This is a genomic window from Dorea sp. 210702-DFI.3.17 (genome assembly GCF_020560825.1).
GTDB classification, from domain to species: Bacteria; Bacillota; Clostridia; order Lachnospirales; family Lachnospiraceae; genus Dorea; species Dorea formicigenerans.
In genome coordinates, this window is sequence record NZ_JAJCNB010000018.1 from 1 (window position 1) to 56,057 (window position 56,057).

The 56,057-nt window shown below is 51.5% G+C and carries 56 protein-coding genes and 2 pseudogenes; 54 read left to right on the forward strand and 4 right to left on the reverse strand.

Annotated elements, in window-relative coordinates; all coding sequences use genetic code 11:
- The 47 genes and pseudogenes from LI149_RS09665 to LI149_RS09895 all read left to right on the forward strand — a co-directional run.
- On the forward strand, window positions 1-208 hold a 208-nt coding region (locus tag LI149_RS09665; protein WP_227143287.1), incomplete at its 5' end, for a hypothetical protein.
- A 256-nt stretch (window positions 209-464) separates the two neighbouring features.
- Window positions 465-893 (forward strand): 50S ribosomal protein L13, encoded by a 429-nt coding sequence (gene rplM / locus LI149_RS09670; RefSeq protein WP_022278613.1) that lies wholly within the window; start codon window positions 465-467, stop codon window positions 891-893.
- Between the two features lie 26 nt (window positions 894-919).
- Complete coding sequence (gene rpsI, locus LI149_RS09675; RefSeq protein ID WP_005335953.1) at window positions 920-1,312, forward strand: 30S ribosomal protein S9; 393 nt, start codon at window positions 920-922, stop codon at window positions 1,310-1,312.
- Window positions 1,313-1,754: 442 nt separating this feature from the next.
- Entirely contained in the window at window positions 1,755-1,919 is a 165-nt protein-coding gene (locus LI149_RS09680; protein WP_015535538.1) for a hypothetical protein, read from the forward strand.
- A gap of 145 nt (window positions 1,920-2,064) precedes the next feature.
- Window positions 2,065-2,913 carry a ParA family protein gene (locus LI149_RS09685; RefSeq protein ID WP_105204999.1) on the forward strand — a complete coding sequence of 283 codons (849 nt, stop codon included), beginning with the start codon at window positions 2,065-2,067 and terminating at the stop codon, window positions 2,911-2,913.
- On the forward strand, window positions 2,867-3,838 hold the full coding sequence (locus LI149_RS09690) for a ParB/RepB/Spo0J family partition protein (protein ID WP_015535536.1): 972 nt from the start codon (window positions 2,867-2,869) through the stop codon (window positions 3,836-3,838). The genes LI149_RS09685 and LI149_RS09690 overlap by 47 nt, the downstream gene beginning before the upstream one ends.
- 283 nt (window positions 3,839-4,121) lie before the next feature.
- On the forward strand, window positions 4,122-8,351 hold the full coding sequence (locus tag LI149_RS09695) for a SpaA isopeptide-forming pilin-related protein (protein WP_227143288.1): 4,230 nt from the start codon (window positions 4,122-4,124) through the stop codon (window positions 8,349-8,351).
- A 189-nt stretch (window positions 8,352-8,540) separates the two neighbouring features.
- Complete coding sequence (locus LI149_RS09700; RefSeq protein ID WP_015535533.1) at window positions 8,541-8,783, forward strand: hypothetical protein; 243 nt, start codon at window positions 8,541-8,543, stop codon at window positions 8,781-8,783.
- Window positions 8,776-9,015 carry a hypothetical protein gene (locus LI149_RS09705; protein WP_015535532.1) on the forward strand — a complete coding sequence of 80 codons (240 nt, stop codon included), beginning with the start codon at window positions 8,776-8,778 and terminating at the stop codon, window positions 9,013-9,015. Before LI149_RS09700 ends, LI149_RS09705 begins: the two co-directional genes overlap by 8 nt.
- On the forward strand, window positions 9,015-9,638 hold the full coding sequence (locus LI149_RS09710; protein WP_015535531.1) for a hypothetical protein: 624 nt from the start codon (window positions 9,015-9,017) through the stop codon (window positions 9,636-9,638). Before LI149_RS09705 ends, LI149_RS09710 begins: the two co-directional genes overlap by 1 nt.
- Window positions 9,635-10,273, forward strand: coding sequence for a hypothetical protein (locus tag LI149_RS09715; protein ID WP_015535530.1), 639 nt, complete (start codon window positions 9,635-9,637; stop codon window positions 10,271-10,273). The genes LI149_RS09710 and LI149_RS09715 overlap by 4 nt, the downstream gene beginning before the upstream one ends.
- The gene (locus LI149_RS09720) at window positions 10,273-11,229 is read left to right on the forward strand and encodes a hypothetical protein (protein ID WP_015535529.1); all 957 of its coding nucleotides are present in this window, start codon (window positions 10,273-10,275) and stop codon (window positions 11,227-11,229) included. The genes LI149_RS09715 and LI149_RS09720 overlap by 1 nt, the downstream gene beginning before the upstream one ends.
- The gene (locus LI149_RS09725; RefSeq protein WP_015535528.1) at window positions 11,226-11,771 is read left to right on the forward strand and encodes a hypothetical protein; all 546 of its coding nucleotides are present in this window, start codon (window positions 11,226-11,228) and stop codon (window positions 11,769-11,771) included. Before LI149_RS09720 ends, LI149_RS09725 begins: the two co-directional genes overlap by 4 nt.
- A gap of 10 nt (window positions 11,772-11,781) precedes the next feature.
- Complete coding sequence (locus LI149_RS09730) at window positions 11,782-12,090, forward strand: hypothetical protein (RefSeq protein ID WP_015535527.1); 309 nt, start codon at window positions 11,782-11,784, stop codon at window positions 12,088-12,090.
- 865 nt (window positions 12,091-12,955) lie between these two features.
- Window positions 12,956-13,309 carry a TnpV protein gene (locus LI149_RS09735; RefSeq protein ID WP_105205001.1) on the forward strand — a complete coding sequence of 118 codons (354 nt, stop codon included), beginning with the start codon at window positions 12,956-12,958 and terminating at the stop codon, window positions 13,307-13,309.
- Window positions 13,237-16,146 carry a hypothetical protein gene (locus LI149_RS09740; protein ID WP_227143289.1) on the forward strand — a complete coding sequence of 970 codons (2,910 nt, stop codon included), beginning with the start codon at window positions 13,237-13,239 and terminating at the stop codon, window positions 16,144-16,146. The genes LI149_RS09735 and LI149_RS09740 overlap by 73 nt, the downstream gene beginning before the upstream one ends.
- A 12-nt stretch (window positions 16,147-16,158) precedes the next feature.
- Window positions 16,159-16,662: pseudogene (locus LI149_RS15725) on the forward strand (LPD11 domain-containing protein); the annotation flags it as partial.
- Window positions 16,663-17,064: 402 nt separating this feature from the next.
- Window positions 17,065-21,870, forward strand: a pseudogene (locus LI149_RS09750) (SNF2-related protein); the annotation flags it as partial.
- A gap of 11 nt (window positions 21,871-21,881) precedes the next feature.
- Complete coding sequence (locus LI149_RS09755; protein ID WP_015535525.1) at window positions 21,882-22,217, forward strand: DUF3848 domain-containing protein; 336 nt, start codon at window positions 21,882-21,884, stop codon at window positions 22,215-22,217.
- Window positions 22,218-22,300: 83 nt separating this feature from the next.
- The gene (locus tag LI149_RS09760; protein ID WP_227143290.1) at window positions 22,301-22,633 is read left to right on the forward strand and encodes a DUF6664 family protein; all 333 of its coding nucleotides are present in this window, start codon (window positions 22,301-22,303) and stop codon (window positions 22,631-22,633) included.
- A gap of 335 nt (window positions 22,634-22,968) precedes the next feature.
- Window positions 22,969-23,940 (forward strand): DUF3991 and TOPRIM domain-containing protein, encoded by a 972-nt coding sequence (locus LI149_RS09765; protein ID WP_015535523.1) that lies wholly within the window; start codon window positions 22,969-22,971, stop codon window positions 23,938-23,940.
- 84 nt (window positions 23,941-24,024) lie between these two features.
- The gene (locus tag LI149_RS09770; protein WP_015535522.1) at window positions 24,025-25,419 is read left to right on the forward strand and encodes a helix-turn-helix domain-containing protein; all 1,395 of its coding nucleotides are present in this window, start codon (window positions 24,025-24,027) and stop codon (window positions 25,417-25,419) included.
- 79 nt (window positions 25,420-25,498) lie between these two features.
- Window positions 25,499-25,690: a DpnD/PcfM family protein gene (locus LI149_RS09775; protein ID WP_015535521.1), complete on the forward strand. Its 192-nt coding sequence runs from the start codon at window positions 25,499-25,501 to the stop codon at window positions 25,688-25,690.
- 141 nt (window positions 25,691-25,831) lie between these two features.
- Window positions 25,832-25,945, forward strand: coding sequence for a DUF3789 domain-containing protein (locus LI149_RS09780; protein ID WP_015535520.1), 114 nt, complete (start codon window positions 25,832-25,834; stop codon window positions 25,943-25,945).
- Window positions 25,942-26,373, forward strand: coding sequence for a plasmid mobilization relaxosome protein MobC (locus LI149_RS09785; RefSeq protein WP_015535519.1), 432 nt, complete (start codon window positions 25,942-25,944; stop codon window positions 26,371-26,373). The genes LI149_RS09780 and LI149_RS09785 overlap by 4 nt, the downstream gene beginning before the upstream one ends.
- A 25-nt stretch (window positions 26,374-26,398) precedes the next feature.
- Window positions 26,399-27,811: a relaxase/mobilization nuclease domain-containing protein gene (locus LI149_RS09790; RefSeq protein ID WP_227143291.1), complete on the forward strand. Its 1,413-nt coding sequence runs from the start codon at window positions 26,399-26,401 to the stop codon at window positions 27,809-27,811.
- A gap of 6 nt (window positions 27,812-27,817) precedes the next feature.
- Window positions 27,818-28,630, forward strand: a complete 813-nt coding sequence (locus LI149_RS09795) for a PcfB family protein (RefSeq protein WP_227143292.1) — start codon at window positions 27,818-27,820, stop codon at window positions 28,628-28,630.
- 6 nt (window positions 28,631-28,636) lie between these two features.
- Window positions 28,637-29,560 carry a hypothetical protein gene (locus LI149_RS09800; RefSeq protein WP_015535517.1) on the forward strand — a complete coding sequence of 308 codons (924 nt, stop codon included), beginning with the start codon at window positions 28,637-28,639 and terminating at the stop codon, window positions 29,558-29,560.
- A 15-nt stretch (window positions 29,561-29,575) separates the two neighbouring features.
- The gene (locus LI149_RS09805; protein ID WP_015535516.1) at window positions 29,576-29,773 is read left to right on the forward strand and encodes a hypothetical protein; all 198 of its coding nucleotides are present in this window, start codon (window positions 29,576-29,578) and stop codon (window positions 29,771-29,773) included.
- Window positions 29,760-31,583, forward strand: coding sequence for a VirD4-like conjugal transfer protein, CD1115 family (locus LI149_RS09810; protein ID WP_227143293.1), 1,824 nt, complete (start codon window positions 29,760-29,762; stop codon window positions 31,581-31,583). Before LI149_RS09805 ends, LI149_RS09810 begins: the two co-directional genes overlap by 14 nt.
- The gene (locus LI149_RS09815) at window positions 31,567-31,920 is read left to right on the forward strand and encodes a hypothetical protein (RefSeq protein WP_015535514.1); all 354 of its coding nucleotides are present in this window, start codon (window positions 31,567-31,569) and stop codon (window positions 31,918-31,920) included. Before LI149_RS09810 ends, LI149_RS09815 begins: the two co-directional genes overlap by 17 nt.
- Before the next feature lie 73 nt (window positions 31,921-31,993).
- Window positions 31,994-32,830, forward strand: coding sequence for a hypothetical protein (locus tag LI149_RS09820; RefSeq protein ID WP_015535513.1), 837 nt, complete (start codon window positions 31,994-31,996; stop codon window positions 32,828-32,830).
- A gap of 16 nt (window positions 32,831-32,846) precedes the next feature.
- Window positions 32,847-33,050, forward strand: a complete 204-nt coding sequence (locus LI149_RS09825) for a hypothetical protein (protein WP_055271107.1) — start codon at window positions 32,847-32,849, stop codon at window positions 33,048-33,050.
- 15 nt (window positions 33,051-33,065) lie between these two features.
- A complete protein-coding gene (locus LI149_RS09830) occupies window positions 33,066-33,482 on the forward strand; it encodes a PrgI family protein (protein ID WP_227143294.1) in 417 nt (138 codons plus the stop codon).
- A complete protein-coding gene (locus tag LI149_RS09835) occupies window positions 33,475-35,832 on the forward strand; it encodes a VirB4-like conjugal transfer ATPase, CD1110 family (RefSeq protein ID WP_081459203.1) in 2,358 nt (785 codons plus the stop codon). The genes LI149_RS09830 and LI149_RS09835 overlap by 8 nt, the downstream gene beginning before the upstream one ends.
- The gene (locus LI149_RS09840; protein WP_081459202.1) at window positions 35,829-36,233 is read left to right on the forward strand and encodes a DUF6075 family protein; all 405 of its coding nucleotides are present in this window, start codon (window positions 35,829-35,831) and stop codon (window positions 36,231-36,233) included. The genes LI149_RS09835 and LI149_RS09840 overlap by 4 nt, the downstream gene beginning before the upstream one ends.
- Window positions 36,234-36,259: 26 nt before the next feature.
- Window positions 36,260-37,012: a DUF6674 family protein gene (locus tag LI149_RS09845; protein WP_105205004.1), complete on the forward strand. Its 753-nt coding sequence runs from the start codon at window positions 36,260-36,262 to the stop codon at window positions 37,010-37,012.
- Window positions 37,013-37,029: 17 nt separating this feature from the next.
- Window positions 37,030-37,818 (forward strand): class B sortase, encoded by a 789-nt coding sequence (gene srtB / locus LI149_RS09850; RefSeq protein ID WP_015535510.1) that lies wholly within the window; start codon window positions 37,030-37,032, stop codon window positions 37,816-37,818.
- A 33-nt stretch (window positions 37,819-37,851) separates the two neighbouring features.
- Window positions 37,852-39,663, forward strand: coding sequence for a CHAP domain-containing protein (locus tag LI149_RS09855; protein WP_205506669.1), 1,812 nt, complete (start codon window positions 37,852-37,854; stop codon window positions 39,661-39,663).
- Between the two features lie 166 nt (window positions 39,664-39,829).
- A complete protein-coding gene (locus tag LI149_RS09860; protein ID WP_044932505.1) occupies window positions 39,830-40,456 on the forward strand; it encodes a TetR/AcrR family transcriptional regulator in 627 nt (208 codons plus the stop codon).
- A gap of 67 nt (window positions 40,457-40,523) precedes the next feature.
- Window positions 40,524-42,281, forward strand: coding sequence for an ABC transporter ATP-binding protein (locus LI149_RS09865; protein WP_015535506.1), 1,758 nt, complete (start codon window positions 40,524-40,526; stop codon window positions 42,279-42,281).
- A 1-nt stretch (window position 42,282) separates the two neighbouring features.
- Window positions 42,283-44,007 carry an ABC transporter ATP-binding protein gene (locus LI149_RS09870; RefSeq protein WP_227143295.1) on the forward strand — a complete coding sequence of 575 codons (1,725 nt, stop codon included), beginning with the start codon at window positions 42,283-42,285 and terminating at the stop codon, window positions 44,005-44,007.
- A gap of 11 nt (window positions 44,008-44,018) precedes the next feature.
- On the forward strand, window positions 44,019-45,518 hold the full coding sequence (locus LI149_RS09875; protein ID WP_044932501.1) for an ABC transporter ATP-binding protein: 1,500 nt from the start codon (window positions 44,019-44,021) through the stop codon (window positions 45,516-45,518).
- Window positions 45,511-46,215 (forward strand): energy-coupling factor transporter transmembrane protein EcfT, encoded by a 705-nt coding sequence (locus tag LI149_RS09880; protein ID WP_044932499.1) that lies wholly within the window; start codon window positions 45,511-45,513, stop codon window positions 46,213-46,215. Before LI149_RS09875 ends, LI149_RS09880 begins: the two co-directional genes overlap by 8 nt.
- 14 nt (window positions 46,216-46,229) lie before the next feature.
- Window positions 46,230-46,817, forward strand: a complete 588-nt coding sequence (locus tag LI149_RS09885) for an MptD family putative ECF transporter S component (RefSeq protein ID WP_015535504.1) — start codon at window positions 46,230-46,232, stop codon at window positions 46,815-46,817.
- 38 nt (window positions 46,818-46,855) lie between these two features.
- Window positions 46,856-47,227, forward strand: coding sequence for a metal-dependent transcriptional regulator (locus LI149_RS09890; protein WP_015535503.1), 372 nt, complete (start codon window positions 46,856-46,858; stop codon window positions 47,225-47,227).
- Window positions 47,228-47,358: 131 nt separating this feature from the next.
- On the forward strand, window positions 47,359-47,532 hold the full coding sequence (locus LI149_RS09895) for a cysteine-rich KTR domain-containing protein (protein WP_015535502.1): 174 nt from the start codon (window positions 47,359-47,361) through the stop codon (window positions 47,530-47,532).
- 50 nt (window positions 47,533-47,582) lie between these two features.
- On the opposite strand, the gene LI149_RS09900 is transcribed toward LI149_RS09895, so the two are convergent.
- Entirely contained in the window at window positions 47,583-47,915 is a 333-nt protein-coding gene (locus tag LI149_RS09900) for a helix-turn-helix domain-containing protein (protein ID WP_049940538.1), read from the reverse strand.
- A 514-nt stretch (window positions 47,916-48,429) separates the two neighbouring features.
- Between LI149_RS09900 and LI149_RS09905 the strand changes: the two genes are divergently transcribed.
- The 6 genes from LI149_RS09905 to LI149_RS09930 all read left to right on the forward strand — a co-directional run bounded on the left by LI149_RS09905 (window position 48,430) and on the right by LI149_RS09930 (window position 53,987).
- Window positions 48,430-48,882, forward strand: coding sequence for an RNA polymerase sigma factor (locus LI149_RS09905; RefSeq protein ID WP_044932497.1), 453 nt, complete (start codon window positions 48,430-48,432; stop codon window positions 48,880-48,882).
- Between the two features lie 620 nt (window positions 48,883-49,502).
- Window positions 49,503-50,033, forward strand: a complete 531-nt coding sequence (locus LI149_RS09910; protein ID WP_227143296.1) for a type II toxin-antitoxin system PemK/MazF family toxin — start codon at window positions 49,503-49,505, stop codon at window positions 50,031-50,033.
- Window positions 50,034-50,042: 9 nt separating this feature from the next.
- Entirely contained in the window at window positions 50,043-50,279 is a 237-nt protein-coding gene (locus tag LI149_RS09915; protein ID WP_044933357.1) for a helix-turn-helix domain-containing protein, read from the forward strand.
- A 61-nt stretch (window positions 50,280-50,340) separates the two neighbouring features.
- Window positions 50,341-51,573, forward strand: coding sequence for a site-specific integrase (locus tag LI149_RS09920; RefSeq protein WP_015535500.1), 1,233 nt, complete (start codon window positions 50,341-50,343; stop codon window positions 51,571-51,573).
- Between the two features lie 143 nt (window positions 51,574-51,716).
- The gene (locus LI149_RS09925; protein WP_015535499.1) at window positions 51,717-52,928 is read left to right on the forward strand and encodes a site-specific integrase; all 1,212 of its coding nucleotides are present in this window, start codon (window positions 51,717-51,719) and stop codon (window positions 52,926-52,928) included.
- A 375-nt stretch (window positions 52,929-53,303) separates the two neighbouring features.
- A complete protein-coding gene (locus tag LI149_RS09930) occupies window positions 53,304-53,987 on the forward strand; it encodes a hypothetical protein (protein WP_227143297.1) in 684 nt (227 codons plus the stop codon).
- Between the two features lie 65 nt (window positions 53,988-54,052).
- On the opposite strand, the gene LI149_RS09935 is transcribed toward LI149_RS09930, so the two are convergent.
- The gene (locus tag LI149_RS09935) at window positions 54,053-54,454 is read right to left on the reverse strand and encodes a type II toxin-antitoxin system HicB family antitoxin (protein WP_055287299.1); all 402 of its coding nucleotides are present in this window, start codon (window positions 54,452-54,454) and stop codon (window positions 54,053-54,055) included.
- A 34-nt stretch (window positions 54,455-54,488) separates the two neighbouring features.
- Window positions 54,489-54,671: a type II toxin-antitoxin system HicA family toxin gene (locus LI149_RS09940; protein WP_055055841.1), complete on the reverse strand. Its 183-nt coding sequence runs from the start codon at window positions 54,669-54,671 to the stop codon at window positions 54,489-54,491.
- A gap of 421 nt (window positions 54,672-55,092) precedes the next feature.
- On the opposite strand from LI149_RS09940, the gene LI149_RS09945 reads away from it, so the two are divergent.
- A complete protein-coding gene (locus tag LI149_RS09945) occupies window positions 55,093-55,341 on the forward strand; it encodes a DUF6061 family protein (protein WP_110442440.1) in 249 nt (82 codons plus the stop codon).
- A 49-nt stretch (window positions 55,342-55,390) separates the two neighbouring features.
- Here the strand turns inward: LI149_RS09945 and LI149_RS09950 are convergent.
- A partial coding sequence (locus tag LI149_RS09950; protein WP_255647472.1) for a HAMP domain-containing sensor histidine kinase occupies window positions 55,391-56,057 on the reverse strand: 667 nt, incomplete at its 5' end.

Consider the following 56,057-nt stretch of genomic DNA (forward strand, 5'->3'; position numbering starts at 1 on the left):
ATATCAATCTTTTTCTCATCAGATTAGATTATCCGAGTTTTCGGACAGTCTCCCCCAAGAAAAAATAGCAATGACATTGCCGCAAAAAAATAATTCTTGCATCATAATTGGGGCTTTTGACCCCAACATCATTTTATCAATCATAAGTTATGATATTGAGTCAAAACCTCTCAACTATGATACCATGAATGCGAAAAGAAAGATATAGAAGTAATAGAAAGAAATATCAGAAAATAAAGAAAAAGATAGAATCAGAGACTGAAAACATGAGAAAAGAGGTGCAAAAAAAGTTCGGAAAAAGTTCGGAAAAAGTATTGAAAATGGTTGACACACACGGGTCAGTATAATATAATATGACAGTATGGCAAAAGAAGAAACAGCATGAGGCCAAAGCCCCGGAATCATGTTGATTTCGATAGAGAAGCAAAAAAAATAAACGTTAAAGAATTACAGGAGGGAATTCCATGAAGACTTATATGGCTAATCCAGATAAGATTGAAAGAAAATGGTATGTAGTTGACGCTACAGGATATACATTAGGACGCCTTGCATCAGAAGTTGCTAAGGTTTTAAGAGGTAAGAACAAACCTCAGTTCACACCACACGTTGACACAGGTGATTATGTAATCGTTGTTAACGCTGAGAAGATTAACGTAACAGGTAAGAAGATGAACCAGAAGATTTATTACAATCACTCTGAGTATGTAGGAGGAATGAAAGAGACTACATTAGCAGAGATGATGGCTAAGAAACCAGAGAAGGTTATCGAACTCGCAGTTAAAGGAATGCTTCCAAAAGGACCTTTAGGAAGATCTATGATTAAGAAGCTTCATGTATATGCTGGACCGGATCATGAGCAGCAGGCTCAGAAGCCAGTTGAGCTTACATTTTAAGGAAAGGTTGAAAGGAGGACATTACAGTGGCTAAAGCAAAATTCTACGGAACAGGAAGAAGAAAAAAATCAGTTGCAAGAGTTTACCTTGTACCAGGAACAGGTAATATTACAATCAATAAAAGAGATATCGATGAGTATCTCGGACTTGAGACATTAAAAGTTGTTGTTCGTCAGCCATTAGTTGCTACAGAGACAGCAGACAAATTTGATGTAATCGTTAACGTAAAAGGTGGCGGATACACAGGACAGGCTGGAGCAATCCGTCATGGTATCGCCAGAGCACTTCTTGAGGCAGATTCTGAGTACAGACCAGTTCTTAAGAAAGCTGGATACCTTACACGTGACCCACGTATGAAAGAGCGTAAGAAATACGGTCTCAAAGCTGCCCGTCGTGCGCCTCAGTTCTCCAAGAGATAACAGGCCCGACAAACCAATTCAAAAATGCTCAAAAAGCCCGGAACCATGCGGTTTTCCGGGCTTTTTCCTTTCCAAAAAGTCTGTTGTCCTTTGTCCGATTTTGGAAGGATTTGACCTTGCCTGACCCGGTTTTTCTTGATTAATAATGGGGCAACAGGCCCTTTTTGACCCCGTTATGATTAAAAAATGGGGCAACTGCGAGCCGAAATCGGGGTGTTTTAGAGGGCATTTTCCCCGTCATTTTTTCGATTCCATGACGGCCTTTGTGAACGGTTTTTCTTTTGAAGGGGATGTCCTGATTTGTCAGGATTTGACCAAACCGAATCCAGTTTATCTTGTCCTTCTGAGTTGCCGCTGCTGTGTTTCAAGTGGATGAACTCTCGCACATTTGCGGCGCAGTGTTCCTTCCATATATACTGAAAGCGTAAAGGAGGAACGCCCTATGAAAAAACGGAAATTCAAGATATACCTCACCCCCGCCGAAAACAGCATTGTGATCCAGAGCCTTAATCACCTGCGCAATACTATGCTCCGTGAAAACCGGGACACCGGCTGCCTGGATGAACTTCTGCTCAAAGCCATGTGCGCCCCGGTGAAGAAGATGTAAAATTACATATCGCTGCCAGATGAGCCGCTTATTCTTTTCAGAAAGAGTAAGCGGCTTTTTTCATGTCCATCTTTCGGATTTTCTCATACATAGCCGTCCGTCTTGCCAACGGGCGGCTAAATCTAAGAAGAAGGAGGACATGAAAATGCCGGAACAAAGAAGCCGCCCCAGGGATGGCCGCGTGATCGCGCTGGCCAACCAGAAAGGCGGCACAGGCAAAACCACCACGACGGTGAACCTGGGCATTGGTTTAGCCCGTCTGGGGAAAAAGGTACTGCTCATTGACGCAGACCCACAGGGCGACCTCACCACCTGCCTAGGCTGGCAAGACCAAGACAGCCTGCCCACCACCCTGGCCACCGTTATGGAAAAAGTGATCCGGGATGAGCCATTCACCACGGATGAGGGCATTTTGCACCACAGCGAGGGCGTAGACCTTATGCCCGCCAACATTGAGCTGTCCGCGCTGGAAATGAGCCTGGTCAACGCCATGAGCCGGGAGTTTACTTTGCGGACCTATGTCAATGAAGCCAAGAAGCACTATGACGTGGTTCTCATTGACTGTATGCCGTCCCTGGGTATGATTACGATCAACGCCCTGGCTGCGGCGGACAGCGTGATTATCCCGGTGCAGGCCCACTATCTCCCCGCCAAGGGCATGACCCAGCTTATGAAAACCATCAATAAGGTGAAACGGCAGATCAACCCGGCTCTGAAGGTGGACGGGGTGCTGCTCACTCTGGTGGATGGGCGCACAAACCTTGCCAGACAGACAGCAGATACACTGCGGCAGAGTTACGGGAGCGTGTTGAAAATTTATCGTTCCGAGATTCCCGTAGCCATCAAAGCCGCAGAAATCAGCGCCGCAGGCAAGAGTATTTACGCCTACGACAAGGGGAGCAAGGTGGCCCAGGCTTATGCGGATTTTTCAAAGGAGGTGCTGGCGGATGGCGAAAAGCAACGGGCTAAACTTCAATCTTCCCTCAGTCGATGACCTGTTTTCCACGGAGGAAGAGCGGGCTGAGGCACGGCTTGAAAAAGTTGTCAATCTTTCGCCCACGGAAATCAGCGACTTCCCGAACCACCCGTTTAAGGTGCGGATGGACGCAGCTATGCAGGAAATGACGGAAAGCGTGAAGCAGTACGGCGTATTGGTCCCTGCCCTGGTGCGCCCCAAACCGGAGGGCGGCTATGAAATGGTGGCCGGACACCGCAGGAAAAAGGCGGCGGATTTAGCGGGGCTTGCGAAAATCCCCTGTATTGTGCGGCAGCTCACCGATGATGAAGCCACGATTATCATGGTGGACTCCAACTTGCAGCGGGAGCAGATTCTGCCCTCGGAGAAGGCGTTTGCCTACAAAATGAAGCTGGACGCATTAAAACGACAGGGTCAGCGGACGGATTTAACTTCTTCTCCACTGGATAATAAGTTAAAAGGCGTTACAGCAGCCCAGCAGATCAGCAGGGATAGCGGAGATAGTCAACCTCAGATTTATAGGTATATCCGCCTTACCCACCTTATCCCGGAAATTCTGGAGCTGGTAGATAACTCAGTCCTTAAAGACCAGGAAATGCTCCAGATTGCCATGCGCCCTGCGGTGGAGCTGTCCTACCTGCGAAAAGAAGAACAGGCCGACTTGTTCGCTATCATGGACGAGATGGACTGCACCCCGTCCCACGCCCAAGCCATCAAAATGCGACAGATGTCCGAAGCCAAGACTGGAGGGGAACGGCTGGCCAAAGACGCCCTTGTTTCCATTATGAAGGAGGAAAAGCCCAATCAAAAAGAACAGTTCAAAATCCCAAAAGAAAAAATCAGCCGGTTTTTTGCGCCGGGGACGCCCACGCAGAAGATCGAGGACACCATTGTCAAGGCGCTGGAACTTTACCGCAAACGCCAGCGCAGTTTAGAGAGATAGCCCACTCACAAGGGGGAAGTGCGCCCATTTGCAGGGAAACGGCAGCTTGTGCCGGTTCCCCCTCTCCACACCTCACCCCTTCCAAACAACCTAAACAGCCTAAAAAAAGAAGATATTTGGGGAGCCTGGATGTATATAGAAAGCTCCGGCCTCTTTTCCACAGGCAGACATCGGGCTGCGAGGAAAACCGGGCGGGCCTCTCTTTTTTAGACAGTAACCAACACAAGCCGCAGCACATCGGAAACGGTGTGCTTTTTTGCGGCCATTTCAAGGAGGTAACACGATGAAAGCATTGAGAAAGCCCCTGTCCCTGTTCATGGCCATGCTCATGTGCCTGGGCATATTCGCAGGGACGGGAACCACAGCGTTTGCCGCAGGGGAAACCATGACGACGTATATGGTGGAGTTCCCCCGTGCCAGCGACCCCAACAAGGCAGGCTGGGGACATTCCGCTATGAATTTCTTGGGCGGATGGTCTACCGGCGAAAATAACGGTTTTACCATCCACACGCAGGATTCCTTTAACGGGAAAGTCATCTACTGTATCGAACCCGGCGTCAGCGTTCATTCCGGCGACCAGTTTACTGGCCGGGGCGAGGATTTCTGGGATGATTACCCGTCCGATCTGAACCCCACTATCCCACCGGACACCATCAAGGAATATATCGGGCGGATTATGACCTATGGATGGCAGGGCAACGCCAGCACCTCATGGATGACCGATGACCCGGAGGACGCCAGCAAGATGGCCGGGGCAATCGCCACCCAGCTTCTTGTCTGGGAAACCGTCGTAGGCGAGCGCGACAGCCAGTTTAACCATGTGGACGCCAACGCCCAGGGCAAGAACAATATCGCGGAATATACCAGCCCGGAGAATCCCCTTTACAGCGAGATCTTCAGCCAGTATTCCGCTATTGAGAGCGCGGTAAAACGCCATACCATGCTGCCCAGCTTTTTCAGCAGCACCGCAGACGCCGGGGCCTACGAGCTGAAATGGGACGGCCAGCAGTATTCCCTCACTCTCACGGATACCAACGGCGTGCTGGGAGATTACACCTTTACCAGCAATATTACCGGCCTGAACTTCTCTGTGGACGGAAACCAGCTCACCATCACTTCCAGCCAGGCCATCAAAGGCTCTGTAACGGTAAAAGCAGAAAAAATCTCCGCCCAGCGCAGCGGCGTAGTGGTATGGACGGATGGGATTATCGGCGGCGGCAAGCAGGACTTTGCCACCTACGGGGAAACCGTGTCCGATTATATGGTGGGCTATCTGAACCTGGAAGTAAAAACCGGCAATATGAAGCTGGTCAAGACTTCCGAGGATGGACAGGTAGCCGGGATCAGCTTCACCATTACCGGCGAAGGATACAGCGCCACCAAGACCACCAATGAGGCGGGCGAGATCGACATCTCCGACCTCAATCCCGGCGTTTATACCGTAACCGAGCAGTCGATTGACAAATACGAACCCCAGGAAAGCCAGCGCGTGACCATCGTCAGCGGCCAGACCGCCACCGTGACTTTTAGCAACGTGCTCAAACGCGGCAGCCTGGAAGTGACGAAAACCAGCGAGGACGGGCTGGTGGAGGGCATGACCTTCCATCTGTACGGCACATCCCTCTCCGGGCAGCCGGTGGATGAGTATGCGGTGACAGACGGAAACGGTGTGGCGCGCTTTGAAAACGTGCTCATCGGCACGGGCTATGTACTGGAGGAGGTGGATACCCCCATCCGTTATGTGGTGCCGGATTCCCAGACAGCCACCATCGAGTGGAATGAAGTGACCCACAAGAGCGTGAACAATGTCCTCAAAAAGTTCCGTGTCACTGTCACCAAGAGCGATGTGGAAACGGGCGCGCCCCAGGGCGACGGTTCTCTTGCCGGAGCAACCTATGGGTTGTATAAGGGAGATACACTCATCGACAGCTATACCACCGATGAGAACGGCCAGTTCACCACCGGATATTACGTCTGCGATTCGGACTGGACAATCCGTGAAATCAACCCCAGCGAGGGCTACCTGCTGGATTCCTCTATCCACAAGGTAGGCGCGGAACCGGAATTGTATGAGATTGAGCTGAACGACACCGCCAACGATGTGACGGAGCAGGTCATCAAGGGCGACATTGCCATAATCAAGCATACCGACGACGGGGAAACCCAGATCGAAACCCCGGAATCCGGCGCGGAATTCCAGGTGTTTTTGAAATCAGCCGGCAGCTATGAAAATGCCAAGGAATCTGAGCGCGATGTCCTCGTCTGCGATGAGAACGGCTTTGCACAGTCGAAGAAGCTGCCCTACGGCACCTATATCGTCCGTCAGACCAAGGGCTGGGAAGGCCGCGAGCTGATGGACGATTTTGAAGTGTATATCGCTCAGGACGGCCAGACCTACCGTTATCTCATCAACAACGCCAACTTTGAGAGCTTCATCAAGGTGGTCAAGGTGGACGCGGAAACCGGCGTCACCATCCCCTATGCGGGGGCCGGGTTCCAGATTTACCGTCCCGATGGCAGCAAGGTGGAAATGACCTTCACTTACCCGACGCCGACCACCATTGATACGTTCTACACCAATTCCGAGGGCTATCTGGTAACGCCTGAAAAGCTGGAATACGGCGCGGGATATTCCCTGGTTGAAGTACAGGCCCCCTACGGCTATGTGCTGGACAGCACCCCGGTTTACTTTGATGTGACCGAGGACAATTCCAGCGTGGAAGGCGGCGTGACGGTGATTGAAGTCACCAAGCCCAACATGGCCCAGAAAGGAATCATCAAAGTCAGCAAGACCGGCGAGGTATTTTCCTCTGTGACAGAAAACGAGGGCGTTTACCAGCCGGTGTATGAGGTGCAGGGCCTGCCCGGTGCGGTGTTTGAAATCACCGCCCTGGAGGACGTCTACACCCTGGACGGCACCCTGCGCTACTCTGCGGGCGAGGTAGTGGACACCATCACCACCGGCGAGGACGGGACAGCCCAGAGCCAGCCCCTCTACCTGGGCAAGTTCCAGGTGAAGGAAATCCAGTTCCCTCACGGCATGGTGGATACCGGCGAGAACGTCACCAACGTGGAGCTGGTGTACGCAGGCCAGGAGGTGGAAGTCACCGAAACCTCTGCCAGCTTCTACAACCAGCGCCAGAAAGCCCTTGTGACGCTTGACAAGGTGCTGGAGCAGGATGAAACCTTTGGCATTGGCATGAATGGCGAGATCTCCGCCGTGACCTTTGGCCTCTATGCCCAGGAGGACATCACCGCAGCAGACGGTTCCGTGATCCCGGCAGACGGGCTTCTGGAGATCGTTTCTGTGAATGAGAACGGCCAGGCCGTTTGCAGCACCGACCTGCCTTTCGGCAGCTTCTACCTGAAGGAGCTTTCCACTGACAGCCATTACCTGCTGAATGGCGAAACCTTCCCGTTCACCTTTGAGTACGGCGGGCCTTCTGTTGCCGTGGTAGAGATTTCCGCTAATGATGGCGAGGCTGTCACAAACGAGCTGATCCGCGGCGAAATCAAGGGCCTCAAAACCGATGAGAACGGCACGGGCCTGGGCGGGGCTGTAATCGGTCTGTTTAAGTCCGATGAAACCGAGTTTACCGCCGAAAACGCCCTTGCCACCACTACCTCAGCGGACGACGGCAGCTTTTCTTTCACCAATGTGCCTTACGGTGATTGGGTGCTGAAAGAACTGGAAAGCCCGGAAGGGTTCATCCTCTCCGATGAAGTGATTCCCGTTACTGTGGAGGAAGATGGACAGGTTGTAGAGATTTCCCTTGCCAATGAGCGTGTGTATGGTGATCTGCGGCTCACCAAGGTGGATAAGGATTATCCCGATAACAAATTGACGGGCGCTGAATTTGAAGTGTACCGCGATACCAACAGCAACAAAGAGCTGGACGAGGGTGACGAGCTGCTGGGCAAGCTGGAGGAAACCAGCACCGGCATTTACGAGATGTCCCACATCCTCTACGGCGGCGTGTTCGTAAGGGAAACCAAAGCGCCGGAGGGCTTCCTGCTGGATGAAAACGCCTATTATGTGGAGATCACCGAGAACGGCAAGATTTACGAGGTAGAGAACGAGGCCGGGATTGGTTTCACCAACATGGCCCAGACTGGCTCCCTGCGGATTGAAAAAACGTCCAGCGACGGCAAGGTGGAGGGCTTCTCCTTCCGCGTGACCGGGGCCAACGGCTACGACCAGACCTTCAAAACGGATAAAAACGGCGAAATCTTCATCGAGGGCCTGCGCGTAGGCGATTACACCGTGTCCGAGGTATCGGATGGGGCCAGCGCCAACTATGTGCTGCCTGCGGATAAAAAGGTGACGATTCTGGCGGATAAGACCACTGTGGCGCAAATGCACAATGAGCTGCGCGACACCCCGAAAACTGGTGACGACAGCAAGCCGTGGCTGTGGGCGGCCCTGATGGGCGTATCCGCTATGGGCGCTGCCGCCCTGGGCGTTGCGGCCTATGTGGGCAAGCGCAAAAAGGACAACCATACCGCAAAATAACGGCGGTTTGAATCTGTGTAAGGAGGAATGATTTTATGGAACTGAAAGCGATTATTGCCATTGCGCTGGTGGTATTCATCATCGGCGGCCTGATTTTCCTGAAAGTCAGAAGCCGGAAGAAGTAACCAGCCAGGGGCGGCCATGCGGGGCCGCCCCTTTTACATACCAAAAAAGAAAGGAGCTTTGCAGATGAGAGAACGATTTGAACAACGGCTGTTCCGCATCTTTGCCCAGGCTGGTTACTCCCCGGTGCAGCTTCTCACCATCACCCCGGAGGAGATGGTGGAGGTCCCCGGCATTACCGTTCCCAACATCCGGGCGGTGCTGTGCGTCCAGAACAAGGTGCTGGCAGACCGGAATAAAGTCCGCAGCGGCAGGCTGGTGGAGGAATTGCTGAAAGAAGCTGAAGAAAGCAGGTGTTGCCATGAATGAACTGCACCTGCTGGACATACTGGCGGCTCGGCATGGCTGTTTCATCTCCGACTTAAATCTTTCGCCTATCCTGCGGCGGGCGGCCCTTTTGGACCTGTGCAGGATGGATGAGAACAGCTACCCGCTGTCTCAATGGCAGGACACGGTGCGCTACCTTACCGGGGATGAACGGGATTTTGCCAGTGTAAAGGAAATCAAAGTATTTATTAAACAGGAATTGGAGGCAGAGTGATGAACGATGATTCCACAGAAAAACGCATGGCCGGTGATTATGAGATTATCCAGGCGGTGCAGATTGGCGACCGCGAGGTTGTCCTGGGGGAAAATCCGCAGGATGAAACCGGCATGAAGTATATGTGCGCCTTTTGTCGGCAAAACGCCTTATTTGCAGAATACAGCGAAGTGATGGCCAGTGATGATTTCCCGGAGATTGTGGAGCTGTTCGGCCAGCGGGTTGCCGAGCAAGCGCAGAAAACCCACATAGAACTCAATAAGCCCCGCATACAGGGCATAGACGACCGCCCCATTACAGCGGAGGGCTGCATCCCAATTTCCTATGAGGATGATCTGCACGGGAAAATCGTGGTGATAAAGCCGGAGGTGCTGCGCCGGGAATACCGCAGGGCCACTCGCCAGCTCAAGCTCTGTATGGGAGGCTTTGGGGCTTCCCCGCACAGCAGGGGGTCAGCCTGTTACTGCGTTGACCTTTATACTGGAAAAGAAAGCCGCTATGAGCGCATGGACGTGCTGGGAACGATACAGCCGGAGGACCTTCCCGGCTGGGCCAAGCATGGCCTTACTGCGATTCAGCAGGAACAGGCCAAAAAGAAAACCGCAAAGGAGCGTGAGCGATGATGGATTACAGAGAAAACGCCGGATATATCATTACGGATTCCTGTCATGTGGGCGACAGCGAATTTGTCTTGGGTGTTCATTTGACAGCGCCCCAGCAGTTTGTCACCTGGAAATGTAGTAACCGGACGGACTACGATTGGGGCCACTATTTCAGCGACCTGTTTTCCGCGCAGAAGGATTTGGTGGCGCGGGCGCAGGAGGAGGTGCAGTGCCTGGAGGAACAGCGGCAAAACACCATTGCGCCGGAGGCCCCGCCCTATTCCCCATGGGGCAAAGTCCAGGAGTGCGAAACGCTCTGCCCCGGCGTTTATTCCGTTTCTACCCCAGGGCATGGCGGCGTTATGGTGCGGCGGGAGCTGGCGGAAAAGGTATTCCGAAAAGAAGCGATGGGCTGCGGTTTTATAGCGAGCGGTTATCTTTGCTTTGAGGAAGATAATGACGCGCAGGTGGCTCTCCGGGAGCTGATGGATAAAAAGATGATCCAGGCTCCGGTGAACGGGCGCTTTGCCCCCGGTGCGTATGAGGCTGTTATCAATAGCAGCGTGCAAATTCACCACCCCGAATATTGGCAGGCAAGGGAAAAAGCCATATCGGAGCAAAAACGACAAGCGAAAAAGAAAGGACGTGAGCGATAATGGAACTGACAATTACCAGCATGACCCCGGCGGATCGCCTGTATGCGTACAACCAGAGCAGCCAGCTTGAAGGGCAAACCGGCTGTATCGGCCATCTGCGCGGGGATTTTGGCGCTGGAAAAGAGTTTTACACTTCCTGGTTCGACCATCGGAGGGAATACAAGACGGACGAGTTTAAGGCGGAGCTTGATGAGGTGGTCAACACTCTGCGGGAGAAGAATGGGCTGCTCTGTACCCGTGACAGCATGACCAGGTTTTGCTATCAGAACCCGGAGGCTGAGTTTGAGGGAAACTACTGCGCCGAGTATGGTTTTAAGGTGCAGACGCCGCAGCACACCTATATGCTCCGGTGCAATCCCAATTATGGAGACTACAACTTTTACCTCTACGCCTACGTTTCCCGATTCCTGGAACACCACATGGAAAAGGCCAAACAGGGTATCCGGTTTATCACGCCCGGCTACAAGGAGCTGTTCCGCATTCCCGACGGCGACCACATCCGCATTTTCACTGGCGGCGGAGAAACCCGCGACCGCACCTGCCGGGTCATCGACGAAACCCATTTTGAAACCAGCGGCGGGTATTCCAGCGCCCTGTATCATATCTGCGAATTTGCGGAGCGATTGGAGCAAACTCACGGGAGCGTGATCCCGCTGCGTTCTTCTCTGCCGGTGCAGTGTTTTAGTGTACTGCCCTCATCCGGGGAGCTGATTCTTCTGACCAGGGGCGAAAAAGGCTACAGCCCTTGCTATGATTTTTCAACTCCTGACGCTCAACAGAACCGAGAGTTTGCAGACGACCGCAATGTGAAGAATGGCGTTACCAAAGCACAGGAGGCCGCCATGCTTGCCGGCTCCATGCTTGGCTGGCAGACTCCCGCCGCCGATCCCAGAAACTATGACGAGCAGGGGCAGCCTATCAAGCCCAGGCAGAAAGACCGGGGTGAAGCCCGATGAAGGAGGAAAGACACGTTATCTGGAGCAATTATGGCCTGGACTATGAGGATTGGAGGGATGACCTGGAGGCGGACTACCCGGATTTATCCGAAGATGAGCGCATTTCCCTGATGTATGAGATCAATGGGGATTACCTGGATGATGAACGCGCCAACCTCAATGTGCAGCTCTCCCAACCGATTTTAGTCGTAGGCGACCTGGGCCTGTGGAATGGTCGGCGCATGGGATATAAGGAAATCCCCAGCGGCAATATCCGGGACTGCCTGTATTCCGATACGGATTATTCCACCTGGTATGTGGACCGGCTGGGTGATCTGCGGTGCGACGCCATCCACCATGATGGCACGAACTTTTATCTTTACCGCGTTTACAAGGACAGCGCCAGCCCTTCTCAAATTGAACTGCTGAAAGAAAAACTATATCGCGGCATTGCAACCCGCGCCGATATTACGAGAGTGACCCGCAGGCTGGGCGACGACATCGCCAAAGTCTACGGGTTTTCCATTCCCCGGCAGCGGCAGGCCGTCGCCATGGAAAGATGAGGTGATAAAAATGGCGTCTTTACCGCCCGTAAAACTGGATACGCATGAGGACTGGTTCAACTTGCTGATGACGGTTCTCCATCAGCAGGCGGAACAGAACCCCTATGAAGAATACCGGGAGATGGCTCAAAAGCTGATCGACCAGTTTATGCGCTATGGGAGGCCCTTTGTTGACAGTGACCATGCGCCCTGCGTGGCGCTTCGGATGTACCCGAAGGAGGCCGGAAATACCATCTGGCTGTTGCTGCTCTCCCTGTGCAATCAATATGACCCTGATAAGGATTACAGCGCAGAACTGAAAGCTGCGAAAAAAGAATAAGAAAAGGAGGGGCAACCGATGGCGATACGATATAAAGCCTTGACGGAGCTGTACCAGGAAACGCAGCGCAGCGTGACAGCTCCTGACCAGTGGCGGGCGTTTCTGGCTTCTGCCTGCCGCAACTACCGGCTTTCTTTCGATGAACAACTGCTTGTCTACGCCCAGCGCCCAGACGCCACCGCCGTCCTGGAGATCGAGCGATGGAACCGGCAATTTGGGCGCTGGGTAAACCGGGGCGCAAACGGCATTGCCGTTTTTGACGGTGAACACAATGGAAAACCCCGACTGAAATACTACTTTGATATTTCCGATACCCATGAGGCCCGGTTCCCCCGCCCCGTCCCCCTTTGGACGGTGCGGGAGGAATATGCGCCGGACATCATTGAAACGCTGGAAAACAGCTTTGGAGAGCTGGAGCGCAAGGAGGATTTGGGTGAAGCACTGCTCTCTGCGGCAAAGAACGCCGTGGAGGACAATATGCCCGACTACCTGGCAGAATTGAAAACCCTCACGGAAGGCAGCTTTCTGGAAGAACTGGATGAGCTGAACCTGGAAGTGGAATACCGCAGGGCGGTGCAAAACAGCATTGGATATATGCTGCTGGTGCGCTGCGGCCTTGACCCGTCTGAATATTTTGAGGACATGGATTTCCGGGATGTGACGGACTTTAACACCCCGCAGACGTTGAACGCTTTAGGCGTGGCCACCGGGGACATCTCCCAGATGTGCCTTTCCGCCATTTCCCGCACGGTTCTTGCCCTGCAAAGACAGCCCCAAAAAGAAAATCGCACATTTGAACCCCAGCAGAAAAACCAGTATGCTGTAACTGAACAGGAAAACACACAGCTGGAAAGGAGTTTTGAATATGACCGAGATCACTTACACCAGGCAGGGCGACTACAATCTGCCGAACCTTCTGCCGCCCCAGGAGGAGCCGGTTCCCCATGGGAAATACGCATTGCTTCGGAAGAAATTCCTCAAGGAGCACCGCAGGGTGACGTACACCAACCTGCTGACCAGCGGCAAGCTGAACAGCCATCTGGCGGAGATCCAGCAGACCGCCCAGCGCCGGATGGAGCAGATCGTGGCGCAGATGGCCAAGAACCAGGGCGTGACAGAGGAACTGAAAGCCAGCGACCAGATGAAGTGGGTGCAGATGATGAGCAACCTGCAGAACGCGGCGGAGGAAACGGTGCTGGCGGAGCTGATTTACAGCTAATTGATGAACCGGAAGAAAGCGCAGGTGGCGAACAGCTCCCTGCGCTTTTGGATGAAAAGCAGATCATGGCCATCATCGCCAACAAAGATGATGACCTGAAATATAAGAAAAATCAGATCGAGCTTTTCTTTTCGGTTCACAGCGACGTTCAGGAACGGGCCGACTACCTGAAATCCGCTTATCAGGACCGGTACACTGAGATCATCGCTGACGGGCAGCGCCTGGGATATAAGCCCCAGGAGAATGGCCTGCTCATGTGGGAAGGCTCTTACCCATCCCGCACCAGGGAATCTGTATTTTCCTGGGAAGTGGTGGCAGGCTGGACCGCCCAGCTTATTGACAAAAAAGAATACTTCATTCAGACGGACATCCCGCAGCTCCCTACCCAAGAGAGCCAGCAGATGTCCCTTTTTGATTTTGCGGCGTTTCAGCAGCCAACCCAGGCCGAGGGTACGGCCAAACCATCCATTTTCCCTCACCCGGCTCTGCCTCAGCAGGTAATCGACGAGGCGCTGTGCATTGGTGCTAACGACCAGAACAGCCGCCTCATCATCTGCGCCTATTTCAAAAAGGATAAGCCGGACAATGCCAGGTTCCTGGCAGAGCACTATGGAGAGAACGGCGCTGGCTTTTATCTGGATGGCCGACAGTATGCCATCTGGTACAACGCCGAGGGAATCCGCATTGCCCAGGGCGAAAGCGCCCAGCGTTCCAGCGCCACCCTCATCCCCTGGGAACAGGCGGCGGCCCGTATCCGGGAACTGCTGGACTTGGGCCGATATATGCCCCAGAGCGAGCTTGACCGGGTGGATGAGTATGAGCGCCAGCAACGGGCCGCGCAGCTATGGTATCTCCGGCAGGATTTTGCAGAAGGCACTGCCGACGCGGGCTATCTTCCCACGGTGAATACCATTTACGGTAAAAATCATGAGTTTCCAGAGGAAAGCGCCGCCATAAGCGATTTGTTAGGCCATCCGGAGGGGCTGCAGAACCTGCGGGATGAGCTGGAGCAGTTTGTCCAGGCATACAGAGAGAACCGGGAACTGCTGCGATTCCATTTCCACCGTCCGCAAAAATTGCTGGAGCAGCTTTCCGACCTGCAGCGGGAACCGCTGCACTTTACCGCCGCCGAAGGGTACGCCCCCCAGCGGCGTTTTTTCATCTCCGGGGACGAGATCGACAACCTTCTCCGGGGTGGAAAACGCAGCACCGATTACCGGCTGGCCGTGTATTCTTTCTATCGCAACCACACAGAGCGCAAGGAACGGGAGAATTTCTTAAAGCACTACCACGGCGAGTACAGCGGCCATTCCAGTGGGAATGACGATGTGACCTACCAGCTCAGTAAAGGCGTTTCTTTCAGCCACGGCAGTATCACCGCCCCCTACGCCAAGGTGGAGCTGAAATGGAACGCCGTGGAAAAGCGCGTCAGCGCCATGATCGCCCAGGGGCGGTTCCTCACCGATGAGGACCGCGCCGCCATGCCGCAGTATGAGAAGCACCAGCTTGCCCGGAATATCCGCACTTTCTTTGAAAACGTACCCCAGGAGCAGCCCCACCCCTATCCCTTTGGCTTTGACTATTGGGACGCGGTGAAGCTCATCGAGCCGCAGCTTGACGACCCGGCCCGTGTGGAAGAAATCTATCAGATGATGGTCCCCATTTGGGAGGCCACCCCGCAGGATGACAGGATGTACGCCCTGCGCCAGCAGGCGTTTGAAAACCTCACTGCCTTCCGGCAGGGAACCTTCACGCTCTTTGCAGAGCACAAGGAGCCTGTGGTTCCCACCATGCCGCAAGCCAAAGCCTACGACCTGGGCTACGGCTATTTGGGAAACGGCGTCACGGTGTGGAACCGGCTGGAGGAGGAACACGGTGACTACAAAACGGTTGCCCACATCGCCCCAGACCGCACGGTGACCTTCTACGAGGAGGAAATGCCCCAGGCAGTGCGGGAGGAAATCCAGCGGATTGCTGACACTTCGGAAATGACCATTTCCGCCACCCAGGACGCGCCGGTGTTCACCGTGCCGCCCAGGGCGCAGGAACCACCCCAAAAAGAAGAACCGGTAGACCCCTACCCGAAGCTGGCCGCCCAGGTGCTGCGTTTTGTGGGAGAGTTTGATGGTTCCCGCATGGGTTATGGTGAGGATGACGCCCAGGCGGTGGAAAATATCGCCCGGCAGCTCCATGACCCCGTTCAGAGAGAGGAAATCCGCAGACTGCTTCAATCCTTCCTGGACCATGCGGACCTGGAAGAAGAAATCGCGGTGGACATCACCCTCTGTATGGAGCAGATCGCGGAGCTGCCCCCGGCCCTTACCCCGGAACAGGCGCAGATAGAAGAAATCGCCGGTTATCTGGAGGAGGCCGGATATGCGGTATCCAGCGAACTGGTCGAAGAAGGTTTGATGGATTACCGTGCCCATGGCGGCAAAGGTAACAGCCAGGATGTTGCCGACTTCATTGAGCGCGAGTTTTTGTCCGAGGAGCCGGAACCTGCTTCACTGGAGATTGCCAAAGAATTTATCAACGATTTCTGCGAGGCCGAGTATGGCAGTCCAGCCGATTTCAGTGATCTGGAAAAGGTGGGCATTGCCTACACCACTGTTACGGATGAGGAAATTCCCATCCAGGTCAATGCCGACTTGGTCCATTACCGCATTGAGCGTTATCTGGACGGGCAGTTTTTGGAGCGCAGGCAGTATGAGAGCCTGGATGAACTCATCCAAAATGAGCTGGCCGAACTGGACTTTGACCAACTCACCTCTGTGGACCAGGACTATTTCAATGGAAAATACCCTCCCGACATAGAGCCATACATCTTCTGCGAGTGAAGCGAAAGCCCCGTGTTTGAAGATGGAAAACGCTACGGTATCCGTGAATTTGACACCCTGATGAAACAGGCGGATGAGGAGCAGGTGGCCGGTGCAAAGGCTGCTCTTGAAAAATACGGCACTTGGCAGGTGTGGTACGAATCCGATGACCCAGAAAATGCTCGGTTCCTGGGGTATGACAAGGTGAAATTTACCGTGGTCATGCCAGATGGCACCACCTACACCGAGCGCCAGGATATTGGGGACGGTGACGGGGGCGTTCTGGACTTCCTCGCACAATATTCCAAGTACCAAGACATCCTTCCCTTGTTGCAGCAAAGTACACCACCACAAAATGATTATATGCTTTTAAGCCGCCTGAAAGCCGACTGCGACTATTTCTTGGGCGCTGGCGGGCGGGCAGAAAAGCACCTGTGGGCTGGGAACGTGCGAGAGCAAATCGCCAAAATGCGGGAACTCTATGACGCCCTGCCGGAAAAACCGGAATGGCTCACCATGGAGGACATCGACCGCTATGCCCAGCGCATGGAGCCGCCTTACGAAGTGGTGGTGTACCACCACTTTGAAAATGGCTTTGATGAACGGCTGGATTACCAAACGCTGGCGGAGGCCGAACAAGCTGCGCAGAAATATGTGGCCGGCACTATGGAGGGCGAGGATGGCTTTGCCTATGATGGCGCGGGTATCTATGACCTTCAGGAGAACAGATGGCTGCGGGTTTACGGGAACTTCCCTGATGAACGAGCCATTGAGCAGGCAAAACAAGCCCCTGCCGCAGAGGAACCGTCAGCCAGCCCAGAGCAGGCCGATTTACAGCCTAAAAAAGAAGAAGCACTCCCACTGCCGCCGAAGCACCCCCGCCGTGAGCGCATTACTTTCACAACCCTGCACCCGGAGGTCCCCAGGGATCAGCGCCATGATTTCCACATCACCGATGACGCCCTGGGCCACGGCACCCCCAGCGAGAAATACGCGGCCAATGCTGCCGCCATCCGCACCTTGAAGCAGATCGAAGCTGAGGAACGGCTGGCCACGCCCGAAGAACAGGAAATCCTGTCCCGCTATGTGGGCTGGGGCGGCCTTGCAAACTGCTTTGAACAAACCAGCCCCCATTATGAGGAACTGAAATCTCTGCTGGATTCGGAGGAATACGCAGCGGCCAGGGCCAGCTCCCTCACCGCCTTTTACACGCCGCCTGTGGTCATCCGGGGAATCTATAAGGCCCTCGCTCAGATGGGCTTTACCCAAGGGAACATTTTGGAGCCATCCTGCGGCACCGGTAATTTCCTTGGCTTGCTCCCCACAGATTTGGCGGGCAGCAAAGCCTATGGCGTAGAGCTGGATTCCATTTCCGGGCGGATTGCGGGCCAGCTTTACCAGAATGCCAACATTTCCGTAAACGGCTTTGAAACTGTGCAAATGCCCGACAGCTTTTTTGATGTAGCCGTGGGCAACGTCCCCTTTGGGGATTTCAAAGTGCTGGATAAACGGTACGACAAGCACCACTGGCTGATCCACGACTATTTCTTCGGCAAGACGCTGGACAAGGTGCGGCTCGGCGGTATTGTGGCGTTCATTACCAGCAAAGGCACTCTGGACAAGGAAAACTCCAGCGTCCGAAAGTACCTGGCACAGCGCGCCGATCTCATTGGGGCCATCCGCCTGCCGGATAACACCTTCAAGCGGAACGCCGGAACGGAAGTGACCAGCGACATCATTTTCCTGCAAAAGCGCGACCACATCACCGATTTAGACCAGGATTGGGTGCATTTGGACACCGATGAAAACGGAATCCGCATGAACCGCTATTTCGTGCAGCACCCGGAGATGATTTTGGGCGACATGGTGATGGAATCCACACGGTTCGGGCCGGACAGCGCCTGCAAAGCCCGCGAGGGGGAAGATTTATCCGAGCAGCTTGCCAATGCCATCCAGTTTTTGCAGGCGGAAATCAAGCCCTATGAGCTGGAGGAGCTGGACGAGGAGGAAGATCGCTCCATCCCTGCCGACCCCACAGTGAAGAATTTCAGCTACACGATTGCAGATGGGCAAGTATACTACCGAGAAAACAGTCTCATGCACCCGGTGGAAGTCTCCGTCACGGCGGAAAACCGTATCCGTGGCATGATCGAGCTGCGGGAATGTACCCGCAGGCTTATTGAGTACCAGACCGAAGGCTACCCGGATGAGGATATTGCAGCCGAGCAGCAAAAGCTCAACGCCCTTTACGACAGCTTCACCGCCAAGTATGGGCTGCTGAACAGTCGCGGCAACAAGCTGGCCTTTTCGGAGGACTCCAGCTACTGCCTCTTGTGCTCTCTGGAGGTGCTGGATGAGCAGGGCAACCTAAAAAGAAAAGCCGATATGTTCACCCGGCGCACCATCCGGCCCCATGTGGCTGTCACCAGTGTGGATACAGCCAGTGAAGCGTTGGCGGTGTCCATTTCGGAAAAAGCCCGTGTGGATATGGACTATATGGCAGAGCTGTCGGGTAAATCCCCGGAGGAACTGGAAAAAGAGCTTGCCGGGGTGATCTACCGGGATATTCGCTGTGCGGAGAACCCGGAGGACATCCTGCCTTCTTTGGCGGATTTGAGCCGCTATCCTCTTGTCACGGCGGATGAGTACCTTTCCGGGAAAGTGCGCCAAAAGCTGCGGATGGCAAAAGCATTCCTGGAAGTGGCCCCTGACAATCAGAAGGAAACCGCCCGCAGAAATGTGGAGGCCCTGGAAGCCGTTCAGCCCCAGGATTTGGGCGCTGGAGAAATTGGCGTGCGCATTGGCGCGAACTGGGTGCCCATCGAGGTGTACCAGCAATTCATGGTGGAGCTGCTCACCCCCAATTACTATGTGCGGGATCGTATTAAAATCCTGCGCTCCGAAGCCACCGGCCAATGGAGCATCCGGGAGAAAAACGCCGACCGCAGCAATGTGAAAGCCATTACCACCTACGGCACCAAGCGGATGAGCGCCTACCACATCTTGGAGCAGACCCTAAATCAAAGGGATGTGCGGGTATTTGACTATATTGAGGACGAGAACGGCAAGAAAAAGCCTGTCCTCAACAAAAAAGAAACCGCGATTGCCCAGGACCGGCAGGAACTCATCAAGCAGAAGTTTGCCGAGTGGATCTGGAAAGACATCGACCGCCGGGAACTGCTGTGCCGTGTTTACAACGAAACCTTCAACGGCGTCCGCCCCCGTGAGTATGATGGGCGGCACATCCGGTTTGAGGGCATGAACCCGGAAATTTCCCTACGGCCTCATCAGATCAACGCGATTGCCCATATCCTTTACGGCGGGAATACCCTGCTGGCCCACGAGGTGGGGGCGGGCAAGACCTACGAGATGGTGGCCGCTGCCATGGAGATGAAGCGTTTGGGCCTTTGCACCAAGTCGCTGATCGTGGTGCCAAACCACATCACCGAGCAGTGGGCGGCGGAATGGCTCCAGCTCTATCCCAGCGCCAACATTTTAGTTGCCACGAAGAAAGATTTTGAAACCCAGAACCGCAAGAAGTTTTGCAGCCGCATTGCCACCGGGGACTACGACGCCATCATCATCGGCCACAGCCAGTTTGAAAAAATCCCCATGAGCCTGGAGCGCCAGCAGGCCATTTTGGAGCGCCAGATTGAAGAAATCCTGGAAGGAATCGAGCAGGCCAAGGCACAGAAGGCGGAACGCTACACGGTCAAGCAGATGGAGCGTACCCGGAAATCGCTGGAGACAAGGCTGGCCAAGCTCAACGACCAGAGCCGCAAGGATGACACCGTCACCTTTGAGCAGCTCGGCGTGGACAGGCTCTTTATTGATGAGAGCCATTATTTTAAGAACTTGTTTTTGGCGACAAAAATGCGAAACGTGGGCGGCATTGCCCAGACCGAAGCCCAGAAATCCAGCGACCTGTTCATGAAAACGCAGTATCTGGACGAGTTGACCGGCGGGCGCGGCGTGATTTTTGCCACCGGCACCCCTATCTCCAACTCCATGGTAGAGCTTTACACCATCCAGAGGTATTTGCAGTACAGGCTCCTGCAGGAGATGGGCCTTGTCCATTTCGATGACTGGGCGGGGAGCTTCGGAGAAACGGTTACAGCCATCGAGTTATCGCCGGAGGGCACCGGCTACCGAGCCAAAACCCGGTTTGCCAAGTTTTATAACCTGCCGGAGCTGATGGCTGCTTTCAAGGAGGTTGCCGACATCCAAACAGCGGATATGCTTTGTCTGCCTGTTCCCAAGGCAAACTTCCACACGGAAGTGATCCAGCCCTCGGAGCTTCAGAAAGAGATGATAAGGGGGCTGGCGGAACGGGCAGAGAAAATCCGTGCCGGTGGGGTTGACCCCCATGTGGACAATATGCTCCGCATTACCAATGACGGGCGGAAATTGGCGCTGGATATGCGGCTCATCAACCCTCTCGCTGCCGACGACCCCAATGGCAAGGTGGCTGTCTGCGCCCGGAATGTGTTCCGCATCTGGGAACAGACTAAAGAAAAACGCTCTGCCCAGCTTGTATTCTGCGACCTGTCCACACCTACTACCGATGGCTCTTTCAGTGTTTATGACGACCTAAAAAAGAAACTGATGGACGCCGGTATCCCGGAAGAAGAAATCGCCTTTATCCACACGGCAGACAGCGAAGCCAAAAAGAAGGAGCTGTTTTCCAAGGTGCGCGCCGGGCAGGTGCGGGTGCTGCTGGGTTCCACGGCCAAAATGGGCGCAGGCACTAACGTCCAGGATAAGCTCATTGCCCTGCATGACCTGGACTGCCCCTGGCGGCCTTCCGACCTTCAGCAGCGGCTGGGGCGTATCGTCCGCCAGGGCAATGAAAATGAGGAGGTGGAAATCTATCGGTATGTAACGGAAGGCACTTTTGACGCTTACCTCTACCAGCTTGTGGAGAACAAGCAGAAGTTCATCGCCCAGATCATGACCAGCAAGGCCCCCGTCCGTGTGGCGGATGATGTAGATGAAACTGCCCTCAGCTATTCGGAAATCAAGGCATTGGCCACCGGCAACCCACTTATTATCGAGAAGTGCAACCTGGATATGGAGGTGGCGCGGCTCAATATGCTGAAAGCCAGCCACTTGAACCAGGTGTACGCTCTGGAGGAACTGGTGTATCGGAAATACCCGGAGGAAATCACCCAGCTCACGGAACGGATCGCGGGCTATGAGCAGGATGTGGCGCTGGCGGCGGCCCACCCCAAGGCCCAGGAGGGCTTCTGCGGCATGGAGGTGGATGGCAGGCACTACACCGAAAAAGAGGGCGCCGGCAAGGCTATCATTGATGTTTGCACCCGTATGACAGGTTCCGACGCTGTTCTTTTGGGGCAGTACCGGGGCTTTTCCATGGTGCTGGCTTATGATGGCAGGAGCAACGAGTATCGGATCACGCTCAAAGGCACTCTTTCCCATACGGTGACGCTGGGGGCGGATGTGTTCGGCAATATCACCCGCCTGGACAACGCTCTGGAAAACCTTGCAGGCAGCCTGCAGGCCGAGCAGAACAGCCTGGAGGAAACCAAGGCCCAGCTTGAAAACGCCCGCACGGAATTGGCTACACCTTTTGCCCGCGAGGAGGAGCTGGCGGAGAAAACAGCCCGTTTGAAAGAGCTGAATATTCTGCTCAACATGGATGAGAAGGACAAAACATTGATGGACGATACCCCAGACGAGGGCGAGGATGTGCCTGCCCGGAGGGTTGCGGAGCTGGCACGGTAAAGGAGGATACGATGACCAACGAAGAATTAAATACCAGGCTCTATGAGAAAATGTTTGCGGAACAGGAGCAGTTCCGGGATTGGCTGCTCTCCCAACCGCCGGCTGAGATTTTGAACCATGCCTATGAGTACACGGTGCGGGAGGACATCCTGATGTCTCTTGAATACCACGATCTGGAGGATAGTCAGGCCAGGGCGCTGCTGAAATCTGACAAGCCCTTGAAGCAGATTTTTGAGAGGTGGGAGAACCAGGAAACCTCTTATATGGATACGGTATGGGATACTGTCCAGGAACAGGCCAGGGCCGCCGAAGCCAAACAGAAAGCCAAAGCGCAGAAAGAAAGGTGATTGCACATTTGCCATTGCGCTGCGGGGCAGGTATAGTATAATAAAAATCGTGATAAGGGGTGATGATAGATGGACGATGATAGATGGACGATAGCTACTGCCTGCTCCCGGAGCGCATTTCCGAGCAGTTTTCTGAAATCGACAGCGACATCGTGATGGATTTGGCGGCTGCCAGCCCGGAATATACCGAGTTGAAGGCCCAGATGGAGGAACTGAAACGCCAAAATCTTGTGATTGGCGCTCTGCTGGAGGGCAAGGGAGAACTTTCTTTTACCGCTGAGGAGCATGAAGCCTTGAAAGAATTTATCCGGCTGTATATGCGGGCCGATAATATGAAACGGGAACACATCTACTTCCGGGGCCATGCAGACGGATTTGCCTATCTGAAGAAAATCGGCGCTTTCAAAACTGAATAGTTTTTTGGGCGGCATGGAAAAATCCATGCCGCTTTTACATATCCAAATTCATTCGCACCCCCAAAAAGGTCTTGAACAAAACAAGTTTTTACGGATTAGGAGTAAAAACTATTGAAATTCTTGGAGTTTTTGGATATGGCTTAAAGCTGCCGCCCAAAACTGCACATTCCCCATTCATATCTGCATATAAATCGCAAAAGTATATGCAGAAAGTCGATTGGAGCAATCCAGTCGGCTTTTTCCATATCTGAAAAGAGTACAGCCCCTTTTACATAGTCAGCTACCCCACATGGGGCGGCTAATCTATGGCTATGTGAAGGGGGCTGTATTTTTTTATGCCTTTTTACGATTCAGAAGCCATCGAACGGGCAAGGCAGGTGGACCTGCTCACCTACCTGCAAACCTGCGAACCCCAGGAGCTGGTCCATGTGTCCGGCAACGTCTACTGTACCAAGACCCATGACAGCCTGCGGATTTCCAACGGCAAATGGTGCTGGTTTTCCCGCGGGATTGGCGGTTACAGTGCGCTGGACTATCTCATCAAGGTCAACGGCTATTCCTTTTTGGAGGCCATGGAAACTATCTCCGGAAGGGCTGCCATCCCGCCGCCTTCCTTTGTGCCAGCGCCGAAGGAGGAAAAGCCCAAGCACCTGCTTCTGCCCCAGGCCGCCCCGGATAATCGGGCGATGATGGCCTATCTCAAAGGCCGGGGCATTGACCAGGAGATTTTGGACTACTGCGTTCAGACCGGGCGGATTTATGAGAGCCGGAACAAGGGCCACAGCAACGTGGTTTTTGTGGGCTTCGACAAGGATGGCAAGGCGCGGTTCGGCTGCCTGCGGGGAATCAGTGAAGCCCGGTTCCACGGGGATTTAAGCGGCAGTGATAAGCACTTTTCCTTCGCCCTGCCCGCTTGCGTGGAAAATCCGGCAGTCCATCTGTGCGAGTGCGCCATTGATGTGATGTCCTATGCCACTCTCTGCAAGCTGGACGGGATTGACTGGCGGCGGCACAATCTGCTGTCCCTGGCCGGGGTGTACCAGCCGAAGAAAAAGATGGAGGAAAGCAAGCTGCCGGTGGCCCTCACCCGATTTTTGGATGACCACCCCCATGTGAAAACCGTCTATCTCCATTTGGACAATGACACGGCTGGCCGGCTGGCGGCCAAGGCAATCATGGCTGTCATGCCGGAGGGCTACCGTGTGGAGAACAAACCGCCGCCCCGTGGAAAGGATGTGAATGATTTTCTGTGCCACCGGCTGGGGATTCCCATTCGGGGCAGCCACAGCAAAGAGCCGGAGCGGTGAGTTGCCAGTTTTGCAGCTTCGACAGATTCTCCCTCTTGCAAATTGTTATCATATATGTTAACATTAAAGCAGTGAGGTGAGAGTATGGATGAACTGCGCAAACGGCAGAAAATCATATCCCAGCTTGTGGAGGCCCGTCTGGAGCAGGGCATTTCCCAGGCAGAACTGGCAAGGCGGCTGGGAATCCAGCGTTCCGGCATTAACCGCCTGGAAAGTGGGACACAGAACCCCACGCTTGATATGATCTTAAAAATCGCCTCGGCGCTGGGAAAGGATGTTTCACTGGAACTGAACGACAAGGAGGAGCCTATGAGTAATGTTTACAGTCTCCGCATTTATGATACGGAGCTAATGCGCTTTTCCATGGAAAAGCAGGGCTTGTCCGGCCTTGTGGCTGAAATCTTATACACCAACGAGGAGCAGGCCCATTTGCTGCCTTTGGATATGGAGCGCACCGGCGAGGGCGTCATTCATTGGCTGGAGCGGCGGGTTATCCCCAAAAACCGCGCCTTTGTGGACGAGATTTTGAAAACCCTTGGCCTCAGCCACAACGACACCAAGGGAATCATCGACGTGTGCAAGGGGCTGTCGCTCAACGACAGCTATTGGGTGGTGCCGGAAGGATTTGAGGGGGGATTCTCCCAATACAATCTTTACGAAAATCGCTTTTCCGAGATACTGGCGCTGGTGGCCTATACCGGCGCAGGCGGGAGCAGGCAGGCGTTTACCACATCCCCGGAGCTGACCACAGGCGGTATGCTGCCCAAGGCGTGGCGATATGTGGAGCACGATGGGATTTATCTCTACAAGGGCGGCACGACCGGCGCGTCCAATGCGGGCCGGGAGCCGTACTGCGAGTATTATGCTTCGCAGATTGCGGAAACCATGCGTCTGAACGCCGTGCATTATGACCTGGAGAATTGGAAAGGCATTACCGCCTCTAAGTGCGCCCTGTTTACCAACATCGACACAGCCTATATCCCCATCGGGCGCATTGTCCGAACCGGGGGCATTGCCGCCTGCCTTGCCTACTACGACAAGCTGGGGCCGGAGTTTTCCGAGCAAATCCGCAGTATGCTGGTGTTTGACGCTCTGATTTACAATGAGGACCGCCACTTTGGAAACTTTGGCGTCCTGCGGGATAACCACAGCGGCAACATTATTGCGCCCGCCCCCATTTTTGACAATGGGCTGTCCCTGTTCTGCTATGCCGGTAAGGAAGATTATGCGAATCTGGACGAGTATGCAAAAACCCGTTCTAACCCCTACAACATCTCCTATGAGGAAGTGTGTGCAGAGGTCATGGGGCCAAAGCAGAAAGAGCAGCTTCGCCGCATGATCGGGTTCCGGTTCAAGCGCCACGAAAGCCTGGGCCTGCCGGAAGAACATTTGCAGGCCATTGAGAAGCATTTGGAGAGCCGGGTGCGTAAGCTGCTGGCAATCCCCACCCGTCATCTGAAACAGGAGAAGGCGCGGTAAAAACGAATCTCTTTTTTGGAGAGCGTTCTGAAAATGGACGCTCTTTTTTGCTGCCCATTTTTAGAGAGGAGCGTGAGTGATGAACCATTATGATGTTACCATCCGGGAAACGCTGGAGGTGAAAATGAAGGTGGCGGCAAACAGCCGGGAGGAGGCCGAGCAGTTTGCCAGGGACCAATGGAAACGCGGCGAAGTCGTTCTGGACGCCAGCCATTTTACCGGCGTGGAGTTCCATGCCAAGCGGTATTTCCGTGACCGGGGCGAGCGATGAGTTCTTTTTTCGCCTGTCCCGGATTCTCCGCAGGGGAATGGAATGTAGCTGTACCAGCAAGCATCGCCTTTGTGATACCACAAAGGCCGCTTGTTAGGGGGAACGCCCCCTAATACCCCTTTTGAAAGGATGGAGGTTTTCATGGAAGGATTGTTTTTCGCCATTGGATTTCTGCTGGGCGGTGTGGTCGGCGTGCTGATTATGTGCCTGCTTCAAATCAACCGCATAGGCAGAAAGGAGGATTCGGAAGAATGAGAAAACGCAACGTACACGTACAGTTTTGGCTGGACAAAAAAGAGGCGGAAGCCTTCAACAAAAAAGTAAAGCGCAGCGGCCTTTCCCGTGAGGCGTACCTGCGCCATCTGGTGAACGGCCTGGTTCCCCAGGACGCGCCGCCGCCCGCCTACTACGACTTTATGCGGGAGCTTCACCGGATTGGCGGCAACCTCAACCAGATCGCCCAGAAAGCCCATGTGCTGGGCGTCATTGATGAGCGCCGCTATGATGAGGAAATGCGAAAATTCGACCAGCTCGTCCGGGACATCACCAAAGCGGTGATCCTTCCCCGCGCTATGGACACGAAGGGGTCCCCGCGAAGCCTGCTTCGTGGGGAGAAGGAGCACCCGCGAAGCGGTGAGCCTTTTGACGCTTGCGGCAAAAGCGGCAAGCGGAGCGCGGTGTGACGTGGCTACCACGTCTATCTGGCGGGTGAACGGCTGGCTGGGCAAGGTTCTCATCTATATCGAGAATCCAGATAAGACCGAAAATCCTGATTTCTTTGAAAAGCAGGATATGGATGGCAAGGAGGCCCAGGGCCTATCCGATGTGATCGAGTATGCCGTCCAGCAGCAAAAAACAGGCAAGACGGTGGAAAGCGAAGGCGAAACGGTCATGCGGCAGTTTGTTTCCGGGGTGAATTGCAGCCCCTCTACGGCCCGCGATGAGATGATAGCGGTAAAAAAGCGTTTCGGAAAGGAGGACGGGACTGTGGCCTACCACGGCTATCAGAGCTTTGCCCCCGGCGAGGCCACGCCGGAGCTGGCCCATGAGATCGGCCTTGCCCTGGCAAAAAAGCTGTGGGGTGAAAAATACCAGGTGCTGGTGGCTACCCATCTGGACAGGGAAAATCATCTGCACAATCATTTTGTAGTGAACACGGTTTCCTTCGTGGACGGCATCAAGTACCATCGTACCGAGCAGGATTATTTCGATATGCAGCGGGAATCCGACCGGCTGTGCCGCGAGTATGGGCTTTCTGTCATTGAGAACCCCCAGCGGGGAAAATCCAAGCACTACGGGGAATGGCGGGCCGAGCAGGAAGGCCGCCCCACCTATCTCTCCCTCATCAAAGCCGATGTGGATACTGCCATCCGCCAGTCTATGACGGAACGGCAGTTTTTTTATCATCTGCGGCAGATGGGCTATGACGTCAAGGTGGGCAAGGATATTACGGTCCGCCCGCCGAATTACCCCCGTGGACGCAAGCTCATGCGTAACTTTGGCGAGGACTACTCGATGGAGAACATCCGCAGGCGGATTTTAGCCCAGCGCCGCCCCCAGCGGGAACACAGGCCGGAGCCGTTTCGGTGCAGGCTACACGGGGATTTGAAACAGGCCAAAAAGGTGACGGGGTTCCGCGCCCTCTACTTCCACTACTGCTATCTGCTGGGGGTATTCCCCCAAAAGCAGAACCGCCCGCCCAGGCGGGTGCCTCATGCACTGCGGGAGGATTTGATCCGGGCGCAGGAGCTTACCGATGAAGCCTGCCTTCTTTCCCGCCACCGCATTGACACCCTGGAGCAGCTTAACGCCTATCGGTCCGATGTGAAATCTCAGTTTGCCGGCCTGACGGAACAGCGGAAAAGCCTGTACCGGAAACTTCGCACCAAGGCAGTGCTGGCCGACCCTGCCAGGCAGGAGTATATCCGGGCTGAGATCTCCAAACTATCTGCGCAGATCAAGGAGCTGCGCCGGGAGGTGAAGCTGTGCGGGGATATTGCCCTGCGCTCCACTTCCATCAAGGATAAGATACAGGCCGCCCGTGAGGAAGTCTCCGGCAGGGATGAGAAAGCCCGCCAGGAGCCGGAGCAGGGCCGGGCGGCTCCCCCAGGAAGGAGATGATTTTTGATGTATAACTCAGGCGACGCGGCGGAGCAAGTGGTACGGATGAGCCTGGAGGGCGCTGAATTTGCCCTCAAAATCACCGGTTCTGCTGCTAAAAATCTGGCCGCCGCCCTTTACACGGTTCTGAAAGACCAGAAAAAGACCAAGGGCAAAGCCCGCATTGAAGCCATGCTGCGGGAGAAGCGCCCCTTAAAGGTTTACACCATCAAGAAGGAGAATTGCCCGGAGTTTGCCAAGCAAGCCAAGGGGTACGGGATTCTTTATGCGCCCATCCCGGTGAAGAAAGGCGACGACACCATCGACATTCTGGTGTTCGAGGATGACGCTGCCAGAGCCAACCGGATCGTGGAGAAGTTCAAGCTCACCGTTGTGGATACGGCTTCGATCAAGGAGGATATTGAGAAATCCCGCGAACAGCGCGGCAGCGAACCCGCCGCGCCGGAGCAGGCCATGCCGGAAAAGAGTGTGGACGACCAGCTTTTGGATGAGCTGATGGAAAAGCCCACCCAGAAAGAAAAAGCCCAGCCGGAAAATCCGGCAGCGGAGAAGAACGCCCCTTTTGCCCCAGCGGCGGAAAAATCCCCTCCGTCCGAGCCTATCTCCGAGAGCAGCAGCAAGTCCGCAAGGGGTACTTCTGATGGAGCCGAGAAGCCTTCCGTCCGGCAGGAGCTGCGGGACATCCAGGCCCAGCGGAAGAAGGAGGCGGAGGCTGCCAGGGCCGAGGAGCCGGCTGCACCCCAGAAGAAGGCGGCTCAGAAAACAACCCGGCACCAGCCGCCCAAACCCAAAAAGAAGCCCAAATCGAAAGAGAGGTAATCTGTGATGAATAATTTTGACGATCTGTTTGAACAGCAGCCCCAGGCGGAGGCCGCGCCGCAAAAGCAGGAAAGCCAGAAAGAGCGCCCCAAGCGCCAGTGGTGGCAGATCCGGGAGGAAAAACAGCGAAAAGAAGCCTATGCCACCTTGGACCGGATTTTTGGAGAGTTCTCCGAGGGTACGGGCAGTATGGAGGCATATCTGGATGTGCAGAGCCGTTTTCCCTTCCACTCTGCTCGCAATGCACTTCTGATTGGGGATAAATGCCCCGACGCGGTGCGTGTAGGCGGCTACAAGGAGTGGCACGCCCAGGGGATCGAGATTTTGGAGGATGAGAAGCGTTTGCCCATCATCATTCTGGAGCCGGGCAAGGCATACCGGCGTGAGGATGGCAGCGTGGGCCAGAACTTTTACGCCAAGGAAGTCTATGATATTTCCCAGACTACGGCGCGGGATCAGGTTCAGCCCCAGGTGCGCTACGATGACCGTCTGCTCTTAAAGGGCCTGATTGCCAGTTCCCCGGTGCCCATCCGGGCCGTGGAGGAACTGCCACAGGGCCGTGGGGCCATGTTTTCTGCAGAGCAGAACGCCATCCTGGTGAAAAAGGGCATGGACGCGCCGGACATCTTCCGCTGTGTTTCTCTGGAGGTTGCCAACGTGCAGCTTGCCCAAAGCATGGACGGCTATTCCAGAGAGACAGATGGCTACAAAGCCTATGCTGTCAGCTATATGCTCTGCAAGCGGTATGGCGTGGACGCCAAAGAGTATGAGATTTCCAAACTGGACGGCGTGTTTCAGGGGCAGGTCCCCAGGGAGGATATTCCTGCTGCCCTCACCGATATGCGGGATACGTTCAAATCCCTCAATGGCCGTATGGCCAGGGCTATGGGCCTCACCCGCGACAGCAAGCAGAAGGAACAGGAACGGTAAAGGAGGAGTAGACCCATGGAAAAACAGGAAAAAGTCGTCCTCACCCTGGACAGCTATGAGCATGGGATCATGATTCGCGCCCTCAACGAACTGCGCAACGATATGCTGGAGGAACAGCGTGACCCCGGCCCGGTGGAGGACGTTCTGCTGAAAACCATTGACGCCCCAGCCCAAAAAGACAAGAAAGCGAAGCGCCGGGATGAAGCCAGATAATAAGGCGGGCGGCCCCTGGCTCTATGCCCTGGGGCTGGTCCCGGTGATCTGGTTCGCCCTGCTGATTGCGCCTGCCATTTCCGGGGGACTTTCGGAGATCGTCAGCGCCCTGCCTGCGGCAATGAACAATCCATTCAAAATCGTGTGGTGTGAGGACAGTGTAAAAACTGTCCTCATTTTTATTGCCGCCTATGGGCTGGGCATTGGCATTTATCTTTCTTCCCGGCGCAATTACAGACGAGGTGAAGAACACGGTTCCGCCAAATGGGGCGATCCGCGGGCCGTGAATAAGAAATACCGGGACAAGGATCCGTTCAAAAACCGCATTTTTACCCAGCACGTCCGCATGGGGCTGGATGGCCGGAAGCACCGCCGCAACCTCAACACTTTGGTGGTGGGCGGCAGTGGTGCGGGAAAAAGTCGGTTCTACGCCAAAGTGAACATCTGCCAATGCAATACGTCCCTTTTTATTTTGGACTGTAAGGGGGAACTGCTTCGTGACTGCGGCGACCTGTTGGAACAGATGGGCTATGAGATCAAGGTGGTGGACCTTCTGAACATGGAGAAAAGCCATTGCTACAATCCCTTTGCCTATCTGAAATCCGACAACGATGTGCAGAAGATGGTGACGAACCTTTTCAAAGCCACCACTCCGAAAGGGAGCCAGTCCAACGACCCTTTCTGGGATACTGCGGCCAGTATGCTCCTCATGGCGCTGGTGTTTTATCTGTGGTACGAAGCGCCGGAGGATGAGAAGAATTTCCCCATGATTATGGAGATGCTCCGAGCCGGGGAGGTGCGGGAGGATGATGATTCCTACCAATCGCCGCTTGACGAACTGTTTGACCGGCTGGAAATGCGCTCCCCGGATCACATCGCTGTGAAGTATTACAAGGATTACCGTTCCGGCTCTGCCAAAACGCTGAAATCCATCCAAATCACCTTGGCGTCCCGCCTGGAAAAATTCAATCTTTCTTCGGTGGCGGCTCTTACCGCCACGGATGAACTGGACCTTTCCAGCCTGGGCGAGAAAAAAGTGGCACTCTTTGCCCTCATCCCGGACAACGACGCCAGCTTCAATTTCTTGGTAAGTTTGCTGTATGCCAGCACTTTCCAGGAACTTTTTTATTCTGCCGACCGGGTACACGGCGGTAGCCTGCCCGTACCGGTGCATTTTCTCATGGATGAGTTCGCCAACGTGAGCTTGCCGGATGATTTCGACAAGCTGCTGGCCACCATGCGCTCCCGGAATATCAGCGTTTCCATCATCATTCAGAACATTGCCCAGCTCAAGGCGCTGTTTGAAAAGCAATGGGAATCCATCATCGGCAACTGTGATGAATTTTTGTACCTGGGCGGCAATGAAACGTCCACTCACAAGCTGATCTCTGAGAACTACCTGGGGAAAAGCACCCTCTGGCTGGACACCTACGGCAAGAGCACCGGGCATTCCGGCAGCTACTCCACCAACAACCAGATCACGGGCCGGGAGCTGATGACGCCCGATGAGGTCCGTATGCTGGACAATAACCTGGCCCTGCTCTTTATCCGTGGCGAAGCGCCGCTGATGGATGAAAAGTATGACCTTTTGAAACATCCCAACATCAAGTACACCACCGATGGCGGCGCGCCTGTCTATTCCCACGGCGGCACTGAAAACGCCGTGGCGGATATGACCATTGGCCGCCTCACCCCCGGCGACCTTGCCAATATCCAGGAGCCGGAAACCCTTTACGAACTTCTGTCCGATGAGGACATGGAGAATATCTTTCAATTTAAGGAGGACACCAAAAATGAAACTGTTTCATAAGGAAAGCAAGCAGAAGAAAGAAACCCGCAGCCTGCCCATGGGAAAAAAGAGCCGGAGCGCCTTTGCTGTTTATGCAGCCCTGGTGCTCATGCTGTGCTGCTGCACCACTACGGCCTTTGCCGCCAGCGACCCGTTGACTGTTATCAACAACCTCAGTGATTTCATCTTCGGCCTGATCCGCGCCGTGGGTATGATCCTGCTGGGCTTCGGCGTCGTGCAGATCGGCCTTTCTCTGAAAAGCCATGACCCCAGCCAGAGGGCTAACGGCTTTCTCACCTTGGCCGGCGGTGTTGTGATTACGTTTGCGAAGGAGATTTTGACCCTGATTACCGGCTGATTCTAATAACGGCAGTGTGGGGGCAGGCCCATGGCGGCCTGCCCCTTACCGTTGCCGGAAAGGAGGTTGTTGAATGTCCGATAACTGGGTTGTTCAAAATTTGCAAAATGCCCTCGACACCTGGAACAAGTACCTGTCCGAGATCTGGCAGCTCATCACCCAAAGCCCGGAACAGTTTAAGGGTGGCTCCATCTGGGGCGTCATTGTCAACATCCACGACGCGGTGCGGGCCATTGGCCTTGCGCTTTTGGTGCTGTTCTTTGTAGTGGGCGTCATGCGTACCTGCGGCAGCTTTGCCGAGGTAAAGAAACCGGAGCACGCCTTAAAGCTGTTTATCCGGTTCGCCATTGCCAAAGGTGTCGTGACCTATGGGCTGGAGCTGATGATGGCCCTCTTTAATATCGTCCAGGGCCTCGTTTCAACAATAATGAACGCGGCGGGCTTTGGAACCGCGCAGCAGACGGTTCTCCCCCAGGAGATTGTCACGGCGGTGGAAAGCTGCGGCTTTTTCGAGAGTATCCCCCTCTGGGCGGTGACGCTCATTGGCGGGCTGTTTATCACGATATTGTCTTTCATTATGATAATGACCGTCTACGGGCGGTTTTTTAAGCTCTATTTATACACGGCCATCGCGCCGGTGCCCCTGTCCACCTTCGCCGGGGAACCGACCCAAAACGTGGGCAAGAGTTTTATCAAGAGCTATGCCGCCGTGTGTCTGGAAGGGGCCATCATTGTGCTGGCCTGTATCATCTTTTCCCTGTTCGCGGCGGCCCCGCCTGCTATTGACCCCAATGCGGCGGCAGTCACCCAGGTGTGGAGCTATATCGGGGAGCTGGTCTTTAATATGCTTGTCCTCGTGGGCGCGGTGAAAATGGCCGACCGCGTGGTGCGCGAGATGATGGGCCTGTAAAAAAGGAGGAAAATAAATGCGTTATCAAACCTATGTGCTGCACTTGATTGATGGAACCGCCATCCCAATGGTGGAGGATTACGACCTGCCCGCTGAAAAGGGAATTGTGGGCACTTCTCCAAAGCAGCCCCAGACGAGATTTTTACCGTGGGCGACCGGCTGCTGGGCTTTGCCTATATACCCAAGAGCAGCATTGTTTACCTGGAAACCGGCGATGTGATTGTGAGGTGATATTTTGGAAGTCAAGATCAACCGGGAAATCCGCAACTACACCGAATCCATGTTTTTCGGGCTGAGTATGCGGCAGTTCATCTTTTCTGTCCTCGCCTGCAGCGTGGCCGTGGGCCTTTACTTTATCCTGCGCCCCTACTTTGGGGTGGAAACCCTGTCCTGGATGTGCATTTTGGGGGCGGCCCCCTTTGCCATGCTGGGGTTCATCACCTATCACGGTATGACGGCGGAACAATTTATCTGGGCGTGGCTGCGCTCGGAAATGCTGGAGCCGAAGGAGTTTAAGTTCGAGGACAGCAACTACTACTACTATGCGGCCCTGAAAGATACCATCGAGGAGCTGCAAACCGGGCGGCCCGGCAAGAAGCGCCGGAAGGAGCCGAAACACTTTAGCAAACGGAAGGAGGCCAAGCATGATTAAGACCATCAAAACCATGTCCAAGCAGGAAAAGGAGCGTTACACCGTCCCCCGGAAGGTGCAGGATGTGATCCCCGTCCGCCGTATCTGGCCGGACGGCATCTTCCTTGTGGGGAACAAGTTCTCCAAAACCTATAAATTCAGCGACATCAACTATCTGGTGGCCAGCCGCGAGGACAAGGAATCCATGTTCCTCACCTATTCGGAGCTGCTCAATTCCCTGGATTCCGGTGCGGTGACGAAAATCACCATCAATAACCGCCGTATGAATCAGGCCAACTTTGAAACGTCCATCCTCATGCCCATGCAGGGGGATTTCCGGGATGAGTACCGGGGGGAATATAACCAAATGCTGCTGGATAAAGCCACCGGAGCCAACGGCATTATGCAGGAAAAGTATATCACCATCTCCGTGGTGAAGAAGGATATTGAGGAGGCCCGCGCCTATTTTTCTCGTGTGGGAGCCGACCTGATTTCCCACTTTGCGGCCCTTGGCTCCAAGTGCGTGGAGCTGGACGCCACCGAGCGCCTGCGTATCCTGCACGACTTCTACCGCCAAGGCGAGGAATCCGAGTTTGTTTTCAATGCCCGTGAGATGATGAAGCGGGGCCACAGCTTCAAGGACTATATCTGCCCGGACGGGATCGAAAAAAAGAGCGACTATCTGAAGCTGGGCGGCAAGTTCTGCCGGGTGCTGTTCCTCAAAGACTACGCCTCTTATATTAAGGATAACATGGTGACGGAGCTTACCGATTTCAACCGAAATCTGATGTTCTCCATCGACATTGTGCCGGTTCCCACGGATGAGGCCGTGCGGGAGGTGGAAAACCGCCTGCTGGGTGTGGAAACCAACATCACCAACTGGCAGCGCCGCCAGAACGCCAACAACAACTTCTCTGCTGTGGTCCCCTACGATATGGAATTGCAGCGCAAGGAAAGCAAGGAGTTTTTGGATGACCTCACCACCCGCGACCAGAGGATGATGTTCGCGGTGATGACCCTGGCCATCACCGCCGACACCAAGGAGCAGCTTGACAGCGATACCGAAGCGGTGCTTTCCGTGGCGCGAAAGCACATGTGCCAGCTTGCGGTGCTCAAGTTCCAGCAGCTTGATGGCCTGAACACCGCCCTGCCCATCGGGGTGCGGAAAATCAACGCCTTCCGTACCCTCACCACGGAATCCCTGGCCGTATTCATCCCCTTCAAGGTCCAGGAGATCCAGGATAAGGGCGGCATTTACTTTGGAGAGAACGCCATTTCCCACAACCTCATCATGTGCAACAAGGCGAACCTTTTGAACCAGTCGGCCTTCCTGCTGGGCGTCCCCGGCGCGGGCAAGTCCTTCAGCGCCAAGGAGCTGATCGCGTTTCTTATGCTCCACCCAGATTACGCAAATGACGACATCCTGATCTGTGACCCGGAGGGAGAATTTGGCGCACTCGTCAAAGCCCTGGGCCGGGAGAAAGCGACGGTGGCCCATCTGGTGGCAGGCGGCAAGGACCGCCTCAACGCCATGTATATGGTGGAGGGCTACGGTGAGCAAAACCCCATCGTGGAAAAGAGCCAGTTTGTCATGTCCCTCATCGAGCAGATCGACAAGCGCGGCGTGGGGCCGCAGCATAAATCCATCATCGACCGCTGCACCGCCCTGGTGTACCCGGAGGCGGAGAATGCCGGGAGGGTGGCTACCCTCTGCGACCTGCGTCAAAAACTGCTGGAGCAGCCGGAGGATAAGGCCAGGGAGATCGCCCTTTCCCTGGAGCTTTACACCACCGGTTCCCTGGACATCTTTGGCCGGGAAAGCACGGTGGATTTGAACAAGCCCTATGTGGTGTTCGACATCCACGGCCTGGGCGAGCAGCTAAAGCCTGCCGGTTCCCTGGTCATCACCGATACGATCCTCAACCGCGTCACCCTCAACTGGAAACGGGGCAAGCGCACCCATGTGTTCATCGACGAGTTCCATGTGATGTTTGAGAATGAGCAAAGCGGCATTTTCTTTAATTCCGCATGGAGGCAGTTTAGAAAGCGTGGGGCCTACCCGACTGCTATCACCCAGAACGTGGAGTACCTTTTGGATTCCGTCCAGGCCAGCACCATGCTCTCTAACTCGGAGTTTATCGTCATGCTGAACCAGGCGGCGTCCGACCGGGCAAAGCTGGCGAAGCTCCTCAATATCTCCAACGAGCAGATGAGCTATGTCACCAATGCGGACGCTGGCTGCGGCCTCATCCGGTATGGCAGCGCCCTGGTGCCGTTCATCAACCGATTCCCCCGTGACACCAAGCTCTATGCCCTGATGACGACCAAGCCCGGTGAAGGCGTATTCGGCGGCGAGGAGGTGCCGGTATGAGCAATCTTCGCTTTGCGTCCCCGGAACACCGGGATTTCTTTTTGGATATGATGAGCGAGGCTCGGAGGAACGACTGTTACCACCGGGCCTTTTTCTATGTGATGGGGATTGCCCCGGAAACGCGGTCAAACATCCGCCAGATGTTTGACTTCAAGCAGGACTGTATCGAGCCGGATGGTATGCACGGCGGCTGGCAGACCAGCGGCACCGTCCGGGTGTGCCGCCTTGCTTTTAATCTCTGGAACGGCTATACCGACCCGGAGCACAGCAACGCCTATTCCCCGGAGGATTTGTTCTGCTGCGAGTTCGCCCCCTACTTTATGGAAGGCGTGAAAATCCGTTACCCGAAATACTGCCGGGAGCTGCCCCCTGTAAGAAAGCAGGCGGAACCGGCGCGATGATACGTTTGAGAATGGAGGAATGAACAATGGCTGAACCGGCTCTTACGTTGCGGGACCACCCGCAGATCATAGACCTGATTTCCGTTCTGGAACAGAGCGGGCTTCAAAAGCAGAAGGAAGAAGTACAGGCCCTGGTGGGCTATATCGACGGTATGGAAGAAAAGCTGTCCCAGATGATGGACGAAATGAAGGAAATGCGCCTGGAGGTGGGCAAGCTCCACGACAAGGGAATCCGCGCACGGTGCTCCCAGCTTGCGGACACTGTGGAGGGTAAAGTCCGCCAGACCAAAGTGATGGTTTCCACGGCAAAGGAAAACCTCATTTCATCTGCAAAGCAGATGGTGCAGACCTTCCGGGAAAAAGGGCGCTCTGCCCTGTGCCATGCGGCCCAGGCCCTGCACATCCCCTCAGTTCTTTCCCGGATGGGACGGGGCTTTGCCCATTCGGAAAAAAGCATGGGGCAACTCGCTGTGAGACTGGACTCCATGCGGGAAGAATTGCACCAGGCGGGTGGCCACATCAAAAACGCCGGGCTTGCCCTTACGGGAAAGGAACCCCAGGAAAGCAAGGAATTATCTGCGGATAAGGGTGTGCTTGCCAAGCTGCGGAGCTTTGTGCTGTCTTGCGGCAAGGTGTTTTCGGAAATGGAACGCGACATGGCGCTCACGGTGGAGCGAATCAATGGCGGGCGCTCATCGGTGAAAACCGAACTGCAGGGGTTGAGATCGGCCCAGGCCGGGCAGCGCCGCCAAGCGGCCAGCAAGGAACAGGCACGATAAGTACAGGAGGGTGAAATATGAGTGACAAAGTGAAAAGCAGACTGATGATCGCTGGGGCGGCCTTTTGTGCCGCCCTGTTCCTTTTCTCCGGGGCTATGTTGGCCCGCGAATATCTGGACCAAAAGCAAAGCGCCGAAGCCTTTGACGAGGTGGCCGGGCTGGTCAAGGAAGATGTGGAGTTGCCCGCGCTGGAGCTGGCCGATGACCCGGCCCAGGAGCCGGAAGAACTCACGGCTTTTGAAAAGTATGCGGATGTGTACGCCAAGAACAGCGATTTGGTGGGCTGGATTTCTATTCCCGGCACCCGGATTGATTATCCCGTCATGCAGACCAAGGATAACCCCAACTTCTATCTGAAGCACGCTTTTGATAAGTCGTACAGCAGCTATGGGGTGCCCTATATGCAGGAAAACTGCGACGTCGGCATTTCCGACAATCTGATGCTGTACGGCCATCACATGAACAACGGCAGTATGTTCTCCGATCTGTGCAAGTACGAGAGTGAGGATTTCTACCAGGACCACAAGACCATTCATTTTGATACGCTGGACAGCTTTGGCGAGTATGAGGTAATCGCCGCATTTAAGACGGTGGCCTACTCAGAGCAAGGCTTCAAGTATTACCACTTCGTCCGGGCCGAACAGGAAGAAGATTTTGACGAGTTTATTGCCAAGTGCAAGGAACTGGCGCTCTATGACACGGGCGTGACTGCGGAATACGGCGACCAGCTCATTACCCTTTCCACCTGCGAGTATTCCCGAACCAACGGGCGGATGGTGGTTGTCGCCAAGCTGCTGGAGGAATAAGGGCGGCCCCGCCCGGGGAAGGAGGTGAAGCCCATGGGCAAGGGTATAAAAACAAGAGTTTCTGCGAAAAAAGGCATTAAAGCGATTGATAAAGCGGCGGTTGCTTCTGAACGGATGAAGGAGGCATATATCCGCACCAAGGATAAGGCCGACCACAGCCTGTATGCGGAGGAAAGCTCTCCTGGTGAATATGCGTCCGACCGCCTTTCCGCTGGGGTGGATAACGTCACCCATGAAGCGGTTCACCAGTTTGATAAACAGGGCCGCAGAGGGGTTCAGACGACTAAGGAGAATATCTCCCAGCTCAAGGAGAAAATCCAAAAGCGGAAAGCCGCAGCCGAACAGCTGAAAAAACAAGCGGAGAAACAGGCGGCTCAGCAGGCTGGGCAGCCCGCCACACGCTGGAGTGGCCGTCAGGCAGCCGATACGGTTTCCGAGCCGGCCAAGGCGGTCCGTCAGGAGCGCGGGGCCATCAAGACCCTGGACCGCGGCAAGAAAGGCATTAAGACAGTGGACAGGGGCCGAAAAAACATCAAGCAGGCTTCTTCCACGGCCAAGGGAACCATAAAAACCACCAGCAAATCCATTAAGACGGCGGAAAAGACTGCCAAGGCCAGTATCAAGACCAGCCAACAGGCGGCTAAAGCTGCCCAGCGGACTGCCCAGGCCACGGCGCGGGCGGCCAGGGCTGCAGCTCATGCCGCCCGCATAGCGGCTCGAACTGCGGTAGTTGCGGCAAAGGCAGCGGTCAAGGCTACGGTTGCGGCGGTGAAAGCCATCATTGCAGCCACCAAGGCGCTGATTGCCGCCATCGCTGCCGGGGGCTGGATCGCCGTGCTGGTAATTATTGTAATCTGCCTCATCGGTATGATTATCGGCTCCTGCTTTGGGATTTTCTTTTCCGGCGAGGATTCCGGCACCGGGCAGACCATGCAGACTGCTGTACAGGAGATCAATACAGATTACCAGGAGAACCTGGATGAGATCAAGACGTCCCACAGCTATGATGTGTTGGAGATGTCCGGTTCCCGCGCTGTGTGGAAAGAGGTATTGGCGGTTTACGCCGTCAAAACCACCACCGATTCGGACAACGCCCAGGAAGTGGCCACCATGGATGATGAGAAGCTAGAGCTGTTAAAGGACATCTTCTGGCAGATGAATGAGATCTCGTCCAGCACGTCCACCCAGACGGAAACAGTGATTGAAACATCCGATGACGGCAACGGCAATATCGTGGAAACGGAAACCACGGTCACGCAAACCTATCTGTATATCACTGTCAGCCACAAGACTGCGGAGGAAATGGCCAACCAGTTCGGCTTTAACGAGGACCAGCGGGAACAGATGGCGGAACTTTTAGCCGATGAGAACAATTCCCTTTGGTCCCAGGTGCTTTACGGCATTACCGGAGGGGATGGCGAAATCGTCACGGTGGCGCTCTCCCAGGTGGGCAATGTTGGCGGCGAACCGTACTGGAGCTGGTACGGCTTTGGCAGTCGTGTGGAATGGTGCGCCTGCTTTGTAAGCTGGTGCGCCAATGAGTGCGGTTATATCGAAGCCGGCGTGATCCCGAAGTTTGCGGCCTGCGCGTCCCAGGGTGTTCCCTGGTTCCAGGAGCGTGGGCTGTGGCAGGATAACAGCTATGAGCCGCGCCCCGGCGACATCATCTTTTTTGACTGGGATGATGGAGGCCAAGACGGTTCTTCCGACCATGTGGGGATTGTGGAGAAGGTGGAGAATGGCCGCGTCTACACCGTGGAGGGCAACTCTGGCGACTCCGTGCGACAGAACAGCTATCCCGTGGGATACTATGAGATTTACGGGTATGGCACACCTGCCTGTTAACAGCTCCAAAAAAGAAGAAGCCCAGCCGCACAGGCGGCTGGGTACATAATGATAATAACAAAAGCATCGTCCCCTTGACAGCAAGACAAAAATATGCTATTCTGATTTTGGTTTGATAATTAGATTATCTTAAATAAAGCGATTATCAGAGAAGGGAGAAAATATTTTGAGTTACTGTTCCGACTTGACAAGAGAGCGAATTATGGAATGTGCGAAAGTGGAATTCCTAAAAAAAGGCTTTCAGGCAACGCAGCTTAAAGATATTGTTACCGCTGCAAAGGTTACAACAGGTGCAATATATCGACATTTTAAGGATAAAGAAGCGTTGTTTTTTGCCTTAATCGAAGATGTTTACCATTATACATTAGATTTTCTGGATAATGCAGAACCTTACGATAAAGTTGGAATTAGAGAAGCTATTGAAAGGGATTCTGTTGAAGCGTCATATGTTCAGGCAATGACATATGTCAACTATATGTACGAGCATTTGGAGGAATTTCAACTCTTGCTGAAATGCAGCAAAGGTTCTCGCGTCGAAAACTTTATAGAAGAAATTACAATTCAATATACGAAACAGAATGCCCTATTTGTAAAGGCGGCATATGAAGCGGGATATGCGAAATGTCTGCCAAACGATATAGAAATACACATTTTGACGCATGGATATATTACTGCACTATGTGAGTGTGTTTTGCACGATGTTCCTTATAAAAAGGCGGAGGATTATGTAAAAAATATCATAAAATTCCAGCACTATGGCTGGTATGGTGTATTAGGGCTTCCACTAAAATAAGTGGCTTTTGCCATTTATTTTTTGCCAAATAATTAGTTTTCGCTAACCTATTTAAGGAGGATTTTTCATGAAGAAAAAAACGAAACCTGGAGCAATTCAGCAATTGTTGAGTTATGCAGGAAATAATAAAAAGCAACTATATCTTTCAACCTTTCTTGCAACGCTGGGCGAACTATTCGGGATGGCCCCCTTTATTACAGTGTCATTATTAGTCGCGGAACTATTTAACAAAACAGCTACTATTCAAAATGTATGTATCTTGTTTGCAGTCGCTTTGGGCGGGCAAATATTAAAACTGTGGCTTACATATCAATCCTCTTTTATGTCGCATAAGGCTACATATAAAATATTGAAAAATATCCGTAGCAAAATCGCAGATAAAATGCTTCGGGTTCCAATGGGCGTCATGTTGGATACGCCGACCGGAAATTTCAAAAATTTGATGGCAGATACAGTTTCAAAATTAGAGGATTCGATGGCTCATTTTATGCCTGAAATAACCTCTAATGTAGTGGCTCCCCTATGCTGTATACTACTGGTATTTATTCTTGACTGGCGCATGGGATTAGCTGCATTGATTACAATTCCCCTCGGACTTTTGGGTTACATTGGAATGATGAACGATTATGTGAATAAAAGTACCACTTATATGAAATCACAAAATGCGATGAACAGTACGCTGGTTGAGTATGTAAATGGTATAGAGGTTATTAAGGCATTTAATCAAGGAAGTGCTTCTTATAGTAAATTTACAGGTGCAATTAACTTCTTCCATGACAGTACTCTGGCATGGTGGAAGCAGAGTTGGCTTTGGTCAGCAGTCATTCAGGCTGTAATGCCGACAACATTGTTGGGAACGCTTCCGATTGGCGCATGGCTTTATATGACTGGAACATTACCATTATCAGATTTTATCACTTGCATTATCCTTCCTATTGGATTTATTGCCCCGCTTATGCGAGTAGGAAAATATTCTGAACAATTTAATATGGTGAAAGCCTGCCTCGATCAAATACGGGATTTTATTGAAAAACCGGAACTGAAACGTCCAGAAAAAAATGTTGCACTGGATGAAACAGCCTATCGCTTTGAAAATGTTTCTTTCGCTTATAACGAGACGGAAGTTCTGAAGAATGTATCCTTTGAAATCAAACCAGGTACTGTTTCAGCAATTGTCGGCCCTTCCGGTTCCGGAAAATCAACGATTGCAAAACTCATGGCTGGTTTTTGGGACGCCACAAAAGGAAAAGTTATTTTTGGCGGAAAGAATATTAAAGAGATTCCTTTCGCACAGTTGATGGGTGAAGTCAGTTATGTTGCACAGGACAATTTTCTGTTCGATGAAAGTATCCGTGAAAACATCCGGCTCGGAAAACCGGATGCGACAGACGATGAGGTGGTAGCTGCTGCAAAAGCTGCCTGCTGTCATGAGTTTATTGTAAAGTTGGAAAACGGATATGATACAAATGCCGGAGACGCAGGAGGAAAACTTTCTGGCGGAGAACGTCAGCGAATTACTATCGCAAGGGCAATTCTAAAAAATGCAAGAGTAATTATTCTTGATGAGGCCACGGCCTATGCTGATCCAGAAAATGAGTATCTCATTCAAAACGCTATCAGTAAACTTGTAAAAGGAAAAACCCTCATCGTAGTAGCTCATCGTCTTGCGACCATCCAGAAGGCTGATCAAATCCTTGTGGTGGAAAATGGAAAGATTGTTGGCTGCGGCAGGCAGGAAGAGCTTTTATCAGAATGCCCACTTTATCAAAGATTATGGAGTGATTATGTGAGTTCAGCTGATCAAGTGGAAGGAGGGACATTTTAATATGTTTTCAATTATAAAAAGGATTTTACGGTTATCTGGGAAATATCGTCCCCGTGTAATTGCCGGACTGATCTTCAATGCTCTGAAATCCTGCTGCGCCGCCTTTGTATTTTTTGCTGTGCTATTGGTAATGTTGAATATCGAACACTTAACAGAGACTGTCATTTTACAGGCATTTGGAATTGTTGCACTTAGTGTTTTGGGCCGCTTTTTGTTTCAGTACCTAAGCGATGTGCTAATGAGTGCGTCTGGATATGAGATTTTCCGGGAAAAGCGTCTTGAGATTGGAAATCAGCTCAAAAGGGCACCAATGGGCTATTTTACAGAAAATAATCTCGGCACCGTACAAACAGTATTGACAACAACAATTTCCGATCTGGAAGGGAATTGTATGCTTGCACTAACATTTTTGGTAGGAGGTTTTGTACAGGCGCTTGCCATGACGCTAATGTTGGGTATATTTTGCTGGCAGATTGGGTTTTTGGCTTTAACAGGAATTTTAGCGGGAATTCTTGTACTGGGCCAGATAAAAAAGCGGGCCGGCGCGCATACGGAAGATATGCAAAATGCTCAGGAATTGTTGGTGGGAAGTGCATTAGAATACATAAAAGGCATTTCTGTTCTGCGCATATTCGGAAAAGGCAAAGAAGGAAAAGGAAAAGTGGATCAAGCCTTTGAAAATAAGTGTCGCAGCGATATAGCGGTTACAATTTCTACTGCCGGAATTATGAAGCTGTATGAAGCCGTATTTAAGATTACAAGTTGCCTGTTATTTTTATTGTCAGCTTTGCTCTATTTGTGGGGAGTTATCACATTGCCCTATTGCCTTTTATTTATCATCTGTGCATTTTTAATGTTCATGGAATTGGAATTGATGAATGACGGGGCCTTTTTGAGTAAAATGCTCGCTACGCAGTTGGATCGGCTGGATTTCATCTCAGATATACCGGTTTTAGATGGAGACGGAAAGGATATTGTCCTGAAATCATATGAGATTGAACTGAAAGATGTTATTTTCGCTTATGACAGCCGTCCGGCTTTAGATGGAATCACCTTGAAAATCCCACAGAACTCTACTTGTGCTATCGTTGGGCCGTCAGGTTCAGGGAAAACAACTTTGTGTAATATGATTGCAAGATTTTGGGACGTAAATTCTGGAAGTGTTAAAATTGGAGGACACGATGTAAAAGAATTTACTTGTGATAGCCTTTTATCATATGTAAGTATGGTATTCCAAAAGGTGTATCTGTTTAATGATACGATTGAAAATAACATCAAATTCGGAAAACCTAACGCGACCCATGCGGAGGTGGTAGAGGCCGCTAAAAGGGCCCGCTGCCATGATTTTATAGAGGCGCTCCCACAAGGCTATGAAACAATGATAGGAGAAGCAGGTTCCACTTTGTCTGGGGGAGAAAAACAGAGAATTTCAATAGCAAGGGCGATATTGAAAGACGCGCCCATCGTTATTTTGGATGAAGCGACATCCAGCGTAGACCCGGAAAATGAAAAAGCTCTTTTGGACGCAATTTTTGAATTGACGAAAAATAAAACACTAATTTCTATCGCTCACAGGTTGTCTACTGTTCGGACGGCAGATCAAATTATTGTCATTGATCAAGGCCATATTGTTCAAAAGGGAACCCATAAGGAATTAGCAGAAAAAGAAGGGATTTATCGTACTTTTTTGAAGTGCAGGGAGAAATCCATCAGTTGGAAGCTATGAGGTGTGTTGCCATGAAAAAACAATTTCCAATTATATCTTTTGAACATGCCTCTTTTCAGTATGAAGGACAGTCTCAGGAAAGTCTAAAGGATGTAAAGCTTATCATAAAATCGGGAGAATTTCTTGTTATTACTGGGCAGAGCGGATGTGGAAAGACCACATTAACCAGGTGTATCAATAATTTGATTCCCCGCTTTTTTGAAGGCAGATTATCCGGCGAAGTCATTGTATTGGGACGTTCCATAAAAGAATCGGACGCCGGTGAGGCTGGCAAAGAGATTGCTTCAATTTTTCAAGATCCCCGCAGTCAATTTTTTACTACAAACAGTTCCAGCGAAGTTGCATTTGCCTGCGAAAACTATGGAATTCCACATAAAGAAATCGTTAAACGTGTTAACAGCGCCTTTCAGTCACTGAATATGGAGAACCTAAAAGACAGAGATATTTTTGCCCTGTCCAGTGGAGAAAGGCAAAAAGTTGCTTTTCTCGCAGCGACTACTCTTAATCCACAAATTTATGTTCTGGATGAGCCTTCGGCTAATTTAGACATTCATACAATCTTACAGGTAAGAGAGATTCTTTCTGCTTTGAAAGCCGCTGGACACACGATTATTGTTTCAGAACACAGATTGTTTTACTTATACGGACTCGCAGATCGCTTTTTAATTATGGAGGATGGTCAAATCTGCGAAGAATTAACAGGTGAGGAAATGGCAGAATTATCTGCTGTCCAAATGCACAACAGAAGGCTTCGCCCGTTAAATTTGGATTTAATACAAATAGAAAGGAAAGAATCTATTTGCCGCTCGGAAGTATTTCTCCAAATTAGAAATTTGAGCTTTTCGCATAAAGCCATGCCGGAACTTCTTCACAACATTTCATTAGAAGCCTACAAAGGCGAAACGATTGCCTTGATTGGAGAAAATGGTTGCGGGAAAACAACATTGGGGAAAATCTTGTCTGGCTTGATTCGCTGCCGCCAAGGTGCGTTTTACATTGATGGAAAGAATGTGAAGCAACAAAAATTATCCGACTATGTGTACTTTGTTATGCAGGAGGCAGATCACCAGCTTTATACAGACAGTGTGACGGAGGAATTGAGGTTAGGAAACAAAAGGATTCCAAGCATAGATGAAAAAGTGTCTCAAATTTTGAAAATGCTCCATCTGGAAAACTTCAAAGACTGCCATCCGTATGCTTTATCAGGCGGTCAAAAACAGAGACTGACAATAGGAGCGGCAATGCTTTCGGAAAAACCAATCATCGTTTTGGATGAACCAACAAGCGGGTTAGACTGGGATAATATGTGCGCTGTTGCCAATGCTGTTAATTATATGCGTGAGGCTGGAAAGCTGGTCTTTATTATTACGCATGATCTGGAGTTTATCAGCCTGACCGCCTCGCGCGCTTTGCTTTTGAAGGAAGGGATTATTAAAGATGATTTACAAATGACGGAACAAAACAATTTCAAAATCGTAAAGAATTTTATGGTGGAGGAAGGTGGTGAATAAATTGAGAAAGCATGGAGTATATTACGATTCTCGCATAAAACTTCTGTTGATTCTATTGACATCAGCTTTGGCGTTTGCTTTGGGTGGAGGCTTAACAGGCTTGTTACTCTTTGGCGTCGTTTGCCTGTTTGCTTTGCTAAGTGGACTTTGGAAAACAAGTATCAAAGTTGCAATAGTTTATATAGTTCTGCTTATGTTGGCGCAAGTCCTTCCAATTCATTTATCTTCCGTGATAACATTCTTTTTACTAAGAATTTTGACTATTGCACTTGCTTTGAATATTCTATTTCAGACTACGGAAATATCGGAATTGATAGCAGCGCTTCAGGCAAGTCATATCCCTCAAGCAATTGTGATACCAGTGGCTATCATATTGAGATTTCTTCCATCTTTGAAACAAGATGTGCTTTATATAAAACAAGGGATGAAAACGAGGGGCGTGGGATTGTCTTTTTGGAGAATAGTAAGTCATCCGGCGCAGACATACGAAGGCTTTTTAGTCCCTATACTTATGCGCCTTCTGATGACGGCGACAGAATTATCCGCATCAGCGGAAACGCGAGGCATCAGCTATCCTTGTGAAAAAACTCACTATATATTAGTTGATTTCCGCTTAAGAGATAGTATTTTGTTGATAGGTATGCTTGCTCTTTTTGCGGTTATCATATGGACATCGTTCCAACCAATATCATTTTAAGGAGGATTTATTTCATGCAAACCGAAAACAAAAAAGGATTTCAAGTAAAGGATTTGATCGTCACAGCTCTTTTATCTTTGTGCGCACTTGTTATCTATATCATTTGTGCGTTCCTATCTTTTTCTCCCTACACGATGTTAGTGGTAAGTCCATTGTGGTCATTATTGGCAGCTATTACATATTTCCTTGTAGCAGCTAAGACTAAGAAACCGTGGGCACTGTTCATTTTTTGTGCGGTAACAGGCATTTATGGATTTTATCCGCCCATGATAATTTGCTGCATTATTGCTGGCATTATTTCTGCGTTGATCGCGTGGAAAACAGGTTGCACTAATGGAAAAACACTTACGTTCAGTTATATCATTTATATGGTTTTAGCAGCATTCAGTGGTACATATATTCCCTTCTTGTTTTTCTCAAATCAAACACTTGAGCAGTATGCGGGAATGTTTGGCGAAAGTTATTTGGGAATTTTGCAAACGTTAGTATCACCTGTAACAGCTATCATAATGCTTGTCGTTGTTGCAATTTGCGCCTTTGTTGGCGCGCTCATCGCTAAGAAACTGCTCAAGAAGCATTTCAAAAAAGCAGGTATGGTGTAAATGAAGTAATTATATGTGTCAGAAGGAGGTGTACCATTATGCCCTTAACATCATCTATGGAGGACTATTTAGAGGCAGTTTTAATAGTAGCTAAAAAACAAATTGAGGTGCGCTCTGTTGATATAGCTCGACAATTAAATGTTAGCAAACCAAGCGTCTGGCGGGCAATGACTGTCCTAAAAGATGGTGGTTTCCTTACAATGGATGATCACAGTTTTCTTTTACTCACAGATTTAGGACAAGAAACAGCCAAGAAAATCTATGAGCGTCACTGTTTTTTTACTGAACAGCTTATCGCCGCAGGTATTGACCCCAAGACTGCGGAGGCCGACGCCTGCCGGATTGAACACAACATCAGCGACGAAAGTTTCTCACGGCTGAAAGAGACAGCAACACAGAAACAAGATTAACCTGGATAAATTTTTAATGGCTAACTTATGGGAGGAAAAATGAAGATTAAATAGAAAAGACACGCCGACGGGCTTGCAGAGTAGCAAGTCCTCAGCCATGTCTTGGAAACAAGAGAATGGAGGTGGTTCCCATGCAGCAAACAGAATGGGTTTATTGTCCCGTCTGCGGGAATAAAACCCGTGATCGAATCAGGGAGGATACGGTTTTAATCAATTATCCTCTCTACTGCCCGAAGTGCAAACGAAAGAGCTTGATTCAGGCGAAACAGCTACACATCGTTGTCATCAAAGAGCCAGACGCATAGACGCAGAGCCGATGAACCCGTGAGAATTTCCCACGGACATCGGCTCTTTTTCACTCTTTGGGCTGGCTATCCAAGGCCGCTCTAACTGTCGCCTTGATGATCTGCATAGAACGCTCATCGCAGTTATACAGCATACGGACAAGGCTTTCCATTTCAGAATCCTCAATCTTCTTTTCCGGGAAGAAAATCTGATCGGGTAAAATGGACAGCTCCCGAATCAGCTTGTACAGGATGTCGTAGCTGGGCTTTTTGCCTTCGTTCTCGATACGATATATAAATCTCTCGCCTACTCCGACCTTGGCTGCCAGATCTTCGACCGTAATATCTGCTTTCATGCGGGCATTCTTGATGATCTCGCCAAGCATTTCATGTTCATTCTGCACTTTCAGTTCACCTCTCCTTCTATTTTACGGATTTATGCCAGATTTATAATGGCATAGCAGTTCAAATTTTAGAGAACTGATAGTGCGGATAAAAGTGAACTGACCAGGATCGTATAACTGGCCCTGTCAATAAAAAAAACGAGGCTTTGGCAGGTTGGTTTGTCATGCCCATCCCTCCAGACCACGTTTTGGCCTGGAGGGATATTTCATGCGTTGGTCATCCTTCGCACCGCTGCTTATTAGAAGCAGCGAGTATGATTCTATGTCGTAGGCCGCCTGCTTGACGGTGTACGGTCAAAAAAACTTCCCGTTTTTCAGCGGGATACTATGCCCTTCGCACTGAACCATCATGCCATGATTTATACGAACTAAAAAGAAACGCACTTGCTGTTTGGGGGAATACCCCATTCTGCAGGTGCGTTTTTCAATATAGAGAAACCCCATTTTCACGTTGTAGGGGACCGCCGGCCAGTCTGAATTTCTCGCAATTCAGACTGATCGGAGGGAAAACAGCGTGGACGCTGATAAAAAAAGAATATGGATTCGCGGCCAATTTGTCGAGGTCACGGATGAAGTGTACCGGGCCTATATGCAGGGCGACCGGAAAATGCGCTATTTTGAGAACGATTTGAAAACCGAGCGGTTCGTTCTCGGAAAGGAGGGCCAAGTGGTGCAGATCATCCCCAGCCGCGAAGATTCTTTGGACCGGCTGGTGGATGAAAATGCCCGGCAATTCTCCGATGAGCAGGAAAGCGTGGAGAGCGTGGTGCTCCACAAGCTGGAAGTGGACAGGCTACATACCGCGCTTTCCCTGCTTACCCCAGAAGAACGTGCGCTGATCCAGGCATTATTCTTTGATGAGCGCAAGGAGAGCGAGCTGGCGGTGGAACTCGGCATTTCTCAGCCCGCCGTTTATAAGAGGAAAATGAAAATCCTCAAAAAGCTAAAAATTTTTCTGGAAAAATAAGTTTTAGCGGTTATAGAACCTCTCACCCAACGGCAAATAGGGTGAGAGGTTCTTTTTATGGCCTCATGGCACCTTGAAAACTGCATACCCATTCATCAGGCACATTCCCGCTGCTTTGGCGAAAGCCAAAGCCCAGGTAGCGGCTGCGCAGTGATCTGCCGGGAGAAAACAACGAGACACCACCGAAAAAAGAGATTGTAGGTCTTTGGTTTGTTCTTCCAGGCAAGGAGCGAGAAACAGCAGGCTGCCAGTACCGGGCGGCTCCCGGTACGGCCATAACCAGCAGCGGGGACAATGATACTCCCGTCCAGCCTAACGTCCGAGCGTTGAAGCGGTTTGCCGCCGTGATCCGTCGCAGGCAATGGGGGCGGTTGCGTGAGAACCACGCGAGGGGTGAGATTCCCCGTGGAGCTGGTGAGCCGCCAGCCGTTTGATGACTTCCCGCAGTGTTCCGGGGTGTCGAGGACAAATAGGAACACTTTGAAATACGGGCCGTACAGCAGGACGGGCCAATGAAAACAGGAGGATTGTTTTATCTCTCCCTGGCCTTCATTCTGTTCTGCTGTCCGGCTCTACATAGGCGGCACCTGCCGCCTGCATTTCAAAGGGAGGTCATAGACATGAATAAGACATATCTGCGCGGCGATATGTACTATGCCGATCTGGGCTGGGGAATCGGCTCCGAACAGGAAGGGTATCGCCCTGTCCTTATTATTCAGAACGATACTGGAAACAAGCACAGCCCCACGGTCATTGTGGCAGCCATATCCAGCAAAGTGGACGCCAAGGCCAAGCTGCCCACTCATTACCTTCTCAAAGCAGAGAACGGCCTGGAGCTGCCTTCTCTGGTGCTGATGGAGCAGCTCCGCACCATTGATAAAAGACGGCTGGAAACGTACATCGGACATCTGGAGGAACAGCATATCCGCCGGCTCAACCGCGCTCTGGCAGTCAGCGTGGGATTGATTGAAGAAACGTCGAAAAATTTAATCATGTGCCTTTGTCCGGCCTGTGCCAATAACTTCTACGGCACAGGCTCTTATTATTTGCGCCGGGTCCACCCTGGCCGGGTGGAAAAGGACATCTGCACCTACTGCGGCCAGCGGCCCGGTTTTGATTATGAAGTAGTAAAAAAGAAGGAAAGGAAGTGAAGATTGGATATGGAAAAGCTGATTACTCGTAAGGAGGCGGCAAAACTGTTGGGAATCAGCCTTGCCACCTTGGATGAAGCCAGAAACAGCGGTTTGATTTCCTATATTCAATATGTACCGAATGGGTGCGTATATTTCACTTCTGCCTACCTTCAGGAATATGTTGCTAAATGCACCTATCGGGCAAAACCTGTGGAAAAGAAAGCAACCTACCGAAATGTGCGAGGAAACAAATCGCACCTTTGAGCAAATCGTGCGGTTTTGGTAAAACAAAGATACAACACCGATTGCATTTGGAGGTAGAAAAATGGCAGCAAAAAGAAAACGAATTCCCAGGTACAGCAAAGTCCAGATAAATGGGCATGAGTATTACAAAACAGATATTGAGGACGCAGATGGCAAACGGGTGATTCTTTACGGAAAAACCCGCGAGGAAGTTTACGACAAGGAAATGGCGGCTCTTGAGCAAATCGACAACGCCACATTCCGGCGTAAATCCCCCACGGTCGCCGAGTATTGTGAAAAGTGGCTTCTGATGCAGTCCGTCCATATCCGTGCCACCACATTGATTGATTATACATCCAAGGTGCGGCGGCATATTATCAAGGAGCTGGGTGAGAAACGAATGGCCGATGTAACCCTGGATGACATCCAGGTTGCCCTTGTGCCAGTCTCTAAAAAGTCGGCTTCAGTATATAAGTCCGTGGTAATCCTCTACAAGTCTATTTTCCGGGCGGCCAAGGAGAGCCATGTGATTGATACAAACCCGACGATATACCTTGAGGCAAAAGGCGGAGGCGTTCCGCAGGAGGAGCGGCAGGCTTTGACGGATGAACAGGTAGAACGGCTTTTGGACGCCATTCGTGGGTTGCCGCCCTATGTATTTGTGATGATTGGCCTGTATGCCGGGCTGCGGCGGGAAGAAATCCTTGCACTGCAATGGGATTCGGTATATCTGGATACAGATGCGCCGTATTTGACGGTCCGGCGGGCGTGGCACACGGAACATAATAGGCCGGTCATTCTCACAGAGTTAAAAACGAAGGCTGCGGAGCGGAATATCCCTCTCCCGGATCGTTTGGCAGAGTGCTTGAAAGCGGCAAAGAAAAAATCGACATCAGACTATGTAATTGCCAACCAGGATGGAGAGCCGTTGTCTTATACGCAGTTTAAGCGGCTTTGGCAGTATATCGTGACACGGACAGCAAAACCGAGGATAGCTCGCAAACTTGTGGACGGGAAATATGTGAAGTATATGCTTTACCCGAAGCTGGGTGAAAAAGCACGGAACAATGGTCATGTGGTATATAGCTTGGATTTTGAGGTTACGCCACACATGCTTCGTCATACCTACATCACAAATTTGATTCATGCTTCGGTAGACCCGAAAACAGTTCAATACTTGGCTGGCCATGAGAGCAGTAAGATCACGATGGACATTTATGCGAAGGTAAAGTACAACAAGCCGGAGCAACTGGCAGGAGTTTTAAGCGGAGCCTTTGCAGAATGGGATGGCGGTGAATACGAAGCGGCACAATAATTTGACGGAAAACGTACAAAGGGCGGGGAGTGTTCCCCGCCCTTTGCGTTTCCCAGAATCGCACCTTTGATAGAGCCATGATTTTTCAGTATAAAGAAGGTATCGGCGCTGAAATACATATTAAATAGAAAGGAACTGAAATCATGGCGAAAAAACAAGAAAATGTTCCCCGGTATGGCACTGCCATGCGGAGGGGGATTCAATATTACAGGACTCGGATCACCGATGCCGATGGAAAAAGGGTGGACTTGTATGCTGAAACCTGCGAGGAACTCCAGTTAAAGGAGATGGAGGCTCGACGCCAGGTAGAGGAGGCGGTTTTCCGCAGAAAACATCCAACGGTGGCAGAGTATTGCGAGAAGTGGTTGCTCATGCAGTCGGCAAAGGTATCTTCCGGCACGTTGAGAGGATATACCCAGACCATGAACAACTATATTGTCAAACCTTTAGGCGATATGTATCTTGAGGATGTGACTGCAGACGATATTCGGCTTGCGATGATTCCATTGGCTTCAAAATCTGCTGGATTGTATAGTAAGGTAAATATGCTCCTGAAATGTGTCTTTTATTCGGCAGAGCGAAGCCAGTTACTTGAATATAATCCCTGTGAGGGACTCTCGGCCAAAGGGGGAAAACCGGGGAAAAAGATAAATGCCTTGACGGATGAGCAAGTGAAGCTACTTTTAGATACTGTCCGAGGGCTTCCGCCCTATACCTTTATAATGATCGCTTTATATTCCGGCCTGCGTCGTGAAGAAATTCTGGGACTGCAATGGGACTGCGTATTTCTGGATGTTCCTACGCCGTACATCTCTGTACGGAGGGCATGGCGCTCAGAACATAACAGGCCGGTGATTTCCACAACGCTGAAAACGAAGGCGGCTCGGAGAGATATTCCGATCCCAAAGTGTTTGACAGACTGCCTGCGGGAAGTGAAAGAGAAAACCGAATCGGAATATGTGGTTGCTGACAGAAATGGAAATCCTCTTTCATCTTCGCAGTTTCAGCGGGTATGGAAATATGTAACCGTTCGCTCTACGAAACCCCATAACTATTATAAGTATGTAAATGGCCAGTGCGTGAAGTGTACGGTAACGCCTACCCCTGGCAGTCATCAGAAAAATAACCCGAAGTTAGTGTATGCCATTGACTTTGATGTAACCCCACATCAACTTCGTCACACCTATATTACTAACCTGCTGTATGCAGGCATTGACCCAAAAACTGTTCAATATCTTGCCGGGCATGAAAACAGTAAGACGACTATGGACATTTACGCGCAGGTGAAGTATAATAAACCGGAGGAACTTCTGAGTGTTGTAAATGCTGCATTTGCTCCATCTGTTGGTGTCTAAAATGCCCCCATTTTTATGATTAAATACTGGGGCAACATTTGAGGGCAGAGGCCAAAAAGCCCATAAAATCAAGGAAAACTGGCGCTAAACTGTACGCCAATACGGTCTCAAATCCGCTCGTCGCGCACCACAGTTCAGCAAACGATAATTCAACCGAATATCAAAAAAGAGCAACAGACCCCGAAAATCCAGTATTTTCGGGGTTTTCTTTATATTCTGAAAATCTATCAGACACCCTCAAAACACACGAAAATGTTCCGGTAACTAACAGGTAACACACAGGTAACTAACATGAAAAAAGGTGTCCTCCGTAGGACTTTGCGTGTCCTCCGTAGGACAGAAAAAAAGACGGTATCAACCGCCTTTTTCAGTGCAATGGTCTATGATGCAAGACCGGACATCCTTTTTCGTGCGACAGTGGCAGGAATAACCATCCTTGAATATGATGTCATATCCGTCGTGCATGTTTCCAGTGATTCCGGAAATCATTTCTCTGTTCCTCTCTGCAATCTGCATCGTGTCAAACATTCCGCACTGGTCTTTTCTGACGAGGTCTTGCAGATACGCATTGACAGACATTCCCTTGCGGACGGAAACAAGACCGGAACAGTAGACGCAGAGACGCTCAAGGAAATGACAACGGTCAATGACGATGTGAGCAAACTTGCAACCGGAGACAATGAGCAGGGAACACCGCAGGAGAACGCAGAGGATGACGAAAACGCCTCAAACGAGGATAAGGCGACAAATCCACCAACCGAACAGGAAAACGGCGAAAATGGGGCGAATACAGAGCCGGACAAGGCAACAGAGGAACAGCAGGAGGACAAGGTCATCATTCCGCAGGGAAAAATGAGGGTGACAGTCATTTGCGACGGTTCACTCAATATCAGACGTTCGGCAGCGTGGGGCAATGACAACATCTGCGGTCGTGCTATCAGAGGACAGTCATATTATGTGAAAGAGATTCATGTTGTAGACGGAAAGAAGATGGTCAGAACAATCGGCGACCTTTACCTCTCCGGAGAATCCGAGCATGTACAGTTCGAGCAGTTATAAAAAATAAGGACATAAAAAAGAGGACGACACCCATTTCCGGATGTCGTCCTTGTGTTATAATGAATTTATGAATGTGCTTGAAGTTTGGCAATCAATGCATCCTGCAAAACTTTTGAATAATTGATACCGTAATTTTCACATGCAGTATTAAGCCACGCAGGAATGCTCAAAGTTTTCTTGACTGCCTTGTCATTGTATGCACGGGCGTATTCGTCAAGGTTGACACAAATCAAATTGACAAGTGCTGCGTCCTCGTCTTTTTCGACTGCATCAATAGGAGTTGGAGCGGGGAGAACCTCACCATCACGCAAAGATGTGAACAAATACTGACCGCAAGCCTCTTGAGCCATTGCGAAAGCATCCGCAAGATTATCCCCGTATGTTGCTAAATCATTGAGGTCGGGGAATATAACAGAATATTTTCCGTCGTCCTCCGGATAAAAAACAGCAGGATAAATATAATTCATGATAACGCTCCTTTCTTTTAATGGGTGGCAGGTCTCATTTGAGACCCGCCTGTTTGAGTATGGAGTTGACAACCCTTTGAGGAATGTCGCCCCGATGATTTGGGATTGTAACTTTTCCCGTTTTGGTTGGATGCTTGTATTGATGATGTGAACCTCTCACATCTACCAGTTCCCAACCGTCATTGAGGACTATTTTTTCAATTTCTCGAAATCTCATTTGTATTGTTTCCTCCTTACAAGTATATAATAACACGTATAATACGTAATGTCAATAGAAAATACGTATTATACGTGAAAATATTCAAAATTATAAGAGATAAATAATAATAAAACAATGGAAAAGTGTTTGAGAGAATATGCGTAAAAGACGGGTAACTGACAAACAGTCAAAAAATGCCGTAAAATAGGCGTTCGGAGTTATGCAAACGTTAATTTCGGTTCACAAAGAGATAATCGTTTGGGACGAGAAAATGCATACAAAACCTCAGAAACCTTGGCTTAACAGTGATAAGGAACTAATTTACTTATCAACTGTTAGCTGACGGTTTCCGGGGTGCATACGGACAAATCCCGTCTGATTTCTAACAGGAAGTCAGACGGGATTTTCGCTTTATATTACGAATTATGGAGGACATACCATGAAAACCTTAATATCTTGTGCCTACAATATGGATAATTGCTGTGTGGAAGTGAAATTCAGCGACGGCAGTATGATTGCGATTGACACTATCGCCGTTGAGAACGAGATTGCTGACAATATGTATCAGCGGTCAGAGCTGGATTATTTGATCTACAACGCTCCTTTGGAGTATGCAGACCTTATCTTGAACGGCGATCCCGAAACCTATTTGAAAACTGTAACAGAATACAAGCCTTGGGATAGCTGACAACACGCTGCCCGCAGGAGAAAATCCTGCGGGCGTTTTTCTGTTTATATTATTTCCCTCCGTTGGATCTCAATTTAGGAAAGAAGATGACAATCTTGAAGCCCTTTCCCCACTGGGAAGCTGCTTCCAGATGAAGATTTAGATCGTCGGCCATCTTCTTAACCAGGTAAAGTCCCATACCGGTAGCCTTCTTTCTGCTGTCAGTAGAATCCCCGGTAAAGCCCTTTTGAAAAATGTACGGCAGATTATATTTTTTTACGCCAATGCCGTTATCTTCAACAGAAAGGATATCTGCGGTCTCCGAATGTATCACGGAAATTGTAAGCATGGGACTATCGCTGCTATATTTGATGGCATTGCTAACGATTTGTCCCAACATAAACTGAAGTCCTCTACGGTCTGTATAGACTGTTTCAGATTGCAGTTTGTTGAGAATGACAAACTGCTTCTCTTCAAGAAGTGGGGCATAGTCCTCCAGAACTTCACCCAAGCAGTCATTCAAATTGACATCCTCAAATCGGTAATCCTTTGTACTGCTCTTCAACCGGGCATAGTACAGCATCTGCGTGACATCCTCCTGAAGCTGACTGCGGACATAATCCAGCTTTGCTTGCAGGGAAGGAGAGATTTCATCGTTCCGGTTATCCAAGAGCATGGTCAGCAACGATAGGGGCGTTTTCGCTTCATGTGCCCAGCCCTCCACATATTCTTCATAG

Excerpts from the sequence above, each read along its gene's own strand:
- LI149_RS09785 (WP_015535519.1), top strand. The coding sequence starts at position 25,942 with ATGAGAAAACGCAACGTACACGTACAGTTTTGGCTGGACAAAAAAGAG.
- LI149_RS09825 (WP_055271107.1), top strand. The coding sequence starts at position 32,847 with ATGCGTTATCAAACCTATGTGCTGCACTTGATTGATGGAACCGCCATC.
- LI149_RS09930 (WP_227143297.1), top strand. The coding sequence starts at position 53,304 with ATGGTCTATGATGCAAGACCGGACATCCTTTTTCGTGCGACAGTGGCA.
- LI149_RS09895 (WP_015535502.1), top strand. The coding sequence starts at position 47,359 with ATGCAGCAAACAGAATGGGTTTATTGTCCCGTCTGCGGGAATAAAACC.
- LI149_RS09810 (WP_227143293.1), top strand. The coding sequence starts at position 29,760 with ATGAAGCCAGATAATAAGGCGGGCGGCCCCTGGCTCTATGCCCTGGGG.
- LI149_RS09875 (WP_044932501.1), top strand. The coding sequence starts at position 44,019 with ATGAAAAAACAATTTCCAATTATATCTTTTGAACATGCCTCTTTTCAG.
- LI149_RS09940 (WP_055055841.1), bottom strand. The coding sequence starts at position 54,671 with ATGAGATTTCGAGAAATTGAAAAAATAGTCCTCAATGACGGTTGGGAA.
- LI149_RS09780 (WP_015535520.1), top strand. The coding sequence starts at position 25,832 with ATGGAAGGATTGTTTTTCGCCATTGGATTTCTGCTGGGCGGTGTGGTC.
- LI149_RS09730 (WP_015535527.1), top strand. The coding sequence starts at position 11,782 with ATGGCGTCTTTACCGCCCGTAAAACTGGATACGCATGAGGACTGGTTC.
- LI149_RS09775 (WP_015535521.1), top strand. The coding sequence starts at position 25,499 with ATGAACCATTATGATGTTACCATCCGGGAAACGCTGGAGGTGAAAATG.
- srtB (WP_015535510.1), top strand. The coding sequence starts at position 37,030 with ATGAGTGACAAAGTGAAAAGCAGACTGATGATCGCTGGGGCGGCCTTT.
- LI149_RS09890 (WP_015535503.1), top strand. The coding sequence starts at position 46,856 with ATGCCCTTAACATCATCTATGGAGGACTATTTAGAGGCAGTTTTAATA.
- rplM (WP_022278613.1), top strand. The coding sequence starts at position 465 with ATGAAGACTTATATGGCTAATCCAGATAAGATTGAAAGAAAATGGTAT.
- LI149_RS09840 (WP_081459202.1), top strand. The coding sequence starts at position 35,829 with ATGAGCAATCTTCGCTTTGCGTCCCCGGAACACCGGGATTTCTTTTTG.
- LI149_RS09795 (WP_227143292.1), top strand. The coding sequence starts at position 27,818 with ATGTATAACTCAGGCGACGCGGCGGAGCAAGTGGTACGGATGAGCCTG.
- LI149_RS09705 (WP_015535532.1), top strand. The coding sequence starts at position 8,776 with ATGAATGAACTGCACCTGCTGGACATACTGGCGGCTCGGCATGGCTGT.
- LI149_RS09885 (WP_015535504.1), top strand. The coding sequence starts at position 46,230 with ATGCAAACCGAAAACAAAAAAGGATTTCAAGTAAAGGATTTGATCGTC.
- LI149_RS09760 (WP_227143290.1), top strand. The coding sequence starts at position 22,301 with ATGGACGATAGCTACTGCCTGCTCCCGGAGCGCATTTCCGAGCAGTTT.
- LI149_RS09800 (WP_015535517.1), top strand. The coding sequence starts at position 28,637 with ATGAATAATTTTGACGATCTGTTTGAACAGCAGCCCCAGGCGGAGGCC.
- LI149_RS09855 (WP_205506669.1), top strand. The coding sequence starts at position 37,852 with ATGGGCAAGGGTATAAAAACAAGAGTTTCTGCGAAAAAAGGCATTAAA.
- LI149_RS09845 (WP_105205004.1), top strand. The coding sequence starts at position 36,260 with ATGGCTGAACCGGCTCTTACGTTGCGGGACCACCCGCAGATCATAGAC.
- LI149_RS09725 (WP_015535528.1), top strand. The coding sequence starts at position 11,226 with ATGAAGGAGGAAAGACACGTTATCTGGAGCAATTATGGCCTGGACTAT.
- LI149_RS09815 (WP_015535514.1), top strand. The coding sequence starts at position 31,567 with ATGAAACTGTTTCATAAGGAAAGCAAGCAGAAGAAAGAAACCCGCAGC.
- LI149_RS09915 (WP_044933357.1), top strand. The coding sequence starts at position 50,043 with ATGGAAAAGCTGATTACTCGTAAGGAGGCGGCAAAACTGTTGGGAATC.
- LI149_RS09945 (WP_110442440.1), top strand. The coding sequence starts at position 55,093 with ATGAAAACCTTAATATCTTGTGCCTACAATATGGATAATTGCTGTGTG.
- LI149_RS09765 (WP_015535523.1), top strand. The coding sequence starts at position 22,969 with ATGCCTTTTTACGATTCAGAAGCCATCGAACGGGCAAGGCAGGTGGAC.
- LI149_RS09690 (WP_015535536.1), top strand. The coding sequence starts at position 2,867 with ATGGCGAAAAGCAACGGGCTAAACTTCAATCTTCCCTCAGTCGATGAC.
- LI149_RS09835 (WP_081459203.1), top strand. The coding sequence starts at position 33,475 with ATGATTAAGACCATCAAAACCATGTCCAAGCAGGAAAAGGAGCGTTAC.
- LI149_RS09710 (WP_015535531.1), top strand. The coding sequence starts at position 9,015 with ATGAACGATGATTCCACAGAAAAACGCATGGCCGGTGATTATGAGATT.
- LI149_RS09700 (WP_015535533.1), top strand. The coding sequence starts at position 8,541 with ATGAGAGAACGATTTGAACAACGGCTGTTCCGCATCTTTGCCCAGGCT.
- LI149_RS09680 (WP_015535538.1), top strand. The coding sequence starts at position 1,755 with ATGAAAAAACGGAAATTCAAGATATACCTCACCCCCGCCGAAAACAGC.
- LI149_RS09770 (WP_015535522.1), top strand. The coding sequence starts at position 24,025 with ATGGATGAACTGCGCAAACGGCAGAAAATCATATCCCAGCTTGTGGAG.
- LI149_RS09805 (WP_015535516.1), top strand. The coding sequence starts at position 29,576 with ATGGAAAAACAGGAAAAAGTCGTCCTCACCCTGGACAGCTATGAGCAT.
- LI149_RS09935 (WP_055287299.1), bottom strand. The coding sequence starts at position 54,454 with ATGAATTATATTTATCCTGCTGTTTTTTATCCGGAGGACGACGGAAAA.
- LI149_RS09925 (WP_015535499.1), top strand. The coding sequence starts at position 51,717 with ATGGCGAAAAAACAAGAAAATGTTCCCCGGTATGGCACTGCCATGCGG.
- LI149_RS09720 (WP_015535529.1), top strand. The coding sequence starts at position 10,273 with ATGGAACTGACAATTACCAGCATGACCCCGGCGGATCGCCTGTATGCG.
- LI149_RS09920 (WP_015535500.1), top strand. The coding sequence starts at position 50,341 with ATGGCAGCAAAAAGAAAACGAATTCCCAGGTACAGCAAAGTCCAGATA.
- LI149_RS09735 (WP_105205001.1), top strand. The coding sequence starts at position 12,956 with ATGACCGAGATCACTTACACCAGGCAGGGCGACTACAATCTGCCGAAC.
- LI149_RS09715 (WP_015535530.1), top strand. The coding sequence starts at position 9,635 with ATGATGGATTACAGAGAAAACGCCGGATATATCATTACGGATTCCTGT.
- LI149_RS09910 (WP_227143296.1), top strand. The coding sequence starts at position 49,503 with ATGAATAAGACATATCTGCGCGGCGATATGTACTATGCCGATCTGGGC.
- LI149_RS09870 (WP_227143295.1), top strand. The coding sequence starts at position 42,283 with ATGTTTTCAATTATAAAAAGGATTTTACGGTTATCTGGGAAATATCGT.
- LI149_RS09685 (WP_105204999.1), top strand. The coding sequence starts at position 2,065 with ATGCCGGAACAAAGAAGCCGCCCCAGGGATGGCCGCGTGATCGCGCTG.
- LI149_RS09695 (WP_227143288.1), top strand. The coding sequence starts at position 4,122 with ATGAAAGCATTGAGAAAGCCCCTGTCCCTGTTCATGGCCATGCTCATG.
- LI149_RS09755 (WP_015535525.1), top strand. The coding sequence starts at position 21,882 with ATGACCAACGAAGAATTAAATACCAGGCTCTATGAGAAAATGTTTGCG.
- LI149_RS09820 (WP_015535513.1), top strand. The coding sequence starts at position 31,994 with ATGTCCGATAACTGGGTTGTTCAAAATTTGCAAAATGCCCTCGACACC.
- LI149_RS09865 (WP_015535506.1), top strand. The coding sequence starts at position 40,524 with ATGAAGAAAAAAACGAAACCTGGAGCAATTCAGCAATTGTTGAGTTAT.